General features: G+C 75.1%; 43 protein-coding genes. 22 read left to right on the top strand and 21 right to left on the bottom strand.

From position 1 onward, the window contains the following. Positions 1-176 precede the first annotated feature (176 nt). The gene (locus WDZ17_RS14335) at positions 177-1,184 is read right to left on the bottom strand and encodes an NADP-dependent oxidoreductase (RefSeq protein WP_339575854.1); all 1,008 of its coding nucleotides are present in this window, start codon (positions 1,182-1,184) and stop codon (positions 177-179) included. After that, positions 1,181-1,843 carry an NAD(P)-dependent oxidoreductase gene (locus WDZ17_RS14330; RefSeq protein ID WP_339575853.1) on the bottom strand — a complete coding sequence of 221 codons (663 nt, stop codon included), beginning with the start codon at positions 1,841-1,843 and terminating at the stop codon, positions 1,181-1,183. Before WDZ17_RS14330 ends, WDZ17_RS14335 begins: the two co-directional genes overlap by 4 nt. 82 nt (positions 1,844-1,925) lie before the next feature. On the opposite strand from WDZ17_RS14330, the gene WDZ17_RS14325 reads away from it, so the two are divergent. Continuing rightward, entirely contained in the window at positions 1,926-2,348 is a 423-nt protein-coding gene (locus WDZ17_RS14325; RefSeq protein ID WP_339575852.1) for a MarR family transcriptional regulator, read from the top strand. A gap of 94 nt (positions 2,349-2,442) precedes the next feature. Here the strand turns inward: WDZ17_RS14325 and WDZ17_RS14320 are convergent, their stop codons facing one another. Then, complete coding sequence (locus WDZ17_RS14320) at positions 2,443-3,660, bottom strand: GGDEF domain-containing protein (RefSeq protein WP_339575851.1); 1,218 nt, start codon at positions 3,658-3,660, stop codon at positions 2,443-2,445. Positions 3,661-3,694: 34 nt separating this feature from the next. Beyond that, the gene (locus WDZ17_RS14315; RefSeq protein WP_339575850.1) at positions 3,695-6,187 is read right to left on the bottom strand and encodes a putative bifunctional diguanylate cyclase/phosphodiesterase; all 2,493 of its coding nucleotides are present in this window, start codon (positions 6,185-6,187) and stop codon (positions 3,695-3,697) included. Positions 6,188-6,594: 407 nt separating this feature from the next. Between WDZ17_RS14315 and WDZ17_RS14310 the strand changes: the two genes are divergently transcribed. The 3 genes from WDZ17_RS14310 to WDZ17_RS14300 all read left to right on the top strand — a co-directional run bounded on the left by WDZ17_RS14310 (position 6,595) and on the right by WDZ17_RS14300 (position 9,848). Beyond that, positions 6,595-8,274 carry a S8 family serine peptidase gene (locus WDZ17_RS14310; protein WP_339575849.1) on the top strand — a complete coding sequence of 560 codons (1,680 nt, stop codon included), beginning with the start codon at positions 6,595-6,597 and terminating at the stop codon, positions 8,272-8,274. A gap of 354 nt (positions 8,275-8,628) precedes the next feature. Further along, the gene (locus WDZ17_RS14305) at positions 8,629-9,189 is read left to right on the top strand and encodes an RNA polymerase sigma factor (RefSeq protein WP_339575848.1); all 561 of its coding nucleotides are present in this window, start codon (positions 8,629-8,631) and stop codon (positions 9,187-9,189) included. After that, positions 9,186-9,848: an Asp23/Gls24 family envelope stress response protein gene (locus WDZ17_RS14300; RefSeq protein WP_339575847.1), complete on the top strand. Its 663-nt coding sequence runs from the start codon at positions 9,186-9,188 to the stop codon at positions 9,846-9,848. Before WDZ17_RS14305 ends, WDZ17_RS14300 begins: the two co-directional genes overlap by 4 nt. A gap of 1,273 nt (positions 9,849-11,121) precedes the next feature. Here WDZ17_RS14300 and WDZ17_RS14295 read toward each other — a convergent pair. The 3 genes from WDZ17_RS14295 to WDZ17_RS14285 all read right to left on the bottom strand — a co-directional run bounded on the left by WDZ17_RS14295 (position 11,122) and on the right by WDZ17_RS14285 (position 16,358). Further along, a complete protein-coding gene (locus tag WDZ17_RS14295) occupies positions 11,122-11,448 on the bottom strand; it encodes an STAS domain-containing protein (protein ID WP_339575846.1) in 327 nt (108 codons plus the stop codon). Positions 11,449-12,071: 623 nt separating this feature from the next. Then, on the bottom strand, positions 12,072-14,426 hold the full coding sequence (locus WDZ17_RS14290; RefSeq protein ID WP_339575845.1) for a diguanylate cyclase domain-containing protein: 2,355 nt from the start codon (positions 14,424-14,426) through the stop codon (positions 12,072-12,074). Between the two features lie 165 nt (positions 14,427-14,591). Next, entirely contained in the window at positions 14,592-16,358 is a 1,767-nt protein-coding gene (locus WDZ17_RS14285) for a CocE/NonD family hydrolase (protein WP_339575844.1), read from the bottom strand. Between the two features lie 164 nt (positions 16,359-16,522). On the opposite strand from WDZ17_RS14285, the gene WDZ17_RS14280 reads away from it, so the two are divergent. The 3 genes from WDZ17_RS14280 (at position 16,523) to WDZ17_RS14270 (ending at position 18,589) form a co-directional block, all read left to right on the top strand. Continuing rightward, positions 16,523-17,209, top strand: coding sequence for a TetR/AcrR family transcriptional regulator (locus tag WDZ17_RS14280; protein WP_339575843.1), 687 nt, complete (start codon positions 16,523-16,525; stop codon positions 17,207-17,209). A 510-nt stretch (positions 17,210-17,719) separates the two neighbouring features. Next, positions 17,720-17,956 (top strand): hypothetical protein, encoded by a 237-nt coding sequence (locus WDZ17_RS14275; protein WP_339575842.1) that lies wholly within the window; start codon positions 17,720-17,722, stop codon positions 17,954-17,956. 135 nt (positions 17,957-18,091) lie between these two features. Continuing rightward, on the top strand, positions 18,092-18,589 hold the full coding sequence (locus WDZ17_RS14270) for a hypothetical protein (protein ID WP_339575841.1): 498 nt from the start codon (positions 18,092-18,094) through the stop codon (positions 18,587-18,589). A gap of 214 nt (positions 18,590-18,803) precedes the next feature. Here the strand turns inward: WDZ17_RS14270 and WDZ17_RS14265 are convergent, their stop codons facing one another. The 5 genes from WDZ17_RS14265 to WDZ17_RS14245 all read right to left on the bottom strand — a co-directional run bounded on the left by WDZ17_RS14265 (position 18,804) and on the right by WDZ17_RS14245 (position 21,656). After that, positions 18,804-20,141 (bottom strand): glycosyltransferase, encoded by a 1,338-nt coding sequence (locus tag WDZ17_RS14265; protein WP_339575840.1) that lies wholly within the window; start codon positions 20,139-20,141, stop codon positions 18,804-18,806. Further along, positions 20,138-20,542, bottom strand: coding sequence for a YchJ family protein (locus WDZ17_RS14260; protein WP_339575839.1), 405 nt, complete (start codon positions 20,540-20,542; stop codon positions 20,138-20,140). Before WDZ17_RS14260 ends, WDZ17_RS14265 begins: the two co-directional genes overlap by 4 nt. A gap of 31 nt (positions 20,543-20,573) precedes the next feature. Continuing rightward, positions 20,574-20,840: a DUF2277 domain-containing protein gene (locus tag WDZ17_RS14255; protein WP_339575838.1), complete on the bottom strand. Its 267-nt coding sequence runs from the start codon at positions 20,838-20,840 to the stop codon at positions 20,574-20,576. 135 nt (positions 20,841-20,975) lie between these two features. Further along, the gene (locus WDZ17_RS14250; RefSeq protein ID WP_339575837.1) at positions 20,976-21,275 is read right to left on the bottom strand and encodes a hypothetical protein; all 300 of its coding nucleotides are present in this window, start codon (positions 21,273-21,275) and stop codon (positions 20,976-20,978) included. Positions 21,276-21,356: 81 nt separating this feature from the next. Beyond that, a complete protein-coding gene (locus WDZ17_RS14245) occupies positions 21,357-21,656 on the bottom strand; it encodes an ArsR/SmtB family transcription factor (RefSeq protein WP_339575836.1) in 300 nt (99 codons plus the stop codon). Positions 21,657-21,738: 82 nt separating this feature from the next. On the opposite strand from WDZ17_RS14245, the gene WDZ17_RS14240 reads away from it, so the two are divergent. Continuing rightward, positions 21,739-22,263 carry a DUF1440 domain-containing protein gene (locus WDZ17_RS14240; protein ID WP_339575835.1) on the top strand — a complete coding sequence of 175 codons (525 nt, stop codon included), beginning with the start codon at positions 21,739-21,741 and terminating at the stop codon, positions 22,261-22,263. An 86-nt stretch (positions 22,264-22,349) separates the two neighbouring features. Continuing rightward, positions 22,350-23,408, top strand: a complete 1,059-nt coding sequence (mgrA, locus tag WDZ17_RS14235) for an L-glyceraldehyde 3-phosphate reductase (protein ID WP_339575834.1) — start codon at positions 22,350-22,352, stop codon at positions 23,406-23,408. A gap of 123 nt (positions 23,409-23,531) precedes the next feature. On the opposite strand, the gene WDZ17_RS14230 is transcribed toward mgrA, so the two are convergent. Then, positions 23,532-23,894, bottom strand: a complete 363-nt coding sequence (locus WDZ17_RS14230) for a DNA polymerase ligase N-terminal domain-containing protein (protein WP_339575833.1) — start codon at positions 23,892-23,894, stop codon at positions 23,532-23,534. 549 nt (positions 23,895-24,443) lie between these two features. Here WDZ17_RS14230 and WDZ17_RS14225 point away from each other — a divergent pair. From WDZ17_RS14225 to WDZ17_RS14205, 5 genes are all read left to right on the top strand, one after another. Then, positions 24,444-25,214, top strand: coding sequence for a hypothetical protein (locus WDZ17_RS14225; RefSeq protein ID WP_339575832.1), 771 nt, complete (start codon positions 24,444-24,446; stop codon positions 25,212-25,214). Continuing rightward, the gene (locus WDZ17_RS14220) at positions 25,211-25,645 is read left to right on the top strand and encodes a phage holin family protein (RefSeq protein ID WP_339575831.1); all 435 of its coding nucleotides are present in this window, start codon (positions 25,211-25,213) and stop codon (positions 25,643-25,645) included. Before WDZ17_RS14225 ends, WDZ17_RS14220 begins: the two co-directional genes overlap by 4 nt. Then, positions 25,642-26,253, top strand: a complete 612-nt coding sequence (locus WDZ17_RS14215; RefSeq protein ID WP_339575830.1) for a DUF3618 domain-containing protein — start codon at positions 25,642-25,644, stop codon at positions 26,251-26,253. Before WDZ17_RS14220 ends, WDZ17_RS14215 begins: the two co-directional genes overlap by 4 nt. A gap of 105 nt (positions 26,254-26,358) precedes the next feature. Next, positions 26,359-26,556, top strand: a complete 198-nt coding sequence (locus WDZ17_RS14210; protein ID WP_339575829.1) for a hypothetical protein — start codon at positions 26,359-26,361, stop codon at positions 26,554-26,556. Between the two features lie 140 nt (positions 26,557-26,696). Next, positions 26,697-27,971 (top strand): MFS transporter, encoded by a 1,275-nt coding sequence (locus WDZ17_RS14205; protein WP_339575828.1) that lies wholly within the window; start codon positions 26,697-26,699, stop codon positions 27,969-27,971. A gap of 106 nt (positions 27,972-28,077) precedes the next feature. On the opposite strand, the gene WDZ17_RS14200 is transcribed toward WDZ17_RS14205, so the two are convergent. The 4 genes from WDZ17_RS14200 to WDZ17_RS14185 form a co-directional block, all read right to left on the bottom strand. Beyond that, the gene (locus tag WDZ17_RS14200) at positions 28,078-28,260 is read right to left on the bottom strand and encodes a hypothetical protein (RefSeq protein WP_339575827.1); all 183 of its coding nucleotides are present in this window, start codon (positions 28,258-28,260) and stop codon (positions 28,078-28,080) included. Then, positions 28,229-28,630 (bottom strand): hypothetical protein, encoded by a 402-nt coding sequence (locus WDZ17_RS14195; RefSeq protein WP_339575826.1) that lies wholly within the window; start codon positions 28,628-28,630, stop codon positions 28,229-28,231. The genes WDZ17_RS14200 and WDZ17_RS14195 overlap by 32 nt, the downstream gene beginning before the upstream one ends. Positions 28,631-28,706: 76 nt before the next feature. Beyond that, a complete protein-coding gene (gene pulA / locus WDZ17_RS14190; RefSeq protein ID WP_339575825.1) occupies positions 28,707-31,769 on the bottom strand; it encodes a pullulanase-type alpha-1,6-glucosidase in 3,063 nt (1,020 codons plus the stop codon). 358 nt (positions 31,770-32,127) lie between these two features. Continuing rightward, positions 32,128-32,589: a VOC family protein gene (locus WDZ17_RS14185; protein WP_339575824.1), complete on the bottom strand. Its 462-nt coding sequence runs from the start codon at positions 32,587-32,589 to the stop codon at positions 32,128-32,130. A 255-nt stretch (positions 32,590-32,844) separates the two neighbouring features. Between WDZ17_RS14185 and WDZ17_RS14180 the strand changes: the two genes are divergently transcribed. Both WDZ17_RS14180 and WDZ17_RS14175 read left to right on the top strand, forming a co-directional pair. Further along, positions 32,845-33,165: a nucleotidyltransferase family protein gene (locus WDZ17_RS14180; protein ID WP_339575823.1), complete on the top strand. Its 321-nt coding sequence runs from the start codon at positions 32,845-32,847 to the stop codon at positions 33,163-33,165. After that, entirely contained in the window at positions 33,162-33,494 is a 333-nt protein-coding gene (locus WDZ17_RS14175) for a HepT-like ribonuclease domain-containing protein (protein WP_339575822.1), read from the top strand. The genes WDZ17_RS14180 and WDZ17_RS14175 overlap by 4 nt, the downstream gene beginning before the upstream one ends. 175 nt (positions 33,495-33,669) lie before the next feature. Here WDZ17_RS14175 and WDZ17_RS14170 read toward each other — a convergent pair whose 3' ends face one another. From WDZ17_RS14170 to WDZ17_RS14160, 3 genes are all read right to left on the bottom strand, one after another. After that, complete coding sequence (locus WDZ17_RS14170; RefSeq protein WP_339575821.1) at positions 33,670-34,017, bottom strand: hypothetical protein; 348 nt, start codon at positions 34,015-34,017, stop codon at positions 33,670-33,672. Positions 34,018-34,269: 252 nt separating this feature from the next. Beyond that, a complete protein-coding gene (locus tag WDZ17_RS14165; protein WP_339575820.1) occupies positions 34,270-34,893 on the bottom strand; it encodes a hypothetical protein in 624 nt (207 codons plus the stop codon). A 416-nt stretch (positions 34,894-35,309) separates the two neighbouring features. Further along, positions 35,310-35,552, bottom strand: coding sequence for a hypothetical protein (locus WDZ17_RS14160; RefSeq protein WP_339575819.1), 243 nt, complete (start codon positions 35,550-35,552; stop codon positions 35,310-35,312). A 389-nt stretch (positions 35,553-35,941) separates the two neighbouring features. On the opposite strand from WDZ17_RS14160, the gene WDZ17_RS14155 reads away from it, so the two are divergent. From WDZ17_RS14155 to WDZ17_RS14135, 5 genes are all read left to right on the top strand, one after another. Beyond that, a complete protein-coding gene (locus WDZ17_RS14155) occupies positions 35,942-36,226 on the top strand; it encodes a type II toxin-antitoxin system Phd/YefM family antitoxin (RefSeq protein WP_339575818.1) in 285 nt (94 codons plus the stop codon). Next, entirely contained in the window at positions 36,223-36,513 is a 291-nt protein-coding gene (locus tag WDZ17_RS14150) for a type II toxin-antitoxin system RelE family toxin (RefSeq protein ID WP_339575817.1), read from the top strand. Before WDZ17_RS14155 ends, WDZ17_RS14150 begins: the two co-directional genes overlap by 4 nt. 259 nt (positions 36,514-36,772) lie before the next feature. Continuing rightward, complete coding sequence (locus tag WDZ17_RS14145; RefSeq protein WP_339575816.1) at positions 36,773-37,855, top strand: Gfo/Idh/MocA family protein; 1,083 nt, start codon at positions 36,773-36,775, stop codon at positions 37,853-37,855. Further along, positions 37,852-38,592: a ThuA domain-containing protein gene (locus tag WDZ17_RS14140; RefSeq protein WP_339575815.1), complete on the top strand. Its 741-nt coding sequence runs from the start codon at positions 37,852-37,854 to the stop codon at positions 38,590-38,592. The genes WDZ17_RS14145 and WDZ17_RS14140 overlap by 4 nt, the downstream gene beginning before the upstream one ends. A 161-nt stretch (positions 38,593-38,753) precedes the next feature. Beyond that, positions 38,754-40,016, top strand: a complete 1,263-nt coding sequence (locus WDZ17_RS14135) for a hypothetical protein (RefSeq protein ID WP_339575814.1) — start codon at positions 38,754-38,756, stop codon at positions 40,014-40,016. An 11-nt stretch (positions 40,017-40,027) separates the two neighbouring features. Here WDZ17_RS14135 and WDZ17_RS14130 read toward each other — a convergent pair whose 3' ends face one another. Continuing rightward, positions 40,028-40,606: a hypothetical protein gene (locus tag WDZ17_RS14130; RefSeq protein ID WP_339575813.1), complete on the bottom strand. Its 579-nt coding sequence runs from the start codon at positions 40,604-40,606 to the stop codon at positions 40,028-40,030. Positions 40,607-40,720: 114 nt separating this feature from the next. Between WDZ17_RS14130 and WDZ17_RS14125 the strand changes: the two genes are divergently transcribed. Further along, entirely contained in the window at positions 40,721-41,728 is a 1,008-nt protein-coding gene (locus WDZ17_RS14125; RefSeq protein ID WP_339575812.1) for an aldo/keto reductase, read from the top strand. The last annotated feature ends 48 nt before the right edge of the window (positions 41,729-41,776 follow it).

Genomic DNA, 41,776 nt, shown 5'->3' with positions numbered 1-41,776 from the left:
CGCGGCCAACCAGGCGCCGGCGCTGCGGCTGTCCGGGTCGTGACCCCGCTCACCGAGCCCGCCGACCGGGTGTCTCGCCGCGCGCGAGGACGGTCAGGGCCGGACACCGCCTGGTGGCGACGAGGGCGCTTCGTGCCCGGGCGAAGCCGCCTGCGCGGCGCGACGTCGACGTCCGGTCACGTAGCGCTCGTGGGTCCAGGTCGTGCGGGGTGCATGGCGATGACGATCTTGCCGGGTGCGGGCGACTCGGCGAGGTGGTGGGCGTGGGTGCTGTCGTCGGCGTCCAGGACGGTGTGGACGGGCAGGCGCAGGGCGCCCGTGTCGACGAGGCGGCCGAGGCGGGCGAGGTCGTGGGAGCGGGCGCGGGTGGCCACGGCGGTGAGAAGGGGCGGGTCCGAGGGGGTCGCGTGGCGGCGGCGTGGTCGGAGCAGCCGGGTGGCGGTGGCGCGCAGGACCCGCGGGTCCAGCGGGCGCACGGAGACCACGGTGCCGCCGGGGTGGACCAGCGCGGGCAGCTGGTGGGGCCCCAGGGCGCCGGCGGTGTCGAGGACCACGTCGAAGCGTGCTGGTCCGGGCAGGGGGTCGTCCTCACGGGCCAGGAGCTGGTGGGCGCCGAGGTCGGCGGCGGCGGGCAGGGCGGCGCGGCGGGCGAGGGCGCTGACGTGCGCACCGGCCAGGACGGCCAGCTGGGTGGCGTAGGAGCCGATCCCCCCGGTCGCGCCGATCACCAGCACCCGCGCGCCGGGAGGCCGGGCGTGCAGGTGCGCCGTGGCGTGCAGGGCTTGCAGCGCGGTCAGACCGGCCAGCGGCAGCGCGGCGGCGTGGGTCAGGGGCACGGTGGTGGGGGCGGCCGCGAGGCGGGACTGCTCGACGAGCACCTGCTCGGCCTGCGCGCCGCCGCGGTGGTCGAGCAGCCCCACGACGTGCTCGCCGGGGGCGAAGGCGCTCACCTGCGGGCCGCAGGCCAGGACGGTGCCGGACAGGTCGAACCCCAACGTCATCGGCAGCCGGCCCCACGTCAGGGGCCCGGCGGCGCCGCGTCGCAGGCCGAGGTCGGTGCCGTTGACGCTCGAGGCGGCGACCCGCACGAGGACCTGCTGGCCGGTCGGGCGCCCTGGTGGGGGCACGTCGTCGACGGTGACGACCTCCGGCCCACCGGTGCGGTGCACCCGGACCGCTCTCACGCCCGGTCCCCGGACCCAGCGGCGGCCGAGGCAGCGGGGCCGGCCAGGAGGAAGGGGGCGCGGCGGACCCACGCCGTGGTGGTCAGCAGGTCCAGCACCGCGGCGGCGACGTCAGCCCGCGGCAGCGGTGCGGCCCGCAGCCCCGGGGCACGCTCGCCGAGCTGCCAGCCCCCGGCGGGGGCGGCGTCGACCAGCCGGGGCGGGCGCACCTGCGTCCAGGCCAGGTCGCTGGCCGCCAGCACGGCGTGCTCGCCCTCCTTGTCGGTGACCAGGTCGGCGGCCAGCCGGTGGGTCAGCGCGGAGACCAGCCGGGCGCCCACCCCCTTGGTGTCACCGGGCAGGTCGGCGCCGGCGCCGGAGACCGACACCACCCGCAGGCCGGGCTCGGCGGCGGCGACCAGGTGCGCCATGCCCTGGCGGGCGACGTCGGGGCCGGAGCGGGCGCTGACCCCGACGCACCAGGCCACCGCGTCCGCCCCTCGCACGACCGCGGCCACCGCCGCGCCGTCGCGGACGTCGACCGTCACGGCGCGGGCCCCGACCGGCAGGTAGTCCGGCACGTCCCGGGCCGCGGCCACCACCTCGTGCCCGGCCGCGGTCGCCGCGGTCACCACCTGCCGGCCGACCCCGCCGCCGGCTCCGATCACGACAGCTCTCACGACACCTCCTGCGTCAGCCCCGCGCCTGTCGGGCACAGGCCGCACCGGGCCCGCCACCGTCCGCGTCAACTATCTTGACAGGATGTCGTCGGTCCCGCTCGCGCTGCTGCTGCTGCGCGCCAGCCGCTGGTTCGACGCCCGGTTGCTCGAACGCCTGAGCCTGCGGGGGTGGCCGGCGCTGAGCCCGGCCCAGTCGCTGGTGTTCGCCCACCTGCCCGAGGACGGCATCTCGCCGGCGGAGCTGGCGCGCAGGGTGGGGACGAGCCGCCAGGCCGCCCACCAGCTGCTCGGTGGGCTGGTGGACCTGGGCCTGCTGCAGGTGGTGGCCGACCCGACGCGGGAGCGGGGGCGCCTGGTCGTGCTGACCGGCACCGGCCGCGACCTCGCCCGGGATGCTGCGGCGGTGCTGGCCGACCTGGAGATGATCTACGGCCAGCAGCGGTCGCAGGTCCTGCGCGCGGTGCTGGAGGTCGAGCACACCGACGGGCCGGCCCGCCCCCGTTGACCGCCGACGGCGTCTCGCTCCTCCGCCCGGTCGTGGCCTGGCCCCTGGCTGACGTCGGACGAGCCGGGCGGGCGGGGAGCGACCCGAGAGAGGGTCACGCAGTGGGAGTCCCGCGTCGCCATGGCCGGGTGGCGACGCTCGTGGGTCCTCGTGGTGCCGGAGGCCCTGCCGCCGCCGGTCCTGGTGGGTGCCGCACGGGTGGACGCGTCGTGGTGGTCTCGCTGCTGGGTCGGGCCCCGAGGCCGGCGCCGGCCGTGGGGAGGTGCCCGGTACCGGCGTGCACCGTCTGGGCGCGGCCTGCGGTCTTGGCGGCGTACAGGGCCATGTCGGCCCGGTGCAGGGCGTGCGCGGGCGCTTCGTGAGCATCCAGGACGACGGCGCCGGCCGAGTAGGTCAGGGCCGGCAGTGCCGACGCGACCCCCGAGCGCAGGCGTTCGTCGAAGTCGGGCAGCGTGGTCGTCCCGGCGGCCGGGAGCAGGACGAGGAACTCCTCCCCGCCGTAGCGGAAGGCGTCCTGGCCGGGGCCCAGCAGGCCGGTGATGACGTGTCCGAGGGTGGCCAGGGCCTGGTCGCCGGCGACGTGCCCGTAGGTGTCGTTGAGGATCTTGAAGTGGTCGAGGTCGACCAGCAGCAGCGCGTCACCGGCGGCGAGGGTGGTCATGCGGTGGTGCAGCCGTCGCCGGTTGCCCAGGCCGGTGAGCGGGTCGAGGTAGGCCACGGCGGTCAGGTCGTGCAGCTGGTCACCCATGGTGGTGGTCCGGCGCGCGGCGACCTCGCCGGTCAGCACCCAGACCATGACGATCACCGGTCCGCGGACCCACAGGTCCTCGGAGAGGTCCCCCTCGTAGCAGGCCAGCCACACGGCCAGTGCGCCCGGCACCAGCAGCAGCGACGTCCACGGCCGTTGGGTGATGCCGGCGTACATGAACCCCACGATCGTCACGGACATGTAGTTGACGGCGATCCCGTGCGTGGTGAGGGCGATCAGCGCGATGAACAGCAACCACAGGGCAGGCAGCAGCAGCAGGGTCCGTGCTCCGAGCCGCGCCCACGGCAGGGCGGTCATGGCGGCGAGCAGCGCGACGAAGGCTGCGCCCAGCACCAGCAGGGCACGCCACTCGGCTGGTGAGGGGTCGAGCACGGCCACGGTGGCCAGCACGAGCACCGTCAGCGCCATCCCGACGCCGATGCCGATGCGCGCCATCCGCACCCGCCACGACTCCTCCCGCCGACGACCGCTCGTGACGGCGAGGACGGCAGCGCGGATGTCCCGTGGGTGCGGGTGCCTCGAGCGGGTCTCGACGGGGCGCACGGTCGGTGGGTGCATGGTCAGCGGGGGCGCCTCGTCAGCGGGGCGCATCGAGAGGCCGGGTCAGGGGGCGGGCCTGCGCGGGGACCTGGGCACCCGCGGTGGGTCCCGCCAGCCACGCCGTCATGGCCTGCGCGGTCTGCGGGCGACCCAGGTGGTAGCCCTGCACGGTGTCGCAGCCCCACTCGGCGAGCATCTGGACGGTGCGGGCGTCCTCGACCCCCTCGGCGACGACGCTCAGGCCGAGCGCGTGGCCGAGGTCGATCGCGGCCCGCGCGATGGTGGCGTCACCGGTGTCGCTGGCCATCGCCGTGACGAACGAGCGGTCGATCTTCATCTCGTCCACGGGCAGCTGCTTGAGGTAGGCCAGCGAGGACTGACCGGTGCCGAAGTCGTCGACCGACAGGTGCACCCCCAGCCGGCGCAGCCCCCGCAGGACCGGCAAGGCTCGGGCGAGGTCCCCCATCACCGCAGTCTCGGTGATCTCGAGCACCAGGGCCGAGGCCGGCAGCAGCGCCCGGACCAGCGCGGCGTCGACCTGGGCGGGCAGGGTGGGGTCGAGCACGCTGCGTGCGGAGATGTTGACCGCGACCCGGAACCCTGGACGGCGGACGCGCCAGCGTGCGCAGTCGGCCAGCGCGGTGCGCAGGACGAGCTCGGTCAGCGGGGTGATCAGCCCGGTCTGCTCGGCGAGGGGGATGAACTCCTCGGGGCTGACGCGACCGTGGTGGGGATGCTCCCAGCGTGCCAGCGCCTCGGCCCCGGTCACCTCTCGTGTCCGCGGGTCGACCTTGGCCTGGTAGTGCACCTCCAGCCCGCCCTCGTCCAGGCTCTGCCGCAGGTCGACCAGCAGCGCCATCCGGCGGTTGGCGCCGTGCGCGTCGCGAGGTGTCCACACCCGCAGGTCGGTGCGCTCGTGCTTGGCCAGGTACAGCGCCGTGTCGGCACGCTGCAGCACCACCGCGGCGTCGACACCGACCGGGATGCCCGCCTCGTCCACGTCCTGGACGCCGGCCGCCAGGCCCGCGCTGACGCGCACGTCCACGGTCAGGTGCTCGTGCCGGAACGACCCGCAGACCTCCCGCAGCACCTCACGGGCGCGCCGCAGTGCTGCTGCGGTGTCGGTGCAGGGTTCCAGCACGACGGCGAACTCGTCGTTGCCGAGCCGGGCCACCCGGTCGGGGGTGCCGGTGACCGCCACCAGACGCTGCCCCACCTCGCGCAGCACGGCGTCACCGACCCCGTGGCCCAGGGCGTTGTTGATGTCGGTGAAGCCCTCCAGGTCCAGCATCAGCACGGCTGCCTGCCCGTCGTGACGCAGCTGCTCGGCCAGCACCCGCAGCGCCCGACGGCGGTTCGCCAGCCCGGTCAGTGCGTCGTGCAAGGACAGGTGCTCCTGGGCGGCTGCTTCCTCGCGGACGGTGTCCAGCAGCTGGGCGTTGTCCAGCGAGACAGCGGCGTGGTTGGCCAACGACTCCAGCAGCCGCAGGTCCTCGCCGGTGAACGCGCCCAGGTGGTGGGGGCGGCCCGAGACCACCAGCACGGCCGCGACCTCGTCCCGGGCGTGCAGCGGGGCGGCCAGCCCGTGGACGTCCTGGGCCCTGACGGCGTGCCCGTCACGGGCCGGCTCCCACCACTGCCCCAGGACGGCGGGCCGGCCGGTGCGGACCTGCCCGTCGGCGCCCAGGCACAGGTGCGCGCCCCGGGACCGGTCCTCGCCGAGCACCACCAGCTCGGCCTCGTCCGCGCCGAGCACGTCCCTGGCCTGGTGCAGCACCGCCGTGGCCACGGGCGTGACGCCCACCTCGCGGTTGACCCGACGCGTGAAGCGGTAGAGCGACTCCAGCCGGGCGTGGCCCCGGCTCAGCACCGAGTGCGCCCGGTAGGCGGCGACAAGGGTGGCCATGAGGACCACGAGCAGCACCAGCCACAGCGGCTCGGTCGCGGCGACCAGGACGACCAGCAGGCCGACGCTGGCGTTGGCCAGCGCCGCGACCAGGCCGCTGGTGACGGCCTCCCGCAGCACGTCCCCGTCCAGCTCGCCGGCGCGCAGCCAGACCACCAGCGTCAACGCCGCCGCGCTGACCAGGTCGGCCACCACGATCGTGGCCAGGACGCTGCCCAGGCCCCGGGCGCTGAGCACCTCGGCGCCACCGACCAGGACGTGGTAGACGCTGGCGGCCAGCGCCGCCTCCAGGGCGAACAGGCACACGTTGAACAGCAGCTTCAGGCCGCTCTGGCGGCGGTACAGCAGACCCACCAACGAGCCCAGGACACTGGCGGCCAGCAGCTCCGACGGGGTCGCCAGGACGAGACCGAGCACCAACGGGATCTCCGCGAAGGAGACCGACAGCGACTCCCGGCGCGCCTGCACGTGCACCACCACGAGCTCGGCGGCGGTGAACAGCGGCACCAGCACCCACCAGGGCGCCGCGGCGACCGGGGCACGGGCGCCCGCCGCCGGACCGACCAGCAGCGCGGTGGGGGGGGGGGGGGAAAAAAAGAAAAAAAAGACAACGACAAAACACAAAAAACCCACCCCCCCCCCCCCCCCCCCCCCCCGGCAGCGTTGTGCCGTCCCCCCCCTCCAAGGCCAGGCTGACCGCGACGATGCACCAGCTGCGCGCCCGCTGTCCGCCCATCGTCCCTCGCCTCCTCACGTCCGACACCGTCACCAGCCCTGTCGGCGGGAACGGGTCCGTACCTGAGGTCCTCGAGCGCCAGGGCTCTGCGCGGGTTGCGCACCCGCACCCGCACCTCGCCCGGGCGCGGCCCGCCCTCCGCCGCCGGGCGAGGTGCGGTGGGCCGGGTGGGTCGCGCCGCTGCGCCGAACAGGCGCTGCCGGCGGAGCGGGGCCTGGCCGCAGCTGCGGTCGGCCTTAGCGTCCGAGCCCGGCGCCCGCACCGGGGCCGACCACCCACAGGACTGGAGCAGATCATGACCGTACGAGGCCCGCGCTGGGGACTGCTGCCCGGCGCCCTGGCCGCCTGCCTGCTGAGCGCGGCCGCGGCCGTGCCGACCGCCGCCGCCCAGTCCTCGACAGGGGTGGCTACCACGGCGACGGCGCCGGCCGCCTGGTCGGACGCCGAGTGGGGCGACGACGACACGCGGGAGGGCAAGGGCGCCAGCCGGCTGACCGGCGCGTGGAGAGCGGACCAGGACCGGGGCTCGATGGTCTCCACCACCAGGGTCACCCACGCCCAGGACGTGTGGGGCGTCTCCGCGCCCCGCGGCGGGCCTGGCACGCTCACCGGCCGCGGCGTCGGTGTGGCCCTCGTCGACACCGGCGTCGCCCCGGTCGAGGGCCTGGCGAGCCCGGGCAAGCTCGTGCACGGCCCCGACCTGTCCTTCGAGTCCCAGGTCCCCGGCACCCGCTACCTCGACGGGTACGGCCACGGCACCCACATGGCCGGGATCATCGCCGGCCGCGACAGCACCGTGAAGGCCGGCGAGGAGAAGACCGACAAGCAGTTCGTCGGGATGGCCCCGGACGCGACCGTCGTGAGCGTCAAGGTCGGCGCCGCCGACGGCGGCGCCGACGTCAGCCAGGTCATCGCCGCGATCGACTGGGTCGTCGCCCACCGGGCGACCCACAACATCCGCGTGCTCAACCTGTCCTACGGCGTCAGCTCGACCCAGCCCTCCACCCGGGACCCGCTCGCGCACGCCGTGGAGAACGCCTGGCGCGCCGGGATCGTCGTCGTGGCCGCCGCCGGCAACGACGGCGAGGACGGCGCCACCCGCCTGACGATGCCCGCCGTGGACCCGTACGTCATCGCCGTCGGCTCCAGCGACCACCACGGCTCCGACGACCCGCGGGACATGCGGGTGGGCGCCTGGACCAACGACGGCACCGGCGAGCGCCGCCCCGACCTGCTGGCCCCCGGCAAGTCCGTGGTGAGCCTGCGTGTGCCCGGCTCCCTGGCCGACGTCACCCACCCCGAGGGCCTGGTCACCGGGGACCGCAGCGCCCGGTTCTTCCGCGGCACCGGCACCTCGCAGTCCGCCGCCGTGGTCTCCGGGGCGGCGGCCCTGCTCGTGCAGGCCGACCCCTCGCTGACCCCTGACCAGGTCAAGAACGCGCTGCGCGCCAGCGCCGACACGCTCCCGGGCAGCGACGACCCCACCCAGGGCGCCGGCCTGCTCGACGTCAAGGGCGCCTACGACCTGGTCAAGAAGAACAAGGTCGGCCCCGCGACCCGGCAGACCCACCCCAGGTCCACCGGGCTGGGGTCGTTGGAGGCCGCCCGTGGCGCCAGCCACGTCGTCGACCCCGACAACGGCGTCGTCCTGACCGGTGAGCAGGACATCTTCGGCGTGCCGTGGGACGCGCCCGTATGGGCCGAGGCCTCCGCCCAGCAGCGCTCCTGGAACGCCGGGAGCTGGAACGGCTCGACCTGGACCGGGTCGTCGTGGGCCGGCACCTCATGGGCGTCGACCTCCTGGACGCGCCGCTCCTGGTCCGGCACCGACTGGTCGCGGCGCTCCTGGAGCTCGGCCGAGTGGCAGCGCCGGTCCTGGTCCGCCGACGACTTCTCCCGACGCTCCTGGTCCGCGGACAACTTCTCCCGACGTTCCTGGTCCACCGGCACCTGGGAGCCCCGCGGCGGCTGGTGACCCGACGGGCTGGTGCCCCACGCAGCGCCCCCGGATGCTTGCGTCCGGGGGCGACCCCTTCCTCGGGCCTCAGCGGCCCCAGCGGCGCTTCGACAGACGCGGCGACGTCACTCGGGCGCACGGCCGGTCGTCGGTCCCACGGCGACCGGCCGGCTCGCTGGCACCCCGGTGGGTCGTCGAGGCCTCGTGGTCGACGCGCCGTCATCCCGCGGCGGCCGCCGCTGACGGACGCCCGATCCCTGTCCTCCTCCGCGTGCCGCTCACCCTCACGCGACACCGGGTGCGGCGTCGACCACACCACGGTGTCGCTCCCTCGCAGCGCGCGCCACGGCCGTCTGCGCTAGGACGGGCGGGATGGACGCGCAGGCACGGCTGAGGTCCGGTGACCACACCGGTGACGCCTACCTCGTCACCCGCGCGCGGGAGGGCTACCGCGGCGCCTTCGAGCACCTCGTCCGCCGCCACCAGAACCGTGCCTACACCCTTGCCGTGCGGATGGTCGGCGACCGGCACGAGGCCCAGGACGTGGTCCAGGACGCCTTCGTCCAGGCCTGGTTGGCCCTGCCCGGATTCGACGAGCGCGCAGCCTTCGGCACCTGGTTGCACCGCATCGTCGTCAACGCGTGCCTGACCCACCTGCGTCGCCGCCGCCCGGTCCCCGTCCCCCAGGACCCCGGCCTCCCCAGCCCGGTCACGACCGCCCGGGTGGTCGAGGAGCGGATGCGCGACGATGTGCTGCACCGGAGCATCCAACAGCTGCCGATCGACCAACGGGCGGCGCTGGTGCTGACCGCCTTCGCCGGCTGCACCTACGCCGAGGCGGCCGACCTGCTGGGCACCACGCCGGCCACGGTGCGAGGACGCACCGCCAGGGCCCGCCGGGCGCTGCTGACCCGGATGGAGGGATGGGCATGAGCGACCCGCTCGACCGGCCCGGGCCCGGTCCGCAGCCCCGCCCCGACCTGAGCGCCGACCACCTGCCCTGCGGGCGGCCCACCGACCCGCTGGTCGAGCTCGCGACCACCGGGCACGGCGGCGACCCGGACGCCCTCGACGAGCACCAGCGAGCCTGCGTCCACTGCCGCGCCCTGCTCGCCGAGGCCACCCGTCTGTGGCGGCCCGTGCGCGACCTGGCCGCCCGCCACGAGGTGGCGCCCCCCGGTCTCCTCGACACCGTCATGCGCGCGGTCCGCGCCCTCGGACGCGAGCCCCTGCACCTCGTGCTGCCCGGCGCCGGCGGGACCACCCGCATCGCCGCCACCGTCCTCGTCCGGATCGCGGAGCAGGCCGCGGCCTCGGTCCCCGGGGTCCGCCTCGTCCTCGCCCGCGGGAGCGCCGTCCATGCCAGCGGCGGCACCGGCGTCCCGGGGACAGGACCGACCCTGCCCGCCGTCGGCGTCGCCGGCCGCGGCACCGTGGTCGAGCTCGCCGTCGTCGCCACCTACGGCGAGTCCCTGCCCGACGTGGCCGCCCAGGTCCGCACCACCGTGGCCGACCACCTTCTCGCCCTGACCACCGCCCAGGCCATCACCGTCGACATCTACGTCGACGACGTCGTGCCGCCACTCCCATGAGAACCGGCGAGACCCGCACCTCGACCAGGCCCCGGTCAGGCCACCGACGACAGTCGACGCTGGCGGTTGACCGGACGGACGGGACACCTCAGGCTGCCCCGATCGAGGGTGCGTCCAGACGAGCGGCTCGCAGCCTGGTCCGAGGTGACTGGTGCCTTCCCGCCCGCGGATCGTCGTCCGCCTCGGGCCGTCGTCGGGGACGGCGGGCATCCGCATCGCGGGTCCGTTGCCGAGGCGCAGTGCGGACGCGATCCGGCAGGTCGTACGGCGGCCACGGTGGTCGGCCCGCACCTGCGGGTGGACCCGGCACACGTGCTGCGTCCTGGACCCGGCCGTGCGGACCTTCCTGGCCCTCGAGGACGAGCGTCTGCGGGGCCAGGGCGGGTCGTTGGCCCGCGAGGGGCTCACCTACCCCGCGACGCAGGCCGCCGTGGCCCCGGCGGAGGCCTCGGCGCGGGCCCGGGACACGGTGCGGCCCGCGTCCCGGAAGCCGGGGGACGCCACGATCCGCTGGACGACGACGGCACGTCTGGCGACGTCGACCCCGACGTCGGGAGCAGGCGCGTCGACGGTCGGGCAGCCGCCGTCAGGCAGCCTGGTGGTGCGCCACGGGCAGCGCCGGGGTGGTCGGCGTGCGACGGTGACGCCCGCTCCGACCAGGTCGACCGGCTGCCCGTGCTCGTCGGGGACGTACCGCGGTGGGTCGGCTGAGCCTCGACGGCGGCGCCTCCGTCCCCTGGTCGCAGGGACGTGCTGCGTGGCGTCGGCCCGGGCCGGGGGACCCAGGCCGACGCCAGGAGCGTAGGGCAGCAGGTGCTGCGCCGACAGGGTGACGGGAAGAACCGGTCCCCGCGGTCGGGTGTCGGCCAGGAGGGCCGCCGCGACGGAGCCCCGGGCTGCTCAGGTGGCCGTGGCTGCGGCCGTGAGGGTCCTGCCGTCGTCGGTGCGGGCGTGGTCGTGAGCTCCCGTCCTGCGGCGCCCAGCGCGGCGACGTCGTGGGTGCGCGGCGTGGGTCGACGGCAGCCAGGCGGCCTCGGGCGCCGCGTCGGGCGGCGACGTCGCGCCACGCCTGCGGCGGCAGCTGCCCGGGGAGGGGACGCCGTGCTGGGACAGCAGGACGTCGACGCCTGCGGAGGGGTCGCCGACGTCAGCGCCGGCGCCCAGGTGCCCGACCAGGGCGTGCACGGCGGCCTGGACGGGGGCGAGGGTCCGGTCCAGCAGGGCGCCACGGCCGTGCCGCGCCCGCAGCCGCGCAGGTCGACGGAGCGCGCGGTCAGTCGTCGGAGGCCAGGTCCACGAGGTCGACCAGCGTGTCGACGCGGCACGGCTCCAGAGCAGCCCTCACCCGCGGCGAGGCGCCCACCACCTGCAGGCGCCGCCCGGGATGGTGGCGCCGGACCTGCTCCACGCAGCGCAGCAGCAGTCTCACCGCCGAGGTGTCCAGGGAGGTCGCGGCCGACAGATCCACCATCTCCACCGCGGCCAGCCGGTCCGACCAGGTGAACCGCCGCACCACCGACACGTCGACGTCCCCGGCCATCAGCAGCGTGTCCGGCCACATCAAGGCCACAGCCGGTGGCGACGTGCTGCTGGGGCTCACCGGGCCACCACTACCGCGATCGCCGCGTCGGCGCATCCCGACCGTGAGGCCACCAGCCTCCGTGACCCCCGCCCGGCTAGCAGAGCCACATCCGGACCCCGCCACACCGCGGCCCCCGCCTCCGCACGCCCTCCGTCGGACACCTCCTCCGGCTCGGCGCGCCGACCAGCTCGCCACACGCCTCCCGACGCACGCGGACGCCACGCCGCATCGATCGCGGATGCGGACGCTCTCTGCCGCACGGCCGTCCGGGCTGCTCCCGCACGTCCCGGCTCCCCGCGAGGCTGGTCGACGCAGGGAAGCGCACGTCAGTGGAAGGCTGGACCCTGGGGCACCGTGCCGACTACCGTGTGCGACCACTCGTCCGGGTTCGTCCACCTCGTCGTGGGCGAGGGACGGCGTACGACCTCAGGGGGTGCGCATGGCGACACAGCCGTCGACATCTGGGCCGCAGCCCACCGGCACCCGCGCGGATCCGGTCGGGCGCCGCCCTGCCGGTCGGGGTGAACCGGAGCTGGCGGCGCGGATCACCCGGGCCATGCGGGAGCGCACCGTCTGCGTGGACGAGCCCCACCGCAGCGAGATCGGTCGGCTGCTGCTGGACCTTCTCGACGAGCGCGACCTCAGGGGGCCGCGGTGTCATCGGTCAACCTGACCGTGACGCCGGGCCCGCCGCTGCCGTGGTCTGGTCCCATCGCGGACGGGGAGGCGCGGTGGACGTGCTTGGCGGTGTACATCCGCTGGTCGGCGTGGTGCAGCAGCGCGGCGAACTGGTGGCCGTCGTCGGGAAAGACGCTGATGCCGACGCTCGCCCCGACCACGACCTCCTTCCCGGCCAGCACCACCGGCCGGGCGATCTCGTGGACCAGCTGCCGGGCGACCCCGGCGGCGTGGGCGGGTGCGGTGGCCGGGTCCAGCCCGGGCAGCGCGAGGAGGAACTCGTCGCCGCCGAGACGGGCCAGCAGGTCGGTGCGCCGGACCTGCTCACGCAGCCGGCGGGCGACGGCGACGAGCAGGTCGTCACCGGCCGGGTGGCCGTGGGCGTCGTTGACGGACTTGAACCCGTCCAGGTCGAAGAACAGCACGGCGAGGGCGTGCCCGCCGGCGCGGGCGTCCCACAAGGCGGTCTCGATGCTCTCCTCGACCCGGCGTCGGTTCGCCAGCCCGGTCAGCGGGTCGGTGTAGGCCAGCTGCTCGATCCGGGACAGGTACCCGCGGGCGCGGTCCCGCTCCTGCTCCAGCGCGCGCTGGGCGTCCACCCGGGCGGAGACGTCGTTCTGGACGCCGATGTACTGCAGGAGGCGGCCGTTCTCGTCGGTGACCGGGGCGAGGTAGATCTCGTTCCACCACGGCACCCGGTCCGGCCCGGACCCGCGGTAGTTCAGCACCGTCCCGCGCCACTCCCGACCGGCGGTGATCGCGGCGCGGATCGCGTCGACCGCGCCGGGGTCGCTGTCCGGGCCCTGCAGGATCCGGCAGTTGCGGCCCAGGGCCTCCTCGGCTCGGTACCCGGACAGCTGCTCGAAGGCGGCGTTGACGAAGATCAGTGGCTGGTCCGGGCGACGCATGTCCGCGATCGTGACCCCGCTGGTCGTCGCGGCCAGCGCCCGGTGCAGCAGCGCCTCCCCGGCCGGGGTCGTCGACGGCACCGCAGCGACGGGCGGGCCCGAGGGGCGCGAGAGCGTCGAGGTCATCGCTGCGGGCTGCAGCCGCGCCTGCGCGGCCGGGGGCAGTGCGGTGCGCGGCGCGACCCGGGACAGCAGCGAACGGGCTGCCGCCACCACGGTGTCCCGCTCGTAGGTCAGCGCGAACTCGAACATCCGGTCGGGGTCGGGCCAGGTGTCGCCGAGGTCGCGGGCCAGCAGCGCGACGGCGAAGTGCGGCGCGACGACGACGACGTCCCACTCCCCGCACACCGGGTCCGCGGCGTCCAGGGCCGTGCCCCGCAGCCCGGGTACGGGCTCGTCGGGCATGTCCTGCCCGAGCGCGCACACGAACCCGGTCCGCTCGACCAGGTCCCGATAGCGGGCTGCGGTCGCGGGGGTGAAGTGCCGGGCCTCCTGGAAGGTGGCCGCGACGACACACGTCTCCCCGAGCCGCATCGCCTCCCGCTCGATCTGCTTGCTCAACTCGATCAGCAGCGCCTTCGGCGCCCGGCGCAGCTCGTCGTGCGCCTTCAGCTGCACGAACGGTGACGTCGACCCGGGGTCGTCACTCCTGGCCGTCGCGGGCAGGGCCAGCTCGGCGACGTCGTAGCCCGGCGTGGGCCCCGGCAGGGGACGGCCGAACATCCAGCCCTGCCCCAGCCGAGCCCCCAGCGCCCGCGCCATCGCCAGGTGCCCCTCGTCCTCGATCCCCTCGGCGAGGACGCTGGCGCCGGTGGACTGGGCGTAGGCGTTGACCGCGTTCATGATCTGCGCGACCGCCGGCCCGGGCCGCTCCTGCACCAGCCGCAGGTCCAGCTTGACCACGTCCGGGCGCAGCAACGGCATGAACGCCAGCGACAGCGAGTCCGCGCCGACGTCGTCCAGCGCGATCCCCCAGCCCAGCTCGCGGACCCGGTCCACCGTCCGCAGCAGCTCCGCCGGGCGGTATGCCAGCGCCCGCTCGGTGATCTCCACGACCACCCGAAGCCGGCCCGGCGCCTGCTCCGCCAGGGCCAGCAGGTCGTCCATCGGCGCGCTGTCGAGCACCTCCGGCTCGACGTTGACGAACAGTGTCAACGGGGCCAGCAGCCCGGCCTTGATCGCCCCGAGAAACGCCGCTGAGCGACAGGCCTGGTCCAGCTCCGCGAGCACGCCGGCGGTGCGGGCTGCCGTGAACAGCGCGTCGGGGCGCTCCACCGCCGACCCCTGCGGCCCCCGCGCCAGCGCCTCGTAGGCCACCACCCGACCCGAGTCCAGGTCCACGATCGGCTGGAAGAGGCTGCGCACCCCCCCCCGGGACACGACGTCCTGCACGCTCGCACCTCTGGTCATGCGGTCGTCCCGTCCTGTGGCTGAGGCAGAGTCCCGGTCAGATCGGCACGTGAGCGGCAGACCTTGAGCACAGAGAACATCGAGCGCGCTGCCCGAGCGACCGGGCGCACCGGACCAGCCGCTCCAGCACCACCACGACCACCGTGTCCGCGACCCGCGGCTCGATCAGGCGCCCAGGACGGGCAGCTGCAGGTAGGAGGCGTGCTCGCCGCCGGTGTGGATGACGTGGGTGCCGGTGTTCGCGGGGGCGTACTCGGTGATGCCGGGCATCAGGGTGCCCAGCAGGTTGGCGGCGCTGGCGACGAAGCGCAGCTGCTCACCGGGGTGGAAGACCAGGCCGAGGGGCAGCAGGTCGATCTGGACGTCGACGACCTGGCCGTCGGTCAGCTCCTCGACCCGGTCGAAGGTGTGGGCGGGGACGTCGGCGGTGGACAGCGCCGGGTCCAGGTGGCGCGCGGAGACCCGCAGCCGCCCGTCGGAGCCCTTGTACCTCAGGATGCTCGCGCCGTGGTCGGTGAGGTCGTGGACCCGCGCGGTGGCGTTGGGGGTGGTGAAGGCGGCCAGCGGGGTGCCGTGCGGGTCGAGCTTCTGGACCAGCACGAACAGGTCCATGTCGGCGGCGCCGCGCGCCTCGACCCACAGGTGCGCCGTGGGGTAGCCGACCAGGACGGTCTCGGTCTCGAAGCGGGTCAGGAAGGACACCGCCTGCGGGTTCGCGCCGGCCGTGTACGTCGCCTCGACCGCTGCGGCCGGCGCCTGGGTGCTCAGGGTGCGGGTAGCGCCGTCGAGGAAGAACGTCGTCGAGCTCGTCCCCGCCGGCGGGAAGGACTCCGCCGGCAGGTCCACCCGGTCCCCGCCCGCGAGGTCCAGCAGCGAGTAGCGCACCCGCGGGGTCTGCTCCCAGCCGTTGTCGACGCCCTTGACGACGTGGTCGAAGAAGCGGCGCAGGTCCTCGACGTGGGCCGGGTCGTAGTAGTCGGGCCACTCCTGGCTGTTGTGGATGCGCAGCCACTTGCGCTCCGAGGCCATCCGCCGCCAGGCGCGGAAGGTCCCGGCGGTGTGCAGGGTGTTGGAGTAGCTGGCCACGACGTAGGCGGGCACGGTGATCTTCTCGAGGTCGGGGACCTTGTCGGCCCACAGCTCGTCGAACAAGGGGTGGGCCCCGGCCTCGGCGACGACGTCCTCCTTGCGGTGGGCACCGAAGAAGCTGCCTTCCTGCAGCTGGCGGGCGAAACCGGTGTCGGGCATCCCGCCGCGCTTGACCAGGTCGCGGTAGACGTCGCTGACGCCCTCCCACGGGTTGATCGCGACCAGGTGCGGGGGCTGCTCGGCGGCGGTGAACCACTGCGCGACCGCGAGGTAGGAGGTGCCGCTCATGGCGACCTTGCCGTCGCACCAGTCCTGGTCGGCGAGCCACTCGACGAGGTCGTAGCAGTCGCGCCCCTCCTGCCGGTCCCACAGGACGCTGTCGCCGCCGGAGTCCACGACCCCGCGGACGTCGGGGTTGGCGACCGCGTAGCCGTGGGCGCACCAGTACGCCGGGTCGGGCCCCTCGAACTTCTCCAGCCCCGACACGGCGCTGTCGGGCAGCCCGACGAGGCCGAAGACGCCCCTCACGCTGGGTGAGGTGCCCTGGCCCTTGCCGTAGGGGCTCCACGCCACGATCACCGGGACCTGCTCGCCGTCCTGCGTGCCGGCGGGCCGGAAGACGTCGACGTGGATGGTGGTGCCGTCACGCAGCGCGACCGCGACGTCCTTGTCCAGGACCACCTCGACCGGCAGCGGCATGAACGGCGGGGCCGCCTGGTAGCCGGCCGGAAGGGTTCGCGTGCCCGGCTCGAAGGCGGTGAGGACCCCCGTGCGGAAGGCAGGCAGCGGGGTCGAGGCGGTGTAGGTCTTGCGGTCCTGACGGTCCTGGTCGTCCTGGCTCACGGGGGGCTCCGTCGCTCACGCCGGTCGCTCGGCCGGCGCCTCGGGCGGGCGCCGGCACCGCCGGTTCGGCGGCCGGCCGGTCCGCTGCGGCGACCGTAGGCACCGCACCCCACCAAAGTCAACGTTCGTTGAGTTCTGGTGCTCGGCTGCCTACGGTGAGGCCCATGACGGCGAGCAGCAGCGAGGGGTCGACGGGCAGACGGCCAGGTCGCCCCGGTCGGCGTCCTGGTCCCACGGGCACCCGCGCCGAGGTGCTGGAGGCCGCGCGGGCGCAGTTCGCCGGCCAGGGTTTCGCCGCCACCACCATCCGCGGGGTCGCCCAGCAGGCCGGGGTCGACGCGTCGCTGGTCATGCAGTTCTTCGGCTCCAAGCAGGGCCTGTTCGCCGCGGTGCTGCAGGTGCCCGAGGGTGTGCTGCGGCGCTTCGACGCGGTCTTCGACGGGCCTGGCGAGGACCTGGGCGAGCGGGTCGTGCGCGCCTTCCTGGACGTCTGGGAGGGCACGCCTGCCGACGCCGAGCCGCTGATGGTGATGCTGCGTGGCGCCATGACCGACGAGCTCGCCCGCGAGCAGCTGCGCGACTTCGTCCAGGCCCGGCTCCTGCACGGCATCCACGGCCGCGGCGAGCCCGACCCCGGCGACCACGACGACCACGACGACCACCACGACGGCCGGGACGACGACCGGGAGGCCGTGCGGGCGGCGCTGAGGGCGGGGGTCGTCTCCTCGATGCTGGTCGGCCTCGTCCTCGGCCGCCGCGTGCTGCAGGTACCGACGCTGGCCGGCGCCGACCGCGAGGACCTGGTCCGGCTCGTGGCCCCCGCCGTCCACCTCGTGCTCACCGGCCGGTAGCCGCCCGGGTCCGGACCGTCGAGGGCGTGCGCGCCAGGGCGCATCAGGAGACCGGCGCCGGCGTCGACCCGGACGGGTACCACCGGGCCCCGGCCGTAGGCGTAGAACTGGCCCACCACGGCCGCTCTCCCCCGGTGAGCAGGCGGGTCACGACGAGGGGACGGCGAGGTCAGGACCGACACGACGCCGGCACACCAGTACTGGGTCCGCCCGCGGGGGAATGACGACGACGCCATCGTCGACGGCTACGAGCTCTTCTCCGCCCGGCGGCCCTGGCGCTGCCGAAGGCGCGACTCGGGCGCGAGAAGCTGTTCGACCGGGACATCCGGGCGGGTGACCACGTCCTGCGCGAGCAGGTCCGCCTGTCCGCCGGGACTACTCCACCCACCACGCCCCCGGACGAGACGTGGACGTCGTCGAGACCTCGGCGAGCACGTCTGCTCCTCCTACCTGCGGCCATGGGCAGCCACTCCCCCTGCGCCGAAGAGCACACCGGAGAAGGCACCGGGGATGGCCGACGCCGCGGCCCGCCGCTCCCACGTCGTGCTGGCGGACGGGACCGTCGGCGGTTCGGCCGCCACGGCGGGCGTGGGCACCGACGACGGACTGCTGGCCCACCTGCCGGTCACACTGCCGGGCACCTGCCCGGCGTTGGTGGACCAGCACCTGGAACACTTCGCGGTGCAGCTCCGCAGCTGGGTCCTGCACGTCGCCCGCGAGCAGCCAACCTTCGGGCCGAGCGCCTGACACGTCCGAGCCACGCACCACGTCGCGGATCCCGGGAAGCTGGCGTGGAACTCGGTCACCGGCCTCGCTCGACGGCCGGGCACGAGTCGGAGCACCGACACGTCGGCGACACGGGTCGCCCTGAGGAGGCCGTCGATGGACAGCACCGCTGGCGCGACCGACAGGGCGCGCCGCGGCGCGGCACGGCGACCAGGCCGTGGCGGGCGGCGACGCTCCACCACCGCCCTGCTCACCGCGGGGCTGCTGGCCTCCGCCGTGATCGCCTTCGTGTCCCACGAGCTGGGCGCGACGGTGCACTCGGTGATCAGCCTGGCGGTGGTCGGGGTCGTGGCGGCCCATGTGGTGTCTCAGCGCCGATGGCTGAGGTCGGCGGCCCGCCGGCGGCTGCACCACCCCGAGCGGGTGCTGGTGGTCTACAACCTGGTCCTCGCGGCGTCGTTCGTCGTGGCCAACGTCTCCGGGGCGCCGGTGTGGTTCTGGGACGCCGGCGGCCTGGTCGCGCAGGTCCACGACGTGACGGGCGTGCTGTTCCTCCTGCTGGTCCTCGGGCACCTGACCCTGAACGGTCGTCGACTCCTGACCCGCCTGCGGGGCCGTCGGCCTCAGGGCTCACCGGTGGCCTCCGCGACCTGAGCGCCGACCCCCGGGTCGGTGGAGAACGCTTCCGATCGCGCGCGCCGCGCGCCTCCTCCCTCCACCGCGTGGACCCGAGGGACCCCCGGCACTCTCCGGACCCGACCGCACCCAGCACATCCCCAAGATCACCCGGGGGCACAGCCCGGCGGGTGGCACCAGCACTCCCACCAAGCCCCCCACCACCACGTGGACGTCGGCCTGAGCGCCCCCCTCAGCCGGGGCCCGCCAGCTCCTCCAGGAGGTCGGCGCAGCGCGAGGGGGCGTCGAGGGCCGCGTACTCGGTCGCCAGCGCGCCGACGGCGGTCCGGTACCGCGGGTCGGCGAGCACCTGCGCGACCGCGGTGCGCACCTGCTCCGGGCTCGGGCGCTGCACCCGCAGGTCGACGCCGGCGCCCGCGCGGGCCACGCGGGCGGCGACCTCGGGCTTCTCCTCCGTGCGGCCGGCGAGGACGAGCGGGACCCCCGCCGCGATTGCCGTCTGCACGCCGCCGTAGCCGCCGTTCGTGACGACGACGTCGGCCAGGGGGAGCAGGTCGCCGAAGGGCAGGAACCCGCCCACGCGGACGTCCTCGGGCAGCGGGTCCACGGGCAGGTGCTCGACCTCCCGGCGCCCGGTCGCGACGACGACCAGGTGACCGCGACCGGTGAGCCCGCGGACGGCGGGCAGGAGCAGGTCCTCGGGCGCGGTCGCGACCGTGCCCTGCGTGACGACGACGACCCGGCGCCCTGCCGCCCGCGCCGCGGCGACGTCGCCCCACCAGGGCGGGCGCGGGGCGCGGCCGGCCGGCGGCGCGAGGTGCCCGACGAAGCGGACCGAGGACGGCAGGCCGCGGCGGGGGTGCTCGAGCGACGCGACGCCGGACTGCAGGTGCAGGAACGGCGAGACAGGGCCGAGGTCCGGTCCCGGGGCGTCGGCGGGCAGGCCGAGCCGGACCCGCTCCTCGCGCAGCGCCCGGAGGGCGGGACGGAGCGGTCCACGCCGGACGAGCTGGTGCAGCAGGCGGTTGCGGGTGCGGCCCAGCGGTCCCCGTGCGGGCATGAGCCCGAGCCCGTACGGCGCGGTGTCCGCGTCCCGCACCAGCAGGGGCGAGACGCCGAGGACGGCGAAGGGAGGGCCGCCGCGCTCGCGGACGGCACGGGCGGTCTCGACGAGCCCGACGTCGACGAGCAGCACGTCCGCCGGCGCGGTGCGCAGCTCGGCCTCGAGGTCGGCGACCCACCCGGGCACCGACCGCAGGAAGAGGTGCTCGAAGTCCTGCGCCAGCCGGCGTGGACCGGGAGGGCGTCGGTCGGGCAGCGCCTCCAGCCAGGTGGTGTCCGGGTGGTCCGGTGCGGCTCCCAGCGGCAGGTGCCGGGACCCCGTCGCCGCGACGGGGTCCTCGAGGTCCGCCCCGGTCAGCCAGCGCACGTCGTGGCCGCGCCCGACGAGCTCCGCGGCGACGGGCAGGGCGGGCGCGCTGTGGCCCTGCAGCGGGATGGTCGCGAGCAGGACACGCAGGGGTCGACGTGCGTCGGCGCCCGGGGGCGGTCCCGCGCCGGGGTCGCTCATCCCCGGCCCACCGCACCGACGTAGAGCCACCGGCCGTCCTCGCGCAGGAAGGTGCTGCGCTCCCGCTGCACCTGCCGCCCGTCGCTCCCGCGCGCCACCGCCTCGAAGACGACGACGCCCTCGTCGTCGAACGGCCCTCCGCGCTGCACGGCCGTGACGGCGAGGTGCAGCCAGCGCACGTCGTCGTCGAGCGACAGGTCCGCCGGCCGGGTGCCGGGGTGCCACGTGCGGAGCAGGTGCTCGGCGTCGCCGACGGCGAAGGCGCTGTACCGCGAGCGCATGAGCGCCTCGGCCGTGGACGCCTGCGCCTCCTCGCGGTGGAGGCGCCCGCAGCAGCGGCCGTAGGTCTCGCCCCACCCGCACGGGCAGGGGGCGTCGTCCGCGGGGGGCTGCCGGCTCATCCCCGGAGTCTCCCCGGCCGTCGTCGGAGGCTCAGCCGAACCGCGCGAGGCTCCGCTGCCTCGCCTTCTCCGCCTCGACGGCGCGGTCGCGCGGCGGGGCGCTCGTGACGAGCTCGTCGAGCAGCCGCGCCGTCACCGCCTCCACCTCGGCGACCGCCCGGTCGAAGGTCTCGGCGTTGGCGCGCGAGGGCCTCGTCGTCCCCGCGATCTTGCGCACGTACTGCAGGGCGGCCTCGTGCACCTCGGCCGGCGTCGCGGGCGGCGCGAGGTTCTGCAGCGGGCGGATGTTGCGGCACACGGCGCCTCCTCGGACGGACGGGTGCCGGCGAGCCTCCGGCTGCGCGCGCCCCCGCGTCAAGGCCACCGCCGCGGGACCGCTGCCGTCGCAGCGCCCCCGCGGCGGGCCGGGCGAGGAACGCCTCAGGCCCTCACGTCAGTGCTCGTCGTAGTGCCCGTCGTGCGCCGCGTGGCGGTGGGCCCCGTGCACGTAGTCGACGTGGTCGTCGTGCTCGACGGTCTCGTGGCCGCAGCCGTCACCGTGCTGGTGGTCGTGGGCGCCGTCGACGACGTGCGCCTCGACGGGGTGCTCGTCGTAGTGGCCGTCGTGGCCGTTGTGCGCGTGGCCGTCGTGCAGGTAGTCGACGTGGTCCTCGTGGGGGACGACGGCGTGGCCGCAGTCGGGTGCGTGGCGGTGCTCGTGGTCGGTGTGGACGTCGTGGGTCTGCTGGCTCATGGCTCTCCTCCTGGGATGGCGCCGGCCGCGGCTACGGCCGGCCGGGTCGGGTCGGGTCGACGGTGTGCGTCTCGACGGCGCTCAGCGAGCGCCGTCGGTCTCGCGCTCGTGCGCGAGGGCGTCCGCGACGACGTGCGCGACGTGCTCGTCGACGACCTCGTAGGTCACCGACCGGCCGTCACGTCGCCCGCGGACGAGGCGGGCGTGCCGCAGCACGCGCAGGTGCTGCGACACGAGCGGCTGGGCCACGCCGAGGTCCTCGGCGAGCTCGCCGACCGACGCGGGGGCGTGCGCGAGGCGCTCGACGAGCGCCAGGCGCCGGGGGGAGGCGAGGGTGCCGAAGAGCTCGGCGGTCCGCTCGTACTCCTCCTCGCCCAGCACCTGAGAACCATACATGCGCACGTGCGCATGCGTCACACGGGGCGCTCGTGCGAGAACCGACGCGGTGCGACAGGGTCGGGCCATGACGAGCCTCCTGCGCACCGCAGCCCTGGGCCTGGCCGCCGGTGCCGCCGCCACGTACGCCAAGACGAAGGCCGAGGTGACGCTCCAGCCCCTCGCCGAGCGGGTGCTCCCGCCGTCGGCGGCCGCCGAGCAGCGCCCGGGCGCGGACCCGACCGGCCACCCCGAGCGGATGCCGCCCGCCGAGCTGGTCGACCGGGCCCTGCGCGCGACGACGGGGGAGGCCGCGAGCACGCAGCAGCGCACCCAGGGGTCCACCTGGCTGCACCGGGGGATGGGCGTGGGCTTCGCCGTCGTGTACGCGCTCGCCTCGGAGCGCGCCTGGCCGCTGCGCCTGGGGGCGGGTGCCCCGGCCGGGCTCGCGCTCTACGGCCTCACGCACGCCTCGACCCTGCCCGCGGCCGGCCTGCAGCCGCCCCTGCGCGAGCTGCCCCGCGCCGCGCTCGTCTGGGAGCCGGGCTCGCACGTCGTCTACGGCGTCGTGCTCGAGACGACGTTGCGCCTGCTGGGGCGCGAGCGGGGCTGACGGCCGGGGCCCACCGCGAGGACCGTCGCCCTAGGGTCGCGGGAGCGCTCCCCCCCCGGGAGCCCGCAGCCTGAGAGGGAGGCCACGTGCCCCGCCTGACCGATCCCGGAGACCACTACCACGCAGCGGACGACCGCTACGACGGGAGCATGAGCTACCGGCGGACCGGCCGCAGCGGCCTGGACCTGCCGCAGCTGTCGCTCGGCCTGTGGCACAACTTCGGCGACGACGTCCCGCTGGAGCGCCAGCGCGCCGTGCTGCACCGCGCGTTCGACCTGGGCATCACCCACTTCGACCTGGCCAACAACTACGGACCGCCCTACGGCAGCGCCGAGGCCAACTTCGGGCGGGTGCTCCGCGAGGACCTCGCGCCCTACCGCGACGAGCTCGTCATCTCGAGCAAGGCGGGCTACGACATGTGGCCGGGCCCGTACGGCCAGGGCGGCGGCGGGCGCAAGTACGTGCTCGCGAGCCTCGACCAGTCGCTGGAGCGCATGGGGCTCGACCACGTCGACATCTTCTACAGCCACCGCTTCGACCCCACGACGCCGCTCGAGGAGACGATGGGGGCGCTGGACACCGCCGTCCGCTCCGGGCGCGCGCTCTACGCCGGGATCTCCTCCTACGGCCCGGAGGACACCCGGCGGGCCGCGAAGGTCCTCGCCGACCTGGGGACGCCGCTGCTCATCCACCAGCCGTCGTACTCGATGCTCAACCGCTGGGTCGAGACCGAGGGGCTGCTCGACGCCCTCGCCGACGTCGGCGCCGGCTGCATCGCGTTCTCCCCGCTGGCGCAGGGGATGCTCACGAGCAAGTACCTCGACGGCGTCCCGGAGGGCTCGCGCGCGTCGCAGGGGAAGTCTCTGTCCCCCGACCTGCTCACCGAGGAGTCCCTCGCCCACGTGCGCGCGCTGGACGGCATGGCGCAGGAGCGCGGTCAGTCGCTGGCGCAGATGGCGCTCGCCTGGGCGCTGCGGGACGAGCGCGTCACCTCGCTCGTGCTCGGCGCCAGCAGCGTGCGGCAGCTGGAGCAGAACGTCGCCGCGCTGGAGAACCCCTCCTTCTCGGACGAGGAGCTGCACCGCATCGACCAGCACGCGGTCGAGGCCGGCATCGACCTCTGGACGAGCACCCGCCGGGGCTGAGGCGCAGGCCCGGGCCCGGCAGCGCCGCGGGCCCGGACGACATCGGGGTACCCGTCACGACGATCGCCGCCCGTGGCGGGGACCCCGACGTCGTCGGGTCGGGGACGCGGACCGCGTCGGACGTCACCAGGTGGCCGGCTGCTCCGTCGTGAGCAGCATCAGCCAGTCGCGCTGCGTGCGGACGAGGGCGTAGCGCCGGGGGGCGGCACGGCCGTGCAGGGTCAGCACGAGCCGGCGCTCGTCCCGGCTGTGCTCCTCCCACCAGCCGGTGTCCGCCACGTCCTTGTCCTCGTCCTCGTACGCGAGGTGGTCGAGGTCGTGGTCGGGCACGGCGACGGCGAGACGTCGGTCCCCCGCCCGCTCCGGCAGCCCGCGGGGCAGGGCCCACGAGCGCAGGACGCCGTCCTCCTCGAGCCGCAGGTCGAGGTGGTGGGTCGGACGCCGGTGGTCGTGCAGCACGAACGCCGGGCGGGGCGGGTCGTCCACGGCGCCAGTGTCCCGGCCGCCGGTGAGGTCGCCGCCTGGCGCACCTCCACGTCGGGGCCGGCGCCGGGCCGCTCGCCGCGGGGGACGCCGGGCCGTGCCTGGTGCCTCCCGGGCGCGGGCAGACCTACCGCGCACGTCCAGCCTGAGAACCGGGGAGAGCCGCGCACGACCAGCCCGGGACCGGGGAGCACCACGCACGCAGTGGCCGGCGTGTCGCCGTGCCCCCGGCTCCCCGGACGAGCCTGCGCACGGCGCCGGGGCGGCCGCAGGGACGGCCTCACCGGTCCTGAGGTGCGCGCCGCACCGGCCGGGGCCATGCTCGGGCCACCGCTCGCGCGGGAGGCGTGACCTCCCCCGTTCTCGGCCGCCTCTCGGCGGACCCGACGCCCCGGACCCGGCGTCTGCCCTCCACCGGACCTCGGGGGCCCGGTGACTCGCAGGGCGACAGCTCGTCACCCCCGCCCGCCGACGGACCAGCCGCGGTGGCGCACAGCAGGCGTGGCCGCGCCCTCGGGCTCGACGCCAGGTCGTGAAGGACGGATGGACCCCATGAGCCAGAGCAGCGCAGGCTCGTCGGCGCACCGCGCGGACGAGCCCTACGACCGGACCACCACGGCGGGCGGCGACGGGTCGTCCACCGGCGGCGGGTCGTCCACGAAGGACCAGGCCCAGCAGCGCGCCGGCGAGGTCGCCGGCTCGACGAAGCAGGCGGGCCGCGAGGTCGCGGGCTCCGCGAAGGACGCCGGTCGCGAGGTCGCCGGGACGGCGAAGGACAAGGCCGGCGATGTCGGCCAGGAGGCGAAGACCCAGGCCAAGGACCTCTACGCCGAGGGCAAGGAGCAGCTCTCCCAGCACGCCGGCGAGCAGCAGAAGCGTGCGGCCCAGGGGCTCTCGTCGGTCTCGGGCGAGCTGCGCGCGATGGTCGACGGCAGCGACGAGCAGGGCCCGGTCACCGACCTAGCCCGCCAGGCGGCCGACCGCGTCGACGCGGCGGCCAGCTGGCTCGGTGACCGCGAGCCCTCGGGCCTGCTCGACGACGTGCGGTCCTTCGCGGGCCGACGACCGGGCGCCTTCCTCGCGCTCGCCGCCGGCGCCGGCCTGCTGGCCGGCCGGCTGGCGCGGGGGCTGAAGGACGCCTCGTCCGACGACACCGGCAGCAGCGGCTCCACGGGCCGGACCGGCACCAGCACCGGGACCAGCACCACGACCGGGACCATGAGCAGGGGCTACGGGACCGCCGAGGTGCCGCCCACCACCGGTGGGACGCCCCTCGCCGAGGGCACCTCGGCCGAGCCGCTGCGCGGCAGGGACGGCCTGTGAGCACGCCCGTCGGCGAGCCGACCCGCAGCCAGCCCGGCGAGCAGGAGGACCATCGCTCGATCGGCGAGCTCCTGAGGCGCGTCACCACGGACGTCTCGACCCTCGTCCGGCAGGAGATCGCGCTGGCCAAGGCCGAGGCGAAGGAGTCCGCGGCCCACGCGGGCAAGGGTGCCGGCCTCCTCGGCGGCGCCGGCGTCTCCGCGCACTTCGTCCTCCTCTTCCTCTCGGTCGCCCTGTGGTGGGGCCTCGGGAACGCCACCGGACGTGCCTGGTCGGCGCTCGTCGTCGCCCTCGTGTGGGCCGTCGTGGCCGCCGTGCTGGCCGTCGTCGGCCGGTCCCAGCTCCAGAAGACGAAGGGCCTGCCGCAGACGCAGCAGTCCCTGCAGCAGATCCCCAACGCAGCCAAGGGTCACGAGGAGGACAACCGATGAGCCAGAGCCCGGACGAGATCCGCGCCGACATCGAGCGCACCAGGGCGTCGCTGAGCAGCGACGTCGACGACCTCGGCCACGAGGCGAGCCCCCGGACGCAGGCGCACCGCCAGGTCGACAAGGTCAAGGGGCGGGCCACCGACCTCAAGGAGCGCGTCATGGGCGCAGCCTCCGACGCCTCCGACCGCTCGGGGTCGGCCTCCTCCGGCCTCAAGGACGCGGCCTCGGACGCCCCCGACCAGCTGAAGCAGCGCACGCGCGGAAACCCGCTCGCGGCCGGCGTCATCGCCTTCGGCGCGGGCCTGCTCGTCGCCTCGCTCGTGCCGACGAGCCAGAAGGAGCAGGAGGCCGCCCAGCAGGCGAAGGCCAAGGCCGAACCGCTGGTGGACGACCTCAAGGGCGCGGCCCAGGAGGCGGGGCAGGAGTTGAAGGAGCCCGCGCAGCAAGCGGCGCAGCAGGTGAAGGAGACCGCGCAGAGCGGCGCGCAGGAGGTGCGCGACGAGGGCACCTCGCGCGCTCAGGACGTCAAGGGCGAGGCCCAGGGCCGCGCGCAGGGCGTGCGCGACCAGGCGCAGGGCGCGGCCCAGGACGTGCGCGGGCAGCGCTGAGCAGCCCGGCCGCCCCGGTGGCGGCCGGTCGTGTGCGGGCCGTCCTCACGGAGGCCCGCACGAGCCCTCGCCGGCCGTCGGCGAGGCGCGAGACGAGGAGGCACCGTGCAGATCCCGAAGCAGCAGGTCATCGACTTCATCAAGAGCAAGATGGGTGGCGATAAGGCCCAGCAGGCGGACCAGGAGATGCCCGAGCAGGTGGACACCGAGAAGGACAGCGGCCTGCTCCAGAAGTTCGGCGTCGACCCGAAGGAGCTCATGGGCGGGGGCGGCGGGGGCATCGGCAGCAAGCTCGGCCTCTGACCTCCGCTCCGCCTGACGTGCCGACGGCGCCCGCGACGACTCGTCACGGGGCCGTCGGCACGTCAACGAGGTCGTCCGGCGCTGCCCGGCGGCCGCCGTCGTCGGCGGGGCCCCGGGCGTCATGTGTACGCTCGTACACCGTGACGTCGACGCCCGCGGTCCCGACCCGGCAGGACCGGCGCGCCCGCGCCGCCGTCGCCGCGCTGTTCCTCACCAACGGCGCGCTCTTCGCCAACCTCATCCCGCGCTACCCGGAGATCAAGGCCGGGCTCGACCTCGGTGACGCCACCTACGGGCTGGCCCTCGCGGCCTTCCCGGCCGGGGCCATCGCGGCGGGCCTGGCGGCGGGCGCCCTCGTCCGCCGCTTCGGGTCCGCGCGGACGGCCGTCGCCGGCACCGCCCTCACCGCGCTGGGCGTGCTGGGCGCGGGGTCCGCCCCGGGCGTCGCCGCCCTCGCGGGCGTCCTCGCGCTCGCCGGGGCGATGGACGCCGTCACCGACGTGGCGCAGAACGCCCACGGCCTGCGGGTCCAGCGGCGGTACGGGCGCTCGATCATCAACGGCTTCCACGCGCTGTGGTCCATCGGCGCGGTGCTCGGGGGCTCGGCGGCCGCCGGCGCCATCGCCCTGGACCTCCCGCTGCCCGTGCACCTGGGGGTCTCGGGCGCCGTCTTCGTCGCCGTCGCCCTCGTCGCGCTGCGCTTCCTCCTGCCCGGGCCCGACGGCCCGGGCGAGCAGGTGGACGTCGACGTGGTGGACGCGGCCGAGGAGGCGGCCTCGGTGCGGCGGCGGCGCCCGGTCGTCGGCCCCCGCACCGCGCTCGTGCTGGCCGCGCTCGTCGTCGTCGCCGTCGGCGGCACGCTCGTCGAGGACGCCGGGAACACCTGGGGGGCGCTGTACCTGTCCCGCTCGCTCGAGGCCCCCGCGACCGTGGCGGCCTTCGGCTACATCGCGCTCGTCGGCGCCCAGACGGTCGGGCGCCTGGTGGGCGACCGTCTCGTCGACCGCTTCGGCCAGCGCGCCGTCGCCCGCACCGGGGCCCTCGTCGCCGCGGTCGGCATGGGCGCCGCCCTGGCCGTCCCCACCGTCGCAGGGACGGTCGCGGGCTTCGGGCTCGCGGGCCTCGGCGTCGCGACGCTGGTCCCCGCCGCGATGCAGCAGGCGGACGCGCTGCCGGGCCTGCGCCCGGGGACGGGCCTGACGCTCGTCTCCTGGCTCATGCGGCTGGGGTTCCTCGCCTCGCCGCCGCTCGTCGGCCTCGTCGCCGACAGCGCCGGCCTGCGCGTCGGGCTCCTCGTCGTCCCGCTCGCCGGCGTCGCGGTCGCCGTCCTCGCGCAGGTGCTGCCGGGGCGGGGGGACCGCGGGTCGCTCGACCCGCAGCCGGTCACGGTGGGCACCACGTCGCCGCGTGCCTGACGGCGGACGCACCAGGGCGATCTCGCAGGCGGCACGCCGCCCTCCGTGCGGGAGGGGCTCCCGGCTCACGGCGCCCTCGAAGCTTCAGGCGTCGCAGAGCCCGGGCTCAGCCCGCGGGCGCCTCGTCCTGGCCCGCCGACGAGGAGGTCGCGCTCCGGGGCCGCGGGCGGGCCTTGGCGATGAGGAGGACGGCCGGGTCCGGCTCGCGGCCGATGGCGCGGAAGGCGTCGACCTCGGCGCGGGCGGCGTCGACCTGCTTAGGGGTGACGCGGACGACCTTCTTGGGCATCGCCCTCTCCTTCGTCCAGCTCGACGTCCTGCTCGGCGCCCTGCTCGGCGTCAGGGTCGCCCCCGAGGCTACGCAGGTCCTCCACGGCGAGCGAGAGGTCGGGATTCCTCGTCGCCGCCCTGATCCGTTCCGGCGTGTCCTCGGCGTCCGCGACGGCTCCGACGCCCGCCTCCAGCAGACGCCCGCCGAGCGCTCGCTGCGCCGCGTCCTCGGAGTCGATGAGCGCCCGGGCGAGCGACAGGGCGTTCGCGGCCCAGGCCTCCGAGCCCGCTCGACGGGCCGACCGCACCGCGCCGAGGTACCCTGCGGCGGCGCCGACGAGCGCGCCCACCAGACCGACCGCGGCGCTGACCCACGCGGACGCCCCCACGCCGAGGACCGTAGCGACGGGGGCGGCGGGGCGGACGGTGTCATCCACAGGCCTCGACCGTCGTCATGGACGGACGTCACCGCGCCACGAAGACCGCCGCGGTCCGCGCCGGCACGGTGACGGTGTCGCCGTCGACCGAGGAGCCCCGCACGACCGGGTCGGCGCCCGCCGCGAGCGCCGGGTGCAGCACCCACGTCACGGCGCCGGCGCCCGGGACGACCTGCGTCGTCGTCTCCGGCGAGGCGTTGAGGACGACGAGCACCCGGGAGACGTCCGGGTCCACGTCCTCGCCGACCGTGTCGTCGACCTCCATGGTGACGACGCCCGGCGTCTGGTCAGGACCGGCGCCGGGGAAGGAGACCTTCTGCTGCACCAGCTCCGCCGTGCCGAGCGAGAACAGCGGGGTGCTCGCGCGCACGGCGAGCAGCGCGTCGGCGGCGTCGCGCGCGGCGGCGATGCCCGTCGGCGCCGGCTGCAGGGCCGGGTCGGCCAGCAGCGGGCGCATGAGGTCCCACGAGTCCTCGTTGTCCGCCGCCGGCGGCAGGCCGCGGCCGAAGCCGTTCGTCCGCCCGGACCAGTCGAGGACGTTGAACCAGTCGCCGGAGTCGTAGCTGTTGCGGTCCAAGGACTTGCTGCGCAGCTGCTCGCTGCCGGCGTGCCAGAACGAGACCCCCTGCCCCAGCGCTGTCGTCGCGAGCGCGAGGGTCTGCACCCGCACCCGGTCGGCCGTCGCGGTGTCCTGGGGCAGCTTGAGGGCCAGTGCGTCGTAGAGGGTCTCGTTGTCGTGCGCCGAGACGTACGTCACCGCCTCCTGCGGGTCGGCCGTGTACCCGACGGGCTGCCCCTCGTAGTCCACGTCGGCCCCGGTGACCTGCGCGCCGGTGCGGTCGGTGAACCGGTAGTCGCGCAGGTTGCCGGTGAGGCCCACGCGGATCTGGTCCTGCGCGAGCAGCAGCCGGTCGCGCTGCTCGGCGGCGGTGCGGGTCTCGGCGGCGTTCGGGTCGGTGAGCAGCCCGCTGGCGAAGCCCTGCACGCGCGGGTCGGAGAACGGCGTGCCGCCGCGGACGGCGTCGCGCAACCGGTCGTTGAAGGTGCCCACGCCGGTGCCCGCCATGTTCGCCTGCGTGGCCTGGACGAAGCGGGCGTCGTCGGCCACCTCCCCGAAGTTCCAGCCCTCGCCGTAGAGGTAGACGGCGGAGCCGTCGACGCCGTCGCGCTCGGGGGTGAGCTCGTCCAGGGCCGCGCGGACGTCGAGGATGTTCTGCTTCGGGTGGTGCCCCATGAGGTCGAAGCGGATGCCGTCGAGCTTGTAGGTCTGCACGAGCGTGACGAGCGAGTCGACGACGAGCTTGCCCATCATCGTGTGCTCCGGCGCGGTGCCCGCGCAGCACGTCGAGGTCTCGACGGCGCCCGTCGTCGGGTCCAGGCGGTGGTAGTAGCCGGGGACGATGCGGTCCAGGTCGTTGCGGCCGTCCTGGCCGGCGTCGGAGGTGTGGTTGTAGACGACGTCCTGGACCACCCGCAGGCCGGTGCCGTTGAGGGCGGCGACCATGTCGCGGAACTCGCGGATGCGGGTCGCGTCCTCGGGGTCGGTCGCGTACGAGCCCTCGGGCACCGTCCAGTGCAACGGGTCGTAGCCCCAGTTGAAGCCGTCCTGCCCCGCGACCTCGGCGACGCAGGCCTGCTGCTCGGGGCTGTCGGGCGGGAAGGACGCGAGGTCGCACGGCGGCTCGAGCTGCTGCGAGCGCCGCTCCTCGATCGTCGCGATGTCGTTGACGGGCAGCAGGTGCACCGCGTTCAGGCCGGCGCCCGCGAGGTCGCGCAGGTGCGTCATCCCGTCGCTGCCCGCGTCGGTGAAGGCCGCGTACGTGCCGCGGTGGTCCGCGGGCACCGTGTCGTCGGTGATCGAGAAGTCCCGGACGTGGAGCTCGTAGAGGGACAGCTGCTCGGGGCGCGCCAGGTCCGGCTTCGCGAGGTCGTCCCACCCGGCCGGCGCCAGCGCGGGCGCGTCGAGGTCGACGAGCAGGCTCCGCCCCGAGTTCGTCGACAGGCCGACGCTGTACGGGTCGGTGACGAGGTTGTGCTCGACGCGGCCGGTCTCGGGGACGAAGACCTCGACCTCGTAGAGGAAGTACCGCCCCTCCCACGAGCGCTCGCCCGTGGCGCGCCACACGCCGTCGCGGTCGACGACCATCGGCGCGCTCACGAGGGGCTCACCGCCGGAGCCGGTCTCGTAGACGTGCAGCGTCACCGAGCGCGCCGTCGGCGCCCACAGCGCGAGGTGCGGGCGGTGGCCCCGTCCGCCCCCGCGTCCCCAGGACAGCCCGAGCTCGCGGTCCGCCGCCCCGGCGTAGACGTCGTCGAGGACTCCGGGCACCTGGACGCCGCTCGTGGCGAGGACCCGGCCGTCGGCGTCGAGCGCCGCGACGAGCAGCTGGCCGCGCAGCAGGTCGTCCACCTGCGGACGGCTGGAGCGCGGCAGCCGCAGCGGCGCGAGGTCGGCGAGGTGCGGCACGTCGGCCGCCAGGTCGGCGGGCAACGTGTCCCCGCTCCTGCGCAGCAGGTAGGACTGCGTGGCCCCGGTGATCGCGCCGTCGGTGAGCGCCAGGCCGCCGTCGCGGGCGCCGTAGAGGCGGAAGGACGCCGCCGCGGGGACGGCGTCGGCGTCCCAGGCGACCACCTCCCGGCTCAGCCAGTGCGCGGACTGCTGCTCCCCGACGGCGTCGGGGAGGTCGTCCGTGAGCAGGTGCGTGGCGTGGTCGTAGGTGAAGGTCACCGCGCCCCCGGGCGCCTGCAGCGGGATGTCCGCGCCGCCCGCGACGCCGCCGGCGCCGTAGTTCTCCGCCCACGAGCCGTTCACCGCGACCTTCGTCGCGTAGTCCCCGGCGGGGACGTCGAAGGTGGCGCGGTAGACGCCGGGCTCGTCGTCGACCGGGAGCAGCTCCGTCGCGGTGCACCCCGGCTGCCAGTCACCGGGGCAGCCGAGCTCGGACTGCAGCGACCCCACGAGCACCACGAGGCCCGGCTGGGGGGTGTGGTCGGCCGCCGCAGGTCCGGCGGCCGGCAGCACCAGGGCGACGGTGGCGGCCAGGGCCGCCAGCACCGCGGGACGACGGGGACGGGACGAGGACAGGGGCACGACGACCTCCGGGCACGACGGTGTGCAGGCCGACCGAGGCGGACGCACCGGCGACGACCGGACACTACGGACAGGCGCGGGCGGCGGCCAACGATCGTCGTCGCCCACCGCCGCCGGCGTCACGGCGAGGGCGGACGGCGTCACCCGGGACCGGCGTGCGGCCGGCGGGAGCGGGCGGCGACCAGGGCGGCGAGCTCGCGGCCGGGGCTGACGTGACGCCGGTAGGGGGTCCCAGGGGCGTGGTGGCCAGCTGCAGCCACAGCTCCAGCAGCGCCTGCGGGCCGGGGGCGCCCGGGCCGGTGGCGTCAGCCGGGACGGACTGATCTCCTCGAGGAGGCGTCGGTCCTCTGATGACCGGTCACGCAGCGACGAAGATGCAGAACGGGTGGCCGGCCGGGTCGGCGTAGACCCGCAACGGCTCCTCGGGGTCGTCGGTGCGGTCCAGGACCTCCCGCGCGCCGAGGGCAAGAGCTCGCCGGTGGCAGGCGTCCAGGTCCTCGAGCGTCGAGACCGTCATGTCCAGGTGCAGCTGCTGCGGCACCTCGTCACGCGGCCACGTGGACGCCGGCAGGGTCTCGACCTGCTGGAAGGCCACGGACACGCCACCACCTGGGGCGCGCAGCACCAGCCAGTCGGCCCCGAGAGGGTCGGGCCGCCCCGGGGATGGAGCCTCGTCTCCCTCGCGGTAGTCCCACCCGAGCAGCTCTCGGTAGAACTCCGCCACGGCCCGGGCGTCGGTGGCGTCCAGGACCACCTGGCGCAGCACCGGACGCACGAGGTGCGTCGTGGAACCAGCAGAGGAACCGGGAGGGTCGTCCATGTCGGCATGGTGCCGCTGCCGTCGAGCTCTACGACCGCACCGGCTGGCGCGTCGTCGACCACCGCGACGCCGACTGGACCACGCCCGAGGGACATCGCCACCGGGTGCGGGTCTACGTCCAACCGGCCACGACACAAGGAGGTTGCTGACGATGGACACCATCAGTGGCCGTGACGCGTCCCGCAGCCCGTCGACAAGTGGCACGTCGCTGCCTGCTTGACCGCCTGTGCCAGGCGCCCTGGCTAGCCTGAGTCGGTGCAGCAGCCGACCCTCGCCTCACGTCGCCTCCGCGCTGCGCTGGTGTCCCGACGAGCCGACGTCGACGAGGTGCTCGAGAGGTACGGCGCAGGCAACCTCCGCATGTTCGGCTCGGCAGCCCGAGGTGATGCTGGCGACGAGAGCGACCTCGACCTCCTCGTCGATCTCGCCCCGAGCTCTGGCAACGAGCTCCTCCGGATCGCCGGTCTCTCCGAGGAGCTGAGCGACCTGCTAGGGGTGCGGGTGGACGTGGTGGCGCGCACGCTGCTGCGGGCCGAGGTCTCCGCCACCGTCATCGACGACGCGGTGGCCGTATGACCCGGGCAGACGCCGAACGTCTGCAGGACATCCGTTCCGCGATCACCCGTTGCCTCGCCTACCGGGACCACCTCGAGTCGCACGAGCACGCCCCGATGGCCTACGACGCCATCCTGCGGAATCTCGCCGTCATCGGGGAAGCGGTTCGGGCTTTACCCGCCGACCTCAAGCGCGAGCACCCCGGCATCCCGTGGGCGTCAATCGCAGGCCTGCGCAACGTCGTCGTGCACGAGTACTTCCGCGTCGACACCTCGATGATCCGGGACGTCGTCGACAACCAGCTGGTGCCGTTGCTCGACGACCTCTCTGCGCTGGGCGAAGGGCCGTAGGGCCGGCCGCCCCGGCGCTGCGTCCCGGTCGGTGCGTCGATGACCTGTCCCCGACCATGACCCAGACGGGAGCCTCCCGCTGTCGATCGGCTACCGGCACGCTCCGCGTGACCATCCTCGAGCGGAAAGCCTCGGACGCTGTCGCCCCGTCGACGCGGATGACGAGCCTCCTCGGTCAGTCGCTCGTCGTGGCGGCGGTGCCCGGCGAGGACGCCGCGGCGCACGGGAACGCAGCTGTTCCCCCAGCATCGACCTCTCCGGAACCGACCAGCTCACCGTCGACGTAGGCGTCGAAGGGGCCCGGTGCCACCTCGATGCCCGCCGTGCCTGCCGGGTTCAGGTACACGGTCCCGACCACCTCACCGTCCTGCCGCACCTCGACGGTGCGGGTGCCCGCTTGGCCCGACTCCTCGGGCACGCACACCGAGACGCTCGCAGAGTCGGTCGGCGTCTCGTCCCGCCCGCTCCCGCAGCTCGTGAGCACGAGACCAGCCAGGAGCACCCCGCAGCCCGTCACCCTCACGCTGTGCGGACGCCACCTGCCATCACGACGCATCCCGGACATCGGCCCATGGCACCACGGAACCGCGTCGATCCTCATCCTCCGGGACCCTCGCAGTAGGGATCACCGGGCCGGCGTCGAAGCCATGGCAGGTGGTGATCGCGGGCGTTCTCCTGTCGCTTCCTTTCGCGCAGGGTGAGTGCCGCGAGGGCGTCTCCCGCGTCGGCGCCGGCTGCGGCGGCGCTCGGCGTGTCACTCGGGATCGCCGTCCGGTCAGCGTTCGTAGGTCAGCGCTGGCAGCGGCGGGGTGAAGACCAGGTCGACCGCGAGGTCGTCCTCACGGGCGTCGTCCGGCCAGGTCGCCGTGGCCGTGTGCCGTCGACCGTCCAGGAGCAGGTCGACGTCGTAGGCGAAGGGCGCCGTGCCCAGCGCCGCCGCCTGCTGGCCCTGCTCGACCGGCGCGGTGAGCAGGACCCAGCCCTCCTCCTGGCACTCGCCGTCGACCTGGGTCGGCTCGAGGGTCGTGGAGCGGCCCTGCGAGGACGTGACGGTGACGACGGCTTCCGCCTGCTCGGGACTGGCGGCGAGGTCGTCCAGGAGCAGCTCGACGCCGTAGCTGTCCACGGTCCCGTCGTGATCGGCCAGCACGGTCAGTGACGCGGTCGGGGTCGGCAGGGGGCCGTCGACGACCGTCGTCCACTGAGCGGTGACCGCCACGTCGCCCTGCGGGCCGCGCCCGAGGAGGTCGACGTCGTAGGTCCCGGCGGCACCCGCCGGCAGGACGCGGTACTCCTGCTCAGCGGTCTGCTCGACCGGCACGGTCTGGGCCCGCCCGCACGGCTGTCCGGCCGGCCGGAAGACCGCCTCGAACTCCCACCCGTCCGCCGGGAAGCTCACGACCAGCTCGTCTGCGTCCCCGACGTCGGTGGGCTCCTGCGGTGGCGCCCCGTCGGCGCACCCGCTGGTCCAGCACCACGTCCACGGCTGCAGCTCCACCGCGTCGCCCGCGCCCCGTACGACGACCGGCGGGGGGCCACCACCGGGAAGCGTCGACCCGCACCCACCCAGGCCGACCACCGCCACCAGGGCTACCGCCACGACGTGCCGACGCGCAGTCATGGCACTCCGACGGAGCTCATGGGCTCCAGGTTCCCCAGCGCGCGGAGAACTCCTCGACGTCCAGCAGGCCACTCGACCGAGTGACCATGCACCGGAGGCCCGCCCGACGCCGCCAGCCGAGACCACCCATCTGCCCGACGATCGGCGATCGGTCGTCCCGATCCTCGTTATCGCGCCGCCAAGACCCGGCGTGCTCAGCGCTTCGGGCGCCGGAGCAGGTACTCCTTGATCAGGCCGCCCTGCGACGAGGTGACAGCTGGTGGGCCGAGCACGTCCCAGCCGGCCGACGACAGGAGGTCCAGGGCGTTCATCTGGCTCCTGAGCGCAGCGCTGCCCGGGCTCACGGTCTCGTCCCCGCCCGTCGTCAGGAAGTCGATCTTCCCCGGTTGGCCATCGGTGATCGTCACCAGCAGGGTGCCGTGCTCGTGGTGGGCCATGCCTCAGGATGGAGGGACATCGCCACGCCGTCACCCCCGCCAGCACGGCGCGGCTGATGATCGGCTACCGGCACGCTGCGCGTGACCATCCTCGACTGGGAACGGACGAGCTCGAAGCAGTCGTGAAGCAGCGAGTGCCTTCTCCACAGGTCGCCCCACCGCGCCACGACGGCAGCTTGCTCGCCACCCGACGGTTCCGCACGGCTCCAGAGCACCGACCCCCGAACGGCCCCACCCCGGCGCGGCGGACCCGTGCCCGCCAACCGTTCGGCATCCGGCACCGGGTGGGCGGTGCGCCGTCCACTCCGGTGACCGACCATCGCGACACCTGCGGCCGATCGACGAGCGCCCTCCCCGGACGCCCGTGCGCGGACGCTAGGATTCTGTACATGACGACGCTCCCGCTCGCCGACGCACGGGCCAACCTGTCGAAGCTGGTGGAGTCCGCGGTGACCACCCACGAACGCTTCGAGGTCACCCGCAACGGCGACCGGGCCGCCGTGCTGCTCAGCGCCGACGACTACGACGCCCTGCTGGAGACCGTCGACGTCCTCAGCCGCGCCGAGGAGGTCCAGGCCCTCAGGGCCGGCCTCGACGACCTCGACGCAGGCCGCACCGCGCCCCTGGACGACGTCCGCACCTCGATGCGTCAGCGCGGACGCCTCCGGTCGTGACGACGTCGCACGACGAGGAGGCCGGCTACGACGTCGTCCTGACCCGCAGCGCCCGACGAGCGTTGGAGGAGCAGCTGCCTAAAGCCGTCGCCGCGGCCGCCTTCGAGTTCATCGCCGGCCCGTTGCGCACCGACCCCCGCCGCGTCGGCACGCCGCTCCGTGAGCCGCTCGCCCCCTTGTGGTCGGCCCGACGCGGGGAGTACCGGATCCTCTACCGGATCATCGACCGTCGCCTCGTCGTCGAGGTCGTCTCGGCGGCCCACCGCCGCGACGCCTACCACTGCTGAGCACGCCCTTCTCGACGCTGCACCGACCGGCGAGCGCCCGCAGCCGTTTCCCCGACCGCTCGACGACTCCTCGACGGGAGCGCCGAGTCCATCCCGCAGACGATCGCTGGCCGGTCAGCGTCCTGCAGACGATCGCCGACGCCGACCGTGTCGGCCTTGAGTCCGTCACGCGGCTCGCGCTCGGTGTCCTCACCGACGACACCGACGGCGCCGACGAGGACGGGGACCGGGAGGGCACCGGAACCGGTAGGAAGGAGCCATGAGCGACGACGCGACGACGACCCCGGTCCGGCTGGTGCACGTCGGCCTCGGCAACTGGGGCCTCGACTGGGAGGCCAACGCCGTCCCGCCCGTGGCGGAGGTGGAGCGCGTGGCCGTCGTGGACGGGCACGCCCCGACGCTGCGGGCGGCGCAGGAGCGGCTCGGGCTGCCCGACGACCGCTGCTTCTCCTCGCTCGCCGAGGCCTTCGCCGCGGTGGACGCCGAGGCGGTGCTCGTGACGGCGCCGATGGTCGCCCACGTCCCGCTCGCGATCGAGGCTCTCGACGCCGGCAAGCACGTGCTCGTCGAGAAGCCCTTCGCCGGGACCGTCGCCGAGGCGCGGACCGCGGTCGAGCTCGCCGAGGAACGCGGCCTGGTCCTGCAGGTGAGCCAGAACTACCGCTTCCGCCCCGCCGCGCAGGCGGCGCGCCGGCTCGTCGCCGAGGGGGCGGTCGGCGAGCTCTCCGTCGTCCACGCCGACTTCCGCCGGTGGGACCACGACGCCGCGGTCGGGGACAGCCGGCACTACGCCTTCCCGCACCCCCTGCTGTACGACATGGCCATCCACCACTTCGACCTGCTCCGCATGGTCACGGGCCGGGACGCCGTGAGCGTCTACGCCAAGGTCACCGACCCGTCGTGGAGCAAGTACGAGGAGGAGGCCGCCGCGGTCGTCGTCGTGGAGCTGGAGGGCGGCCTCGTCGCCAGCTACCGCGGCAGCTGGGTCAGCCAGGCGCCGCAGACGACCTGGGACGGCGAGTGGAGCGTCGAGGGCCGGGACGGGCGGATCACCTTCACCGGGCGTGGCGCGACGCTCGAGGAGGAGCAGGTGGAGCTGCGCGTCGGGCACGGCCCCGACCGCGGGGCCCTGGAGCCGGTCGAGCTGCCCGCTCCCGGGCTGGTCGGCCGGGCCGCCGGCCTCCAGCAGCTGGCGCGCGCCGTCCGCGGTGGGCCGCCGCCGGAGGTGACGGGCCGGTCCAACCTCGCGAGCGTCGCGCTCATGGAGGCCGCGGTGCGCTCGGCCGCCTCCGGCCGGGTCGAGGACGTCGAGCAGGTTCTGCCCGCCGAGGTGCTGTCGTGAGCGAGCCGCTGCGCGTGTTGGTGTGGAACGAGAACGTCCACGAGCGCAACGGCGAGCCGGCGGGCATGGCGGAGTACTACCCCGACGGCATCCACGGCGCGGTCGCCGACGCCCTGCGGCGCCACCTCCCGGACGCCGAGGTCTCGACGGCGACCCAGGAGCAGCCCGAGCACGGCCTGGGCGGCGACGTCCTCGACCGCACCGACGTGCTGCTCTGGTGGGGGCACATCGCCCACGAGGGCGTGGACGACGCCGTCGTCGAGCGGGTCCAGCAGCACGTCCTCGGCGGGATGGGCCTGCTCGTGCTGCACTCGGGCCACTTCTCCAAGATCTTCCGCCGGCTGCTCGGGACCACCTGCTCGCTGGCCTGGCGCAACGACGGCGAGCAGGAGCTCGTCTGGACGGTCAAGCCGTCGCACCCGATCGCGGAGGGCGTCCCCTCGCCGCTCGTCATCCCCCGGCAGGAGATGTACGGCGAGCTCTTCGACATCCCCGACCCGGACGACCTCGTCTTCATCAGCTCCTTCGCGGGCGGTGAGGTGTTCCGCTCCGGCGTCACCTTCACCCGCGGCCGGGGCCGGATCTTCTACTTCAGCCCCGGCGACCAGGAGTACCCGGTCTACCTCCAGGCGGAGGTGCAGCAGGTGCTCGCCAACGGTGTCCGCTGGGCGGCGCAGCCCGGGCTCGCACGCTCGGTCCCGGAGGTCAGCAACCCGCCGAGGACCTGGCTGACCTGAGGGCCCGGGGGGCCTGCCGGGAGGGGCGTCACGGCGGCGGCGGCGACGGACGGGCGAGACCGTCCTGATACCACCTCGTGACCTCTGCGTGACGGTGTGCCACGATCCCGGCGAGTCGGGCAGAACGCCCCCGTTCCCGCCGAGCCCCTGGAGTCATCTCCGTGAGAAGAGCCACCGTCGTCGCCGGCGCCCTCGTCGCCGCCGCCTCGCTCCTCGTCCCCGGCGCCGCCGCGGCGACCCCGACGGCCACGCCACCCGCGACCGCGCCGTCCGCGGCGGCGGCGTCCGCCTCGGTGCCGACGCTGCGCCCCGACCAGGCGCTCGCCGAGCAGGACGCCGCCTGCGCCGTGCCGTCCACCCGGGACCTCGCCGTCACCCGAGCCGTCCACCGCGTCGGCACGGAGATGCGCGTGTCCGCCAAGGTCATGCTCGCCGGCTTCGAGGCCGGGTGGGTCGAGTCCCACATGCACAACCTCAGCTGCGGCGACCGCGACTCCCTCGGCGTCTTCCAGCAGCGCCCGTCGCAGGGGTGGGGCACGCGGGCGCAGATCCTCGACGTCGACCACGCGGCGCGGGCCTTCTTCCGCGAGGCCCAGCGGATCGAGTCCCGCTACGGCGGGAGCTCGGCCGGGGCGCTGGCGCAGGGGGTGCAGCGGTCGGCGTACCCCTCGCGCTACGACCAGGCCCGCTCGACCGCGGAGCGGCTGCTCGCGGAGGCGCGTCCCCTGGCCCGCCCGGCGGCGAGGACGCCGGCGGACCGGTACCCCACGGACGACAACCGGCGGGCCCGTACCAGCTTCCCCTTCGGCACGAGCGCCGACGAGCACTTCTCCGGCGACTGGGACGGCGACGGCGTCGACACCCCGGGCCAGCGCCAGGGGACGACCATCTACATCGCCCGCGACGAGCGCGGCACCGACGTCGTCACCTTCCGCTACGGCTGGGCGGACAGCGACCTCGTCGTCGGCGACTGGGACGGCGACGGCCGCGACAGCATCGGCATCGCCTCCGGGAACGGGTGGTACCTGCGGAACAGCCTCAGCAGCGGCACCGCGGACCTGACGTACTCCTACGGCTTCGCAGGCAGCACGAAGGTCGTCGGCGACTGGGACGGCGACGGCGTCGACACCCCCGGTGTCGTCGCCGGCAACCGGTGGTTCCTGCGCAACCGGCACGCCGGGGGCGCCGCCGACCTCACCTTCGGCTACGGCCCCTCCCGCGGCGACAAGCTCGTCGGCGACTGGGACGGCGACGGCCGCGACACCCCCGGGGTCCGGGCGGGCAACACCTGGCTCCTGCGCAACAGCGCGAGCGGTGGCGCCGCCGACGTCACCGCCCACTACGGCCGCGCGACCGACGTCGCCGTCACCGGTGACTGGGACGGCGACCGGCGCGACAGCGCGGGGGTCTCGCGGGCCCGGTAGGGCACGGGTGCTCAGGCGAGCGGGTAGGACTGCTCCCCGGCGTCGCGGCCGATCTCGTCCAGGGTGCGCTCCACGGAGGCGAAGGTGTCGGTCCCGTAGGCCATGACGGCGCCGTGGTCGTCGTAGCCGCGGAACTGCGGCCCGTCGAGGAGCAGCAGCAGGCCGAGCGGGCCGCCGTGCTCCTCGAGCGCCTCGTCCGGGTCCACGTCGGCGTCCACCTCGAGCGAGCGGGCCCGCGCGTGCGCGACGAGCGCGTCGGCGTCGGTGACGACGAAGTCGTACCGCGCCTGCCAGCTGAAGCGGGCGCCCTCGAGCGGCTCCTCGTCCTCGTCGTCGTCCTCGAGCAGGTCGTCGACGTCCTCGACGTCGTCGCCGGTGAGCTCGTCGAAGGCGCCCCACTCGTCCAGGCCGGTGCCCCAGCCGCGGTCGTGCAGGGCCTCGCGCAGGGCGTCGGAGGCGCGGCGCACCTCGCCGAGCGCCTCGGCGACGACGGCCAGGTCGAGGCTGTCGAGGTCACCGCCGCGGCGGGTGAGCGCGGCGACGAGCTCCGCCGCGGCGCTCGAGGGCATGGTCATCGGCTCGTCGTCCACGCCCGTGACGGTAGGGCCGCTCGCCGGCCCGGTGCACCGGGCCCAGCACCGGGCCCCGCGCCCGACGCGCGTCTCGCCTGGCGGCCTCCCCGGGGGACGGCGCAGGGTGGCGGCATGGCAGACCAGACGTTCCCCACCCGCACCCTCGGCAGCGCCGCGAACGGCACGGCGCTGACCGTCTCCGCCCTCGGCCTCGGCTGCATGGGCATGAGCGCCTTCTACGGCGCGCTGGACGAGGACGAGTCGACGGCGACGATCCACGCCGCGCTCGACGCCGGCGTGACCTTCCTCGACACCGCCGACATGTACGGGCCCTTCACCAACGAGGAGCTCGTCGGGCGGGCTGTCGCCTCCCGGCGCGACGACGTCGTCCTCGCGACGAAGTTCGGCAACGAGGTCCTGCCGGACGGCGGGCGCCGCGTCAACGGCCGGCCCGAGTACGTCCGCTCGGCCTGCGACGCCTCCCTGCGCCGCCTCGGCGTCGACGTCATCGACCTCTACTACCAGCACCGCGTGGACACGTCCGTCCCCGTCGAGGACACCTGGGGGGCGATGGCGGAGCTCGTGCAGGCGGGCAAGGTCCGTCACCTCGGCATCAGCGAGGCGGCGCCGGAGACGATCCGCCGCGCCCACGCCACCCACCCCGTCACCGCCCTGCAGACCGAGTGGTCGCTGTGGACGCGCGACGTCGAGCAGGACGGCGTGCTGGCCACCGTCCGCGAGCTCGGCATCGGCTTCGTCCCCTACTCGCCGCTGGGCCGGGGCTTCCTGTCCGGGGCGATCCGGAGCACGGACGACCTCGCGGAGGACGACTTCCGCCGCTCCAACCCGCGGTTCCAGGGCGAGAACATGACGCGCAACCTCCAGCTCGTCGACGAGGTCCGCGCCCTCGCGGACGCCAAGGGCGCCACGGCGGGCCAGGTCGCGCTGGCGTGGCTGCTGGCGAAGGGCGACGACGTCGTCCCGATCCCCGGCACGAAGCGCCGCAGCTACCTGGAGGAGAACGTCGCGGCGGTCCGCGTGGACCTCGCCCCCGAGGAGCTGGACCGCCTCGAGGCCGTGCTGCCCGTCGGCGCGAGCGCCGGCGACCGCTACCCGGACATGAGCACCGTCCGGCGCTGACCCCGGCGCCACCTGTTCGCAGGAGGTGACCGTGCACGGTCACCTCCT

The sequence above is a fragment of the Pseudokineococcus basanitobsidens genome, assembly GCF_037482545.1.
Lineage (GTDB): Bacteria > Actinomycetota > Actinomycetes > Actinomycetales > Quadrisphaeraceae > Pseudokineococcus > Pseudokineococcus basanitobsidens.
The sequence above is the reverse complement of the archived record's forward strand: the minus strand, read 5'-3'. Positions and strand labels throughout refer to the sequence as shown.

Coding starts and splice junctions, on each gene's coding strand:
- WDZ17_RS14325 (WP_339575852.1), top strand. CDS start 1,926: ATGTCGTCGGTCCCGCTCGCGCTGCTGCTGCTGCGCGCCAGCCGCTGG.
- WDZ17_RS14310 (WP_339575849.1), top strand. CDS start 6,595: ATGACCGTACGAGGCCCGCGCTGGGGACTGCTGCCCGGCGCCCTGGCC.
- WDZ17_RS14305 (WP_339575848.1), top strand. CDS start 8,629: ATGGACGCGCAGGCACGGCTGAGGTCCGGTGACCACACCGGTGACGCC.
- WDZ17_RS14300 (WP_339575847.1), top strand. CDS start 9,186: ATGAGCGACCCGCTCGACCGGCCCGGGCCCGGTCCGCAGCCCCGCCCC.
- WDZ17_RS14290 (WP_339575845.1), bottom strand. CDS start 14,426: ATGACCAGAGGTGCGAGCGTGCAGGACGTCGTGTCCCGGGGGGGGGTG.
- WDZ17_RS14280 (WP_339575843.1), top strand. CDS start 16,523: ATGACGGCGAGCAGCAGCGAGGGGTCGACGGGCAGACGGCCAGGTCGC.
- WDZ17_RS14275 (WP_339575842.1), top strand. CDS start 17,720: ATGGCCGACGCCGCGGCCCGCCGCTCCCACGTCGTGCTGGCGGACGGG.
- WDZ17_RS14270 (WP_339575841.1), top strand. CDS start 18,092: ATGGACAGCACCGCTGGCGCGACCGACAGGGCGCGCCGCGGCGCGGCA.
- WDZ17_RS14265 (WP_339575840.1), bottom strand. CDS start 20,141: ATGAGCGACCCCGGCGCGGGACCGCCCCCGGGCGCCGACGCACGTCGA.
- WDZ17_RS14260 (WP_339575839.1), bottom strand. CDS start 20,542: ATGAGCCGGCAGCCCCCCGCGGACGACGCCCCCTGCCCGTGCGGGTGG.
- WDZ17_RS14250 (WP_339575837.1), bottom strand. CDS start 21,275: ATGAGCCAGCAGACCCACGACGTCCACACCGACCACGAGCACCGCCAC.
- WDZ17_RS14240 (WP_339575835.1), top strand. CDS start 21,739: ATGACGAGCCTCCTGCGCACCGCAGCCCTGGGCCTGGCCGCCGGTGCC.
- WDZ17_RS14225 (WP_339575832.1), top strand. CDS start 24,444: ATGAGCCAGAGCAGCGCAGGCTCGTCGGCGCACCGCGCGGACGAGCCC.
- WDZ17_RS14215 (WP_339575830.1), top strand. CDS start 25,642: ATGAGCCAGAGCCCGGACGAGATCCGCGCCGACATCGAGCGCACCAGG.
- WDZ17_RS14200 (WP_339575827.1), bottom strand. CDS start 28,260: ATGCCCAAGAAGGTCGTCCGCGTCACCCCTAAGCAGGTCGACGCCGCC.
- WDZ17_RS14185 (WP_339575824.1), bottom strand. CDS start 32,589: ATGGACGACCCTCCCGGTTCCTCTGCTGGTTCCACGACGCACCTCGTG.
- WDZ17_RS14175 (WP_339575822.1), top strand. CDS start 33,162: ATGACCCGGGCAGACGCCGAACGTCTGCAGGACATCCGTTCCGCGATC.
- WDZ17_RS14160 (WP_339575819.1), bottom strand. CDS start 35,552: ATGGCCCACCACGAGCACGGCACCCTGCTGGTGACGATCACCGATGGC.
- WDZ17_RS14155 (WP_339575818.1), top strand. CDS start 35,942: ATGACGACGCTCCCGCTCGCCGACGCACGGGCCAACCTGTCGAAGCTG.
- WDZ17_RS14145 (WP_339575816.1), top strand. CDS start 36,773: ATGAGCGACGACGCGACGACGACCCCGGTCCGGCTGGTGCACGTCGGC.
- WDZ17_RS14125 (WP_339575812.1), top strand. CDS start 40,721: ATGGCAGACCAGACGTTCCCCACCCGCACCCTCGGCAGCGCCGCGAAC.